We start from the raw sequence: 57,671 nt of genomic DNA, 5'->3' as shown, positions 1-57,671 counted from the left end.
CGTGATGAGCTCCCGCGGCGGCGATCTCGAGCGCATGCCGGGCCTCGTGCTGCCCGACCACGTCGGCCATGTCGGGGACCGGCGGCGCCTGCGTCGTCGCCGCCGCATGCACCGTGTCGAGCACGTGGTCACCGGCCAGCCACTGCGTCACCTCTTTCAGACTGCTCGCTCCACCGACGTCCATCCCCTCGACGAGCGCCGCCTCGGCAACGGTCTCGATCGGCACCACCGCCCGTCGATACCCCTCCTGCCGCGCCGCGATCACCGCCGGCAACACCCCGCGGATCGGCCGCACGGTGCCGTCCAGACCGAGCTCGCCCAGAAAAACCGTCGACGACAACTTCTCCGCCGACACCTGTTGCGTGGCAGCCAGAATGGACACGGCCATCGACAGATCGAACCCCGGACCGATCTTCGGCATATCGGCCGGCGACAACGCCACCGTCACCTTCAACTCGGGAAAACTGAACCCGGAGTTCTTGATCGCCGCCCGCACCCGATCCCGCGCCTCACGCACCGACGGATCCGGATTACCCGTCACCGCGAACCCCGGCAGCCCCGAACTCACACTCGCCTGCACGTCGACGACCCGCGCGGCAAAGGCATTGAGCCCCACCGCCTGTGTTTGCCCCAACATGGGCACAGTCTCACCGGAAACACACGTGGCGGGTGGCGCCGAACCACTCACACAGCCGATCTGTGGATGACCTTGCGGTTGTGCACCACCGTTCACAGCAGCCCGACTAGGCTCGACAACCGATGAACGACGGAACATTCGACGATGCGTTCGTCGGCGATCTCGACCGACTACTCCGATGGCGTCGCGACGTCCGTCGCTTCCGCCGCGAACCACTTGAACCCCACCTGCTCCCCGACATCCTCGACGCGGCCGAATTGGCTCCGTCCGTGGGCAACAGCCAGCCGTGGCGCTGGGTCGAGGTGCGTTCCGCCGCAGCCCGGCAAACGGTGCGCGACAGCTTCACTCGCTGCAATGCCGACGCGCTGGACGGTTATACGGGCGAACAAGCACGGCTGTATTCGTCGCTCAAGCTCGCCGGTCTCGACGACGCTCCCGTCCACCTCGCCGTGTTCTGCGAGCCCGGTGTCGAGCAGGGCCGGGGACTCGGCCGACAGACAGTGCCCGAGACGCTGGAGTATTCGGTCGTCACCGCGATCTCCACACTCTGGCTGGCTGCGCGGGCCCGAGGCGTCGGGGTGGGGTGGGTGTCCATCATCGAACCCGAGGAGGTTTCCGAGGCACTTGCCGTACCGCCGGCCTGGAAGCTGGTCGCCTACCTGTGTATCGGCTACCCCGCGCACGACTCTGAGACAGCGGAACTCGAACGTGTCGGCTGGCAGTCACGGACGTCCGCCGGGGAACGCTTCTTCGTGCGCTGACACCAGATCGTGACCCCACGGACCGCGCGATCCGCATGTAACTCCAGTAACAATAGTCACGTCAATCACTTCTGTCGCAAGAGTAACTGGAGGACGCGCGTGTCGAGCCGTCTCACCACGAGTGTCCGACTGGCCCTCGCCGGGGTCATCGCATTCAGCGGCACCGCGGTCGCGCTGACGACCGGTGCCGGCGTCGCGCACGCCGCGCCGTGCGGCAACGCGAGCACGGGCTCGAGCTTCCTGGGCTTAGGGTCCAGCGGTTCCAGCGGCTCGAGTGGCTCCAGCGGGTCGGAGGGCTCGTCGGGCAGCTCGAGCATCCCGAACCCGGGACCGCAGCGGCCGTTGATCCCCTATGTCGGTTCCAAATCCCGCACCGTCGGGTGGGTGACGGGACCGCTCAGCGCCAACCGCACATTCAGCCGGTTCGGTATCGGCGGCACCGATCTCGGCGTCTCCTGGGACAACGGCCGCGGCCAGACGCTGATGGCTTTCGGAGACACCTTCGGCAACTGCAACGCGCCGGGACAGCAATGGCGGCACAACGTGCTGCTCCGCACCGACGACGACAACCTCGCGAACGGACTCTCCGTCCCGGCCGGTCGCGAAGGCGACGTGACGTCGGGTTCGGTGATCGCGCCCGGTCAACCGAACTACGCGCAGGAACTGATCCCGTCGCTCGGCATCTCCAATGTCGAGGTCACCACGATCCCGACGGCGGCCATCTCTCTCCCGCACGGCGACGGCTTCCGCCAGTACATCAATTACATGTCGGTGCGCTCGTGGGGTTCGCCGGGCAACTGGGTCACCAACTTCTCGGCGATCGCCCATTCCGACGACAACGGCCAGACCTGGGTCACCGATCAGGACACGATCCTCATCAATGCTCCGGTCTCGCTCCGACTGCCCGGCGAGTTCCGGCCGATCGAGTTCAACAACGGCAAGTTCCAGCAGAACGCGTACGTCCGCGGCCGGCCCGGGACACCCGAAGCCGAGTACGTCTACCAGTTCGGCACCCCGAACGGACGATTCGGCGCCGCCTTTCTCGCGCGGTTCAAACCCACGGACATCCTCGATCTCGACGCGTACGAGTACTGGGCCGGGAAGAGTCGCGGCTGGGTGGACGACATCGCCGCGATCCCCGACGACGGCTCGGCGGTCGTCGTCCGACAACCGGTCACCGAACTCTCGGTCGCCTGGAGCCCGTACCTCGAGAAATACGTCATGCTCGATGGCGACAACGACATCACGCTGCGCACCGCCGATCATCCCGAAGGCCCGTGGAGTGCACCGAAGACCATCGTGCCCCGCGGTGCGCTTGTCGTCTACGGACCGATGATGCTCCCCAACTCCCCCGCGCTGCAGGGGGATTCGAAGGAGCTCTACTTCAACGCGTCGCGATGGAGCGACTACAACGTGATGCTGATCCGGACCGATCTGAGCAAGCTCTGACACCCGGGCTCACACGTGCACACCCTGGTGATGCCGCACCTGCGCGCGAGCCAGATCGTCGGGAGCGGCCTGGTCGAGGCGCACGCTGACGACGTCGAACCGGATCTGCGACCATCGCCGGTCCTGCGCCGCTAGCCACATCCCGGCGAGTCGGCGCATCCGGGCGAGCTTCGTCGGCGTGACCGCCATGACCGGATCGTCGTACGTGCGGCTCGCGCGGGTCTTGACCTCGACGATCACCAGGACCGACCCATCCGCGGCCACCAGATCCAGTTCGCCATAGCGGGTACGCCAATTGCGCTCCAGGACAGTCCAGCCCAGCGATGTCGCGTAATCCGCGGCCACGTCCTCACCGAGCCGGCCGATATGACCGCGGCGATCGGGGCGAGGATGGTCGGGCGCTTGTGCACTCATGCCGATCAGATTCGCGCAGAACCGATTTCGTCGACCGTCCGAAAGCGAGCAACGCCCTGATCTGTGAACGATCAGGGCGTTGTCAACAGGTTGCGCGTGGTCAGGGCTCGTCGGGCAGGCGGAGTTCCGACTTCTCGAGTTCCTCGATGTTGACGTCCTTGAACGTGATCACGCGGACCTGCTTGACGAACCGCGCCGGGCGGTACATGTCCCACACCCAGGCATCGCTCATGCGGAGTTCGAAGTAGACCTCGCCGTCGGTGTTGCGCGGGATCATCTCGACCGCGTTGGCGAGGTAGAAGCGCCGCTCGGTCTCCACCACGTAGGTGAACTGCCCGACGATGTCCTTGTACTCGCGGTACAGAGAGAGTTCCATCTCGGTTTCGTACTTCTCGAGATCCTCAGCACTCATCCTGTCAGCCTATCCCTGTTGTCGTTTGCGCTGGTGACCACACGTGCCGCGACATTACGGTACGACATGCGGTGTTGTGGTGAGGGGCCGGCGGCGTCGATGCGCGACATGTGCAACGCCGTGCTGTAGCCCTTGTGGATGGCGAAGTCGTACCCGGGCAGGTCGTCGTCCATGGCGACCATGATGCGATCTCGGGTGACCTTGGCGATGATGCTGGCGGCGGCGATGCACGCGGCCGCCCCGTCTCCCCCGATCACCGGCAGAGACGGCGCCGTCAGTCCCGGCACCGCGAAACCGTCGGACAGCACGTACCCCGGTTTCACGTCGAGGGCGGCCACCGCCCGGCGCATGCCCTCGATGTTCGCGACGTGGATGCCGATGCGATCGATCTCGGCGGCTTCGATGATCACCGCACTCCAGCTCTGCGCGTAGCGCGTCACCGAGCGGTACAGCTCCTCGCGGGTGCGCTCGGTCAATCGTTTGGAGTCATCGAGGTCGGCGAGGGAGACGAGCTGCGTCGGCTTCAAGACGCAGGCCGCCACGACCAGCGGGCCCGCGCACGCTCCGCGGCCGGCTTCGTCGACCCCCGCCACGGGCCCCAGACCCTGCCGGTGCAAGGCGAATTCGAACGTCCGCAGGCCCGCGGCACGGCGGACGGGTGAGCGGGGTGGCCATCGAGTCGTCACAGCTGTCTCACCCCTGCTGCGGATTGAACGAACCGACACCACCGATCCGCGAGAAGGGGTAGATGATGAACCGGACCTTGCCGCGGATATCGCTGACCGGGACGGTGCCCTGGTACTGGTCCTCGACGTGGTAGCGCGAGTCCTGCGAGTTCAGTCGATTGTCACCCATGACCCACACGTTGCCCTCGGGCACGGTGATCGGACCGAAGTCCGGCCCGAGACACGGAGGTACCTGGTCACCCGGCCCGGCGACACCGGGCCCGAACGACGCGACCGTCTCCTCCTGGAGCTTCATGTCGATGTAGGGCTCGCGCAGCGGGCGACCGTTGACCTTCACACCGACGCCCTCGTCGTTGCGACATTCCACCGTCTGACCGCCGGTCGCGATGACCCGCTTCACGAGGTTGTTCTCGTCCGGCGGCGCGAACCCGAACCACGACAGCGCATCCTGCGCCTTGTGCATCACCGGGTTCGTCGATCGGGGCGACACCCAGGCGCCGTTCCACGATTCCGACGGGCCCTTGAAGACGACGACGTCGCCGGGTTGCGGATCACCGAACCGGTACGTGAGCTTGTCGATCACGATGCGGTCGTTGGTGCAGCCGTCGCAGCCGATGAGGGTGGACTCCATCGACTCCGACGGGATGACGTACTGCCGACCGATGAAGGTCTGCAGCACCCACGTGAGGAGAAGGACGCACCCCACGATGATGACGACTTCGCGCAGGAGCGAACCCGAGCCGGACTTGCGCTTGCCGCGCTCGTCGGCATCGGGTTCGGCCGGGTCGGTCTTCAACCTCCACGGACGCTTGGCGTCGTCGGCGCGGTCGTCGTCGGGGGCATCGTGGGGTCGCTGTGTGTCGGCCACCTCGTCAGGTTAGACGCGTCAGCGCTTTTCCTTGATCTTGGCTGCCTTGCCGCGCAGATCGCGCAGGTAGTAGAGCTTGGCGCGACGGACGTCACCGCGGGTGAGGACGTCGATCTTGGCGATGTTCGGGCTGTGCACCGGGAAGGTGCGCTCGACGCCGACGCCGAAGGACACCTTGCGGACGGTGAAGGTCTCACGCACGCCGCCGCCCTGACGACGGATGACGACGCCCTTGAACACCTGCACGCGCTCCTTGCTGCCCTCGATGACCTTGACGTGGACGTCGAGGGTGTCACCGGGGCCGAAGTCCGGCACGTCGTCGCGGAGGGACTGCTTGTCGAGGAAGTCGAGCGTGTTCATGTGTCGTGGTCCTTGTCTGGCGGAGAACGTTGAGCAGAGGAACCTGGCGGCCCGTGGGCTCGACCGGTTCGTGCTCCGAGTCGTTGGCGTCGCAGCCGGCGGTCTCGGAGAGACAGCCCCGGACACGGGGCATCGTCGGCAGGCAACCCGACTATTGTGCCAGAGACACCCCGGGCCGACGAAATCGCGGAGCCGCTACGTCCGTGGCGCCACGATCACGACGTCGTCGGCCTGCAATGCCGAGATGGTGGCGGGCTCCATCGGCGTCGCCGCGGCGATCGCTCTCGGCGTCACACCGGCATGCACCATGTGGTCGAGGATCGCGAGTTCGGGCGCCCGGCCGTTGGCGGTGAGTGCCTCGTCGTCGGCGAGTTCCACCCCCGCCCGCTGATAGGGCTGCGGGTCGTTGGTCCCGACGACGACCACCCGGGCTCCCCGCGGACCGGTCCCGACACCCACTGCGGTCCGGAACCAACCGGCGATCGATGCCGGGACCATGGTCTGGAGTCGCTCGGCTCGCCCCCGCAACCAGGTCAGGTCGTTCGCGCCGATCCCGTCGCGGTCGGCGCGAGCCCGCGCGCCGGCCAGACCCCCGAGACCGGCGGCCATCGCACCCGCCGCACCCAGTGCCCCGAGCGGCATCATCGGCATCATCCCGCTCGTCGCCGCGGGTGCAGCGGCGCTCTGCCCTGCCTCACCCGACCGTTCGGTGTGATCGTCCCCCGCCGCGGTGAGGGCCATCCGGCCGGTGCTCGCGGCCTCGACCCGCCACGTGTCGTCACCGATCGCGGCGTTCACCTCGGCACGCCGGATATCGCGGTCGGCGATCAGTGCGACCACCGACATCTGCTGCTGCGTGTCGATCACCGTCCGGGCATACGCGTCCAGCGACGTCCCGAGCGCGCGCAGCCGTTCCGCCGCTCCGGGCAGATCGGCACCGGCGATCTGTCCGAGCCCGTCGACGACGGCATCGTGGAACCGGCCCGCGGTCGAGTCCCCCGTCGCGTACGAGTCGGTCACCGACGCCACCGCCTCGGCGAGGCCGGCCACCCTCTCGGCGAGTGCCCGCACGCGCTGGGCCGAGTCGCTCAGTGCCGCCGCGTCGGCGGTCGGCCACACCCCCGGGGCCAGTTCCTCGGCGATCCGCTCGGCCTCGCCACGCGCCGTCATGCGTCGGCCCGGCCGATACGCGCCGAGGCCTCGGCATCTCGGTCGAGGAGGTCGTCGATGCCGGCGACGAGGGCGCGGCGGTGTTGTCCGAGACGGTTCTCGACGTCGTGCAGACGATCCGTCGACGCCGCGGCCGCCGGCGAGAACCCCGTCCGGAACGCACCCGCCGAGTTCCCGGTGCCTACTGCCATGTCGACGTCGATGAGCAGCGCGGCGAGCTCGGTCTGTATCGCCGTGAGTTCCGCCGCCGCGGCCTGCAGTCGCGTCGCCACGACAGCGGCGGCACCGGGGTCGGCGGCGACCCGGGGACCGGCGTCGGCCGCCGGCGAGAGGTCAGGGTCGGTCATCGGCGACCACACTGTCGAGGCGGGCGTCGGCGTAGTCGATCGGCAGATCCGGTGCGCCGGAAAGGATGTCGGCGGATCTGGTGCGCAGCGCGGTGTCCGCCTCGGCGATCAGCGTGGTCAGCAGGGCGGACAGTTGATCCGCGCGGTATCGACGCAATGCGGAGGGTTCGATCATGATGTCCACCGCACGGCCGCGCGCGTCGACCGTCACCGCGACGAGCCGGTCGTGACTGGTCGCCCGGGAGGTCAGCTGCGACAACGACTTCCGGACCCGTTCGAGTTCGGTGCGTTGCCGGTCGAGTTCCTCGACCATGGCCGAATACCCCTGCATCGTCTGCTGGACCCCCGTCCGAGTCGAACCTCTGCCGCATCCTAGTCGGTATCGCCCGGATGGTCCGCGGAGGAGTCCACAGGGTCCGGGAGGAGATCAGGCCGGCGCGCGCGCGTCCGCTCGAGGGCCTGTTCGGTACGCCAGCGTGCCACCTTCGCATGGTCGCCACTGAGGAGTACGGGCGGGACGTCCAGACCGCGCCACGACACCGGCCGCGTGTAACTCGGACCTTCGAGCAGCCCGTCGGAGAACGAATCCTCCTGATGCGAGCGGGGATTGCCGAGTACGCCGTCGAGCAGCCGGACGGTCGCCTCGATCATGGCCATGACCGCGACCTCTCCCCCGATGAGGACGAAGTCGCCGAGGGAGACCTCTTCGACGCGCACCCGTCGGGCCGCGTCGTCGAACACACGCTGGTCGATACCCTCATACCGGCCGCAGGCGAACACCAGATGCTGCTCGGTGCTCCAGCGACGCGCGGTCTCCTGGGTGAACGGCACACCGGCAGGGGTCGGCACGATCAGCAGCGCGTCGTCGGGGCACACCTCGTCCAGGCACGGCCCCCAGACGTCGGGTTTCATCACCATGCCGGGCCCGCCGCCGTACGGCGAGTCGTCCACGCTGCGATGGACGTCGTGCGCCCAGTTGCGTAGGTCGTGGACCGCCACGGTGATCCGTCCGGCGTCGATCGCCTTGCCCAGCAAGGCAACTCGGAGCGGATCGAGGTACTCGGGGAAGATCGACACGACGTCGAGGCGCATCACGGCGCCTCGTCGAGCGAATCCGGATCCAGCAGCCCCTCCGGGGGGTCGATCACGATCAGCTCGCGACCGACACTCGGCACGATCTCGCGCACGAACGGCACGAGCACCTCACGGTCGTCGGTGGTGCGTACCGACAGCAACTCGCCGCCGGGCAGATGCAGGACCGATTCGACGACGCCGACCGCGGAGCCGTCGGTGAGTTGTACGGGCACGCCCTCGAGTTCGTGGTCGTAGAAATCGTCCGGGTCGTCGGAGGGCTCCACCTGCGAACTGTCGATGAGGAACAGGGTGCCGCGCAGGGCGTCGGCGGAATCCCGGTCCGCGATGCCGGCCAGGGACACCAACAGCCGCCCGGAATGATCCCGGGCGGCTGTGACGGTGAAGTCCCGTTCCCCGGCACCGCGCGGCAGACGGCCACGCAGCACCGAGTTCGGGGCGAAACGCATCTCGGGCTCGTCGGTGCGGACGTCCACGACGACCTCACCACGGATTCCGTGTGACTTGACCACACGGCCTACGACGAGATCCACGATGCGCTCGGTGTTCGGGTTCTCGGTCAGCGGTCGGTGTCGACGATGTCGACACGCATCCCGCGGCCGCCGATCCCGGAGACCAGGGTGCGCAGCGCGGTGGCGGTACGACCGTTGCGACCGATCACCTTGCCGAGGTCGTCGGGGTTCACGTGGACCTCGACGAGCCGGCCGCGACGGCCGGTGACGAGGTCGACCCGGACGTCATCGGGGTTGGAGACGATTCCGCGGACCAGGTGCTCGACCGCGTCGGCGACGACTGCGCTCACGCGTCACCCTCGGCGGCGGGAGCCTCGGCAGCCTCGTCGTCCTTCTTGGCGGCCTTCTTCTTGGGGGTGGTCGCGGCGGCGACCGGCTCGTTGTCGGCGGCGGCGAGCGCGGCGTTGAACAGGTCGAGCTTCGACGGCTTGGGCTCGGCGGTCTTCAGGGTGCCCTCGGCGCCCGGCAGGCCCTTGAACTTCTGCCAGTCACCGGTCACCTTGAGGATCGCGGCCACGGGCTCGGTCGGCTGCGCACCGACTCCCAGCCAGTACTGCGCGCGCTCGGAGTCGACCTCGATCAGCGAGGGCTCTTCCTTGGGGTGGTACTTGCCGATGGTCTCGATGACCCGGCCGTTGCGGCGGGTGCGGGCGTCGGCGACGACGATGCGGTACTGCGGGTTGCGGATCTTGCCGAGCCGCGTGAGCTTGATCTTGACAGCCATGTCTACTTCTCTTTCGTGTGGTCACTGCGCAATTCAGCAATCCGCCCGGACAGGCGGACCCGGTTTTGCGTCTGTAGTGGTGTGACCGTCGGGCGGCCGTGACCGGATCCGACGAACCAGCGAATCATTGTGCCAGACCGGGCGGTGAGTACCGAATCCGGTGATCGGCCTGCACAGGGAACAGCCGATGGACCGGCATGTGGTCACCCACCCGCGAGGACGACCACATGCCGAACGTCACTTCCGTCACTCTGTCGGTGTCGGCTCATCCGCCTGATGCGCGACACCGCCGGAGCCTCCCTCGACCCCCGGCTCCGACGGGCCCGCGCTCTCGGATCCGGGCCGCGGATCCGAGGTGGACTGATCCGGTTCGTCCTGGCCGAACCGTTGCAACGCCGTTGCTACGTTACGCGGCGGTAAGAAAGGCAACCAGCCACTACCGTGTGGCTTTGCTCACACGAGGTGGCGACCAGAAGACACCACTGCTACCGGGTGTCGCAACGTGCCCAGGTCGTCGCACGGGTTGTCCGCGTACACGACGAAGTCCGCGCGGTGACCGTCCTCCAGGAGGTCGGCGCTCAGCCAGGCACGCGCATTCGTCGACGCCGCCGCGATCGCACCCGCCGGGCCCAGGCCCACGTCCGAGAGCGCCTCGATCTCGTCGACGATGCGTCCGTGCTCGACGAATCCGCCCGCGTCGGTCCCGGCGAAGATCGCGACGCCGGCCTCACGCGCGGCGGCGAACACCGCCGGGGCGCCCGCATGCAGGGCGCGCATGTGGGCGGCGTAGGTCGGGAAGCGTTCGGCGCCGTCGGCGATCCCGGGAAAGTTCTCGACCTGGATCATTGTGGGCACCAACGCGATCGAGCGGTCGACGAGCTGGTCGACGAGATCGGGAGTCAGCCCGGTGCCGTGCTCGATGCAATCGACACCGGCCCCGATCAGGTCGACGAGAGCATCGGTTCCGAAGACATGGGCGGTGATTCGCGCGCCGTGCTCGTGGGCCACCGCCACCGCCGACTCGATCTGCGCGCGGGTCCACAGCGGGGCCAGGTCCCCGACCTCGCGATCGATCCAGTCCCCGACGATCTTCACCCAGCCGTCGCCTGCCTGCGCCTGCCGGGCCACCTCGGCCGCCAGTTCGTCCGGATCGTCGAGGTCGACGCCGTAGTCGCGCAGGTACCGCTTGGGCCGGGCGATGTGTTTGCCGGAGCGGATCAACCGTGGGCACGCCGGATCGTCGTCGAGCGGGTGGGTGTCGAGCGGCGACCCGACCTCGCGGATCAGCAGGGTGCCGGTGCGCGCGTCGGCGTAGGCGTAGCCACGGGCCTGCTCGATGTCGACCCCGAGGCCCGGCGCGATCCCCACGTGGTTGTGGGCATCGACGAGGCCCGGCAGGATCCAGCCGCCGTCGACGGCCGTCTCGGCGTCGGGAACCGCGGTGAGGCTGATGGTGTCGTCGGACACCCAGAACTCGACCGGTTCGGACGTGAGCGGATCGGTGCCCCGGTAGTGGCGGGCCATGGCACCCTGTTCCGGGCCACCCACCGTCATTTCTTCTTGGGCTGCTGGAACTGCGACACGTCGATGCCCTCGAGACCCGGGGGCAGCTGATCGAGACCGGCCGGCATGTTCGACAGGTCCGGGAACCCGGCCGGCATGCCTCCGGGCATACCAGGGAAGCCGCCGCGCGCCGCCTTCGGCGGGGTGGGGCCGCGGCTCTTGCCCTTCTTGCCCTTCTTGCCCTTGCGGTTGGACTTGCGGTTCATCGCACCCATGCCCATGCGACCCGACATCTGCGCCATCATCTTGCGGGCCTCGAAGAACCGGTCGACGAGCTGGTTGACCTCGCTGACGGTCACACCCGACCCGTTGGCGATCCGGATGCGGCGAGAGGCGTTGATGATCTTCGGGTTGTCGCGCTCGGCGGGGGTCATGCCGCGGATGATCGCCTGCACGCGGTCGAGCTGCTTGTCGTCGACCTGCGACAGCACGTCCTTCATCTGGCCGGCGCCGGGCAGCATCCCCAGGATGTTGCCGATGGGACCCATCTTGCGGATCATCAGCATCTGCTCGAGGAAGTCCTCGAGGGTCAGCTCGCCCTGGGTGATCTTGGCGGCCGCGGCCTCGGCCTGCTGCGCATCCCAGTGCTGTTCGGCCTGCTCGATGAGCGACAACACGTCGCCCATGCCGAGGATGCGGCTGGCCATGCGGTCGGGATGGAAGACGTCGAAGTCCTCGAGCTTCTCGCCCGAGGACGCGAACATGATCGGTTGGCCGGTCACCTCGCGTACCGACAACGCCGCACCGCCGCGCGCATCGCCGTCGAGCTTGGTCAGCACGACGCCGGTGAAGCCCACACCCTCCTGGAAGGCCTCGGCGGTGGTGACGGCGTCCTGACCGATCATCGCGTCGACGACGAACAGCACCTCGTCGGGCGAGGTGGCGTTGCGGATGTCGGAGGCCTGCTTCATCAGTTCGGCGTCGATGCCGAGCCGGCCGGCGGTGTCGATGACCACCACGTCGTAGTGCTTGCTCCGCGCCTCGTCGACACCGGCCTGCGCGACCGAGACCGGATCGCCCGAGGTCACACCGAGCACACCCTCGCCGCCGACGCTCGTGCCCGGATGCGGCGCGAAGACCGGCACGCCGGCGCGCTCGCCGACGATCTGCAGCTGGGAGACCGCGCCCGGACGCTGCAGGTCACAGGCGACGAGCAGCGGCGTATGACCCTGCTGCTTGAGCCAGTTGCCCAGCTTTCCGGCGAGTGTCGTCTTACCGGCACCCTGGAGACCGGCCAACATGATGACGGTCGGGGGGTTCTTGGCGAACCGCACCCGCCGGGTCTCCCCGCCGAGGATTCCGATGAGTTCCTCGTTGACGATCTTGACGACCGTCTGCGCCGGGTTGAGTGCCGCGGAGACCTCGGCACCCTTGGCGCGCTCCTTGATCCGGGCGATGAAGGACCGGACCACCGCGAGCGAGACGTCCGCCTCGAGCAGGGCGAGCCGGATCTCGCGGCAGGTGCGGTCGATGTCGGCGTCGGACAGCCGCCCCTTGCCACGCAGATCCTTCAGAGCACCGGTTAACCGGTCGGAGAGGGAATCGAACATGGGTCCCATCCTTCCATGCGGGTCCCGGGACGGAACATCTAGGAGATCGGCACTCCGGACCGTCCCGTTCCGCCATAGGACTGCGGTCCGTCGCCGTCCTCCTCGCGCGCCGGCTGCGGCGGCGGGCAGACCGCGACGACGGCCTCGGCCAGCTTTGCCCGTGCGTCCTCGGTGTCGGTCGCCAGCCGCAGGCCGAAGATGTCGACCCCGGTGGCGCCCAGGGTCGCCACCTTGGCCCATCGGATGTCGGCGCCGTGGCGTTCCAGGACCGCACTGACCCGGCTGAGCAGGCCGATCCTGTCGTCCGAGCGGACCTCCAGCACCGCCTCACCCACCGGGGCGTCCAGCCACGTCACCCGCGGTGGCGCCACGGCGAAGAGCGCGGGTACCGCGTTCTTCGGATGCCCGGCCCCGTCGACCTCGGGATCGGTGCTCCCGGCGCTGGCGCCGATGGTCACCACGGTGCCGGGAATCGTGGTGACGGTGCCGATCGTCGGAATCGGCGAGTCCCGCTCGCGCGCGTCGAGCCGCGCGAGGACATCGATCTTGCCGTCGACGGCCGCGATCAGCTGCTGGCGCAACAGGCCGGCATCGGGCGGACTGCCGAACATCGGGACGACAAGGAACGAGTTGATCGCCTTCCCGTCGGCGCTCTGGGCACACGCCGAGTGGGACCGCAACCCGCCCAGGGCGAGGACCCCGGCCATCTTCGACAGCAGGCCGGGTTGATCAGGCGCCACCATGGTGACGCGGTACGTGTGTTGCCCGTCGGCCCGGACGAGCCGGACCGCGTAGTCCCCTTCCGCCGCCGTGGCCAGGTCCTCGGCCGTCAGCGGCTCGGGCGCGCTCGGCTCTTCGCCGTCGATGAGTCGCATCGACCGGCGGACGAGGTCGTGGATGAGCGAGGCCTTCCACTCCCCCCACACCCCCGGGCCGGTGGCCAGCGAATCCGCTTCGGCAAGTGCGGCAAGCAGTTCCAACAGCACCCGGTTGTGTCCCAGGGTGTCGGCGACCGACTCGGCGGTGGCCGGGTCGTCGAGGTCCCGGCGGGTGGCGACCTGCGGCAGCAGCAGGTGGTGCCGCACCATGTCGGAGAGGATCGCCACATCCTGCGGCCAGAGCCCGAACCGGTTGCCGACCTGAACCGCCAGATCGGCGCCGACGATGCTGTGGTCGGCACCCCGGCCCTTGCCGAGGTCGTGGATCAACGCACCGAGGACGAGCAGGTCGGGCCGGGACACCCGGGTGGTCATCGCACTCGCGTACGCCGCGGTCTCCACGAGATGCCGGTCGACGGTCCAGGTGTGGATGGCATCGCGCGGCGGGAGGTCGCGCACCGCACCCCATTCCGGCAGGAGCCGGCCCCACAGGCCGGTGCGGTCGAGTGCCTCGATCGGGTCGACCATGTGATGTCCCGAACTGAGCAGGACCAGCAGGTCGCTGAGCGCCTCGGCCGGCCACGGCTCACGCAGTTCCGGCGCGTAATCGGCCAGCCGGCTCAGCGTCGACGCGCTGATCGGCAGGCCGGTTCGGGCCGACGCGGCGGCCACCCGCAGGATGAGTCCCGGGTCTTTGCTCGGAATCGCGTTGCGCGCCAACACGATCTCCCCGCTGTGCTCGACGACGCCCTCGTCGAGCGGGCGGCGCAGCGGCGAACGCCGCAGCTTGGCCAGACCGCGACGCGGCAGGGCGTTGCCCGCGGTCCGCAGGCCGGCGTCGATGGAGTAGCTGATGGTGCGGGCCGAGTCGCTGATGACGCGGGCGAGATCGAACCGGTCCCCGATCCGGAGGGCCGCCCCGATCTCGTCGGCGTCCTGGGCCTGCACGTGCTCGCGGGGACGCCCGGCGATGCGGTGCAGTTCGGTACGGATGTCGAGGAGCCGCGTGTAGGCGACCTGCGGTCCGGCACCGGGCGAATCGGGTCGTAAGCTCGCCATCCCGCTGGTGAGCTGGGCGATCGCCAGCGCCCCCAGGAGCTGGACGTCACGCAGACCTCCCCGGCCGCTCTTGAGGTCGGGTTCGGCGCGATGTGCGATGTCGCCGGCTCGCCGCCAGCGGTCCTGCGCGTGCGTGACCACCTCGGGGAACCGATTGCGGATGTCGTTGCGCCACTGCTGGCGGACCCCGCCGATCAGCAACGTGGACAGATCCTCGTCGCCGGCTATGTGGCGCGCCTCGAGGAGGCCGAGGGCCGCGGTGACGTCGTCGCCGGCGACCTGCAAGGCCTGCGGCACCGTCCGCACACTGTGGTCGAGCGGGATGTTGGCGTCCCACAACGGGTACCAGAGTCCGTCAGCGACCTCGGACACCCGCTCGGCGGGCATGTCGTCGTGCAGCAGGATCAGATCGAGGTCGGAATACGGGAGCATCTCACCGCGACCGAGTCCGCCCACGGCGACGATCGCGAACCCGCTGTGCGGCTTGATGCCGAGTTCGGCGCCCTTGCTGGTCAGCCAGAATTCGTGCAGGTCGACGAGCACCTGGCGCAGTGCCGGTGCGTCGAGTTTTCCCGATCGGCCGGATTCGGTGAGTTGCCGTCGGGTCTTGGCCAGGTCTGCGGCGCTTACGACTGCCTCCAAAGTGTGTGGGAGAGAAGGGAACAAGAGGTGTGGAACTCCGACGGCCCCGCGCCCGACTGGTCGTCGGGCACGGGGCCGTTCACCGGGATTTCGTCGACGCCTCGGCGGGCTCGCTACAGTGCGTCGCCACCGCGCTCGCCGGTTCGGACGCGAACCACGGACTCGACCGGCGAGACCCACACCTTGCCGTCACCGATCTTGCCGGTCCGGGCGGCCTCGACGATCACGTCGACGACCTTGTCCACGGCAGCGTCGTCCACCACGACCTCGACGCGGACCTTGGGTACGAAGTCGACCGAGTACTCGGCGCCGCGATAGACCTCGGTGTGACCCTTCTGGCGGCCGTAGCCCTGGACCTCACTCACGGTCATGCCCAGGATGCCGGCCTGCTCCAACCCGGCTTTGACATCCTCGAGCGTGAACGGCTTGACGATTGCAGTGATCAGCTTCATTAGTTATCCCTCTCCACAGGATTCAGCGTAGTAGCGAATGGCTTCGAGCGTCATGCCAGCTCATAGGCCGTCTCGGCGTGTTCTGCCTCGTCGATGCCGCTCTTCTCGTCCTCGTCGCTGACTCGCCAACCCAGCGGCTTGAGCACCAGGGCGATGATCGCGGTGAGAACACCGGTGAACACGAGCGCGAACAAGGCGATCACGACCTGGACCACCAGCTGCTTGTAATCGCCACCCCAGAAGAGGCCCACGTCCTCGCCGATCAGGCCGATGGCCACCGTGCCCCAGAGGCCGGCGACGAGGTGGACACCGACGACGTCGAGCGAGTCGTCGTAGCCGAACTTGTTCTTCAGGCCGATCGCGACGGCGGCGAGAGCACCCGCGATGACACCGAGGATGAGCGAGCCGACCGGGGTCAGCGAACCACACGCGGGGGTGATGGCGACCAGACCGGCGACCACACCCGAGGCGGCGCCGACGCTGGTGGCGTGCTTGTCGCGGATGAGTTCCACCGCGAGCCAGCCGAGGATCGCCGCGGCGGTGGCAGCGGTGGTGTTGACCCACACCTGACCGGCGAGCAGATCGGCGCCCAGCTCGGAACCGACGTTGAACCCGAACCAGCCGAACCAGAGGAGTGCTGCGCCCAGCATCACGAACGGGATGTTGTGCGGACGGTAGGCGGTGCGCCCGAAGCCGACGCGCTTGCCGATGATGAGGACCAGGACCAGCGCCGCGATACCGGCGTTGATGTGCACGACCGTGCCGCCGGCGAAGTCGATCGGCGCGACGTTGGCCTCGCCGTCGGTGGTGCCGAACATCTTGGCCGCCAGACCGTCCTCACCGCCGCCGAGGAGGCCGCCGCCACCGACGAGCCCGCCCCAGACCATGTGGGACAGCGGGAAGTACACGATCGTCGCCCACAGGACGGTGAAGACCATCCAGGTGGAGAACTTGACGCGTTCGGCGAGCGCACCGCTGATGAGGGCGACGGTGATGACCGCGAAGGTCAGCTGGAATCCCATGAAGACGATCGCCGGGATGCTCAGGCCGCCGGTGACGTACATCTCGGTGTCGCCCTCGCCGATGGTGCTCATCAGCTGGTCGGACCCGAAGAGCGCGAACGGGTTCGCGAAGATGCCGCCGATGTCGCTGCTGCCGGTGATCCCGTCGCTGAACGACATCGAGAAGCCCCACAGCACGTACACGACGCTGATCGACGCGAGTGCTCCGAAGGACATCATCATCATGTTCAGGACGGACTTGCCTCGCGCCAACCCCCCGTAGAAGAACGCGAGGCCTGGGGTCATCAGCAACACGAGCGCGGCCGACACGAGCATGAATGCCGTGTTACCCGTGTCGATCGGGCCAAACGATTCGTTTGGCAACTGAGCCAACTCCACTACGAAACCTCCTCAGGATGCGCCGACGGCTCGGCGCCTCCAAAGAGATTGTCGGCAGTCGGTTTCGGCCGTGGTGCCCTGACGTTTCGGGCGCGTAACCCCCTGGGCGGTTTGTATTTCGCCCATGTAACATCCCAGTTCGGCTCCGAGCTGTCTCTCAGACTCCGCGGCCGATGTCTGACCCGACATTTCCGATCACAGATCCCGACTTCACGGCAGCGTCCGCCGGCGTCAGAGGAGGGCGTCGACGAATGCGTCCGGTTCGAAGGGCGCGAGGTCGTCCGCGCCCTCCCCCAGTCCGACGAGCTTGACCGGCACGCCGAGTTCCTTCTGGACGTGGAACACGATGCCGCCCTTGGCGGTGCCGTCCAGCTTGGTCAGCACCACGCCGGTGATGTTGACGACCTCGGCGAACACCCGGGCCTGCATCAGTCCGTTCTGTCCGACGGTCGCGTCGAGCACCAGCAGCACCTCGTCGACCGGCGCCTTCTTCTCCACGACGCGCTTGACCTTGCCCAGCTCGTCCATCAGGCCGGTCTTGGTGTGCAGCCGGCCGGCGGTGTCGATCATGACCACGTCGACGCCGCTCTCGATGCCCCGGTCGACGGCGTCGAATGCGACGGCGGCGGGATCAGCCTGTTCCTTGCCGCGCACGATCTCGGCGCCGACCCGCTCGCCCCACGTCTGCAGCTGGTCGGCGGCAGCCGCGCGGAACGTGTCCGCCGCGCCGAGCAGGACACGACGCCCGTCGGCGACCAGGACGCGTGCCAGCTTGCCGGTCGTGGTGGTCTTGCCGGTGCCGTTGACGCCGACGACGAGGACGACGGCGGGACGGCCCGCGTGTGGCAGCGCCCGGATCGACCGGTCGAGCGTCGGGTCGAGCTGCTCGACCAGGACCCGCTTGAGCAACGCCCGGGCCTCACCCGCGGTGCGGACCGGGTTGGCCGCGAGCTCGGTGCGCAGCGTCTCGACGACGGTGGCCGTCGTGGACGCACCGAGATCGGCCATCACCAGCGTGTCCTCGATCTCCTCCCAGCTGTCCTCGTCGAGATCGCCGGCGCCCAGCAGGCCCAGCACACCCTTGCCGATCGCGCCCTGTGACCGGGACAGCCGGCCGCGCAGCCGACCGATCCGGCCCGCCGTCGGCGCGATCTCGTCCAGCGGCGGCGCGGTGGTCGCCTCCGCGACATCGTCGGGTACCCGGGTCCCGGGCTCGGTCGTTGCCGGCTCGGCGGTGGCCGGTTCGGGTTCGGCGACCTCGGGCTCGGCGACCTCGGGTTGCGCGGGTGCGGCAGTGGCGGACGCGGGCTCGGCGACGTCGGGCTCCGCCGTCTCGGGCTCGACGGTTTCCGGCTCGACGGTTTCGGGGCGGGCGGTGGCAGGTTCTGCGGTCTCGGGTTCGGTGGTGTCCGGCTCGGGCAGCGACACCTCGGTGACGCCGCGCCGGATCGAATCCCGCGGCACCGCGGAGTCGTCACCGACGCCCGGCTGACCGTCGACATCGGTGCGCTCTCCGGGCGGCCGGATCACCTCGGGTGCCGGCGTCGCAGACTCCGGAGCCGGGGGTTCCGGCCTCCGTCGCGGCGGTTCCGCGAGGGCGGTGTCACCCGCGGCCTCCCCGCGACTGAAGCTGAACCCCGATCCGGCCTGGTAGCCCCCGGACCGGTCGACCTGGCGGGTCGTCCCGTCGACGATCTCCGGTTGCCGCTCGTCGGTCAGCGAGATGCGCCGGCGGCGCGACAGCACCAGCCCGAGCACGATCAGCGCGATCACGACGAGCACCGCGACGACGATGCCGATGATGATTCCGGTGTTCACTGGCTGGTGTCCTCCTGTTGACCGACGGGCATGTTCACTCCGCGCATGCGTTGCGAGATGACCGTCGTGATGCCGTCGCCGCGCATGCTGACTCCGTAGAGCGCATCCGCGACCTCCATCGTGGGCTTCTGGTGGGTGATGACGATGAGCTGGGACTTCTCCCGCAGTTGGGCGAACAACGTGATCAGTCGCCGCAGGTTGGTGTCGTCGAGCGCGGCCTCGACCTCGTCCATGACGTAAAACGGCGACGGGCGCGCGCGGAAGATCGCCACCAGCATCGCGACCGCCGTCAGGGACTTCTCCCCGCCCGAGAGCAGCGAGAGCCTCTTGACCTTCTTACCGGGCGGGCGGGCCTCGACCTCGATGCCCGTCGTGAGCATGTCGCCGGGTTCGGTCAGGACGAGCCGGCCCTCGCCGCCGGGGAACAAGGTCTGGAAGACCTGGCCGAACTCGCGTTCCACGTCGGCGTACGCCTCGGTGAACACCTGCAGAATCCGGGCGTCGACCTCTTCCACGACGTCGAGGAGGTCCTTGCGGGCCGCCTTGACGTCCTCGAGCTGCGACGACAGGAAGTTGTACCGCTCTTCGAGAGCGGCGAACTCCTCGAGCGCCAGCGGGTTCACCTTGCCGAGCGTGTTGAGATCCTTCTGTGCCTTCTTGGCGCGGGCCTCCTGCGTCGCCCGGTTGTAGGGCATCGGGGCCGGTGCGACGACCTGCTCGCCGCGTTCCCGGGCCTGCTCGTACTCGGCCATCTCCAGCGCCGATGGGGGCATCGGCACGTCGGGGCCGTACTCGGCGATCAGATCGTCGGGCGCCATCGCGAAGGTCTCGAGGACCTGTTCCTCGAGCTGTTCGATCCGCAGCGCGACCTGGGCCCGCGCCACCTCGTCGCGGTGGACGGTGTCGCGCAGCGAATTGAGCGTGGTCGTCAGTTCGCCAGCCCGCACCCGGAGCGCGTCGAGGGTCGCGGTGCGGGCGGTCCGGATCTCCTCGAGTTCGTCGCGCCCGGCCTGCGCCGAGGCCACCGCCGCGGCGAGACGCTCACTGACCTGGGCACCGGCGCGTTCGACGGTAGCCGCGACCCCGGCGGCCTGCCGTCGGATCTCGTCCTGCCGACGAGCCCGCTCGCGTGCCTCGCGCTCGCGCTGTGCGGCCCGCCGCAGCGAGTCCGCCTTGCCCCGGACCGACGCCAGGCGTTCCTCGGCTGTCCGCAGGGTCAGGCGCGCCTCCATCTCGGCGCTGCGTGCCACGCCGACGGCGGTCGCGGCGTTCGCGCGGTCGGTGTCGTCGGCGGACATCTCGGTCCCCACCTCGGACTCATCGCGGGCGAGACGCAATCGCTCGGTGAGTTCCTGCAGGTTCTCGAGGGTTTCCTCGCGGCCCTTCTCGAGCAGATTCCGCTGTCGGGTCAGCTTGTCGGCCTCGGCACGCGAGGCTCTGATCTCCTGGCCCAGCCGGGCCATCTGCTCATAAGCGGCGCCGACGCCGGCGTCGGACTCGTGCAGCGCCGCGAGCGCCTCCTCGGCCGCCTCCCGCCGATCGTGCTGCTCGGTGAGCGCACCGGCGAGCGCCGCCTTGAGTTCTTCGACGCGCCTGCGGGTCGAGGCGAGTTCGGCGGTCGCCGCATCGATCGCCGACTGGACCTCCAGCGTGGAGGGGCGGCGTGACGAACCGCCCTCGACCGACGCCGCCGAGATGCGGTCGCCGGCGGGCGTCACCGCGCGCACGCCGAGACGGCGGGCGAGTTCGAGCCCCTGCGCGGGATCGTCGACGATGACGGTGTCGGCCAGGACGGTGTCGATCGCACCGCGGATCTCCGGGCGGGTGTCGACCACCGAGGCCGCCCACCTCGCCCCGTCGGGCAGCGGGACGTCGCTCGATCGGTCCGGGCCGGTGAGTCCGCCGCAGATCAGCGCGGCCCGTCCCCCGTCGCCCGATTTCAGGGCCGCCAGCGCCCGCACCGCGGCGATCCCGTCCACGGTGACGATGCCGTCCACGGCGGGTCCGAGCGCCCCGGCGATGGCCGTCTCGAAACCCGCTTCGACCGTGACCAGCTCCGACATCGGTCCGAGCAGGCCGTCGGGCGCGTTCTCCAGGAGCCATGCGCCGCCGTCGCCCCGCTCGAGTCCCATGGCGAGTGCGTCCACCCGGGCCGACAAGGAGGCGATGGCGTGCTCGGCGTCGCGGTGCGCGGCCTGCAAGGTGGCCACGCGCTCGTTGGACAGGTTCAGCGCGGCCACGCATCGTTCGTGGTGTTCGTCGAGCGCCTGTTCGGCGGCTTCCAGCTGTGCCAGCTCGCTTGCCGCCGAATCCTGTTGCGTGACTGCGACTTCGGCGCGTTCGGTGGCGGCCGAGATGGCCGCGGTGAGGCGGTGCGCCTCGGCGTCGACCGACTCCGAACGCGTCCGCAGGTTGTCCACCTGCCCTTCGAGGCGCGCCAGACCCTCGCGACGGTCGGCGATGGCCCGGACGGCCGCGAGGTGAGCCGCCTCGGCCGCCTCCGCGATCGACTCGCGTTCGCCGAGCACCTCGCGGGCGCTCTCGAGCTGTTCGGCGGCGATCTCGACACCCTCGGTCAGCTCGGCTTCGAGTTCGGCGGCCTCGAGGGCCTGCTCGTCGAGCTCCTCCGGGTCGGGCCCGGACGCCTCGCTCGGCGGCTCGCTGAGGTACCGGCTGCGTTCGGCGGCCACCCGGCGGGTCGCGTCGACGCGCTCGGCGAGCGCCGACAACCGGAACCAGGCGCGGTTGGCCGCGGCCGCGGCGGGCGTGATCTCGGCGAGATGCTGTTCGTGTTCGGTCACTTCCGCGTTCGCACGGTCGAGTTCGGCGGCCACCTCGTCCTGCCGACGCCGGACCTCGTCCTCGACGGCGGCGTGTTCGGCCATCTCGGCGCGGCGGGTGACGAGGTCGTCGGCGGCCAGGCGCAACCGGGCGTCGCGGAGATCGGCCTGGACGGTCTGGGCCCGGCGGGCGACCTCGGCCTGGCGTCCCAGTGGTTTGAGCTGACGACGGAGTTCGGCCGTCAGATCGTTCAGACGCGCCAGGTTGGCCTGCATCGCGTCGAGCTTGCGGACCGCTTTTTCCTTGCGCTTGCGGTGTTTGAGGACCCCGGCCGCCTCTTCGATGAACGCGCGGCGGTCCTCGGGCCGGGACTCGAGGATCGCCGACAACCGTCCCTGGCCGACGATCACGTGCATCTCGCGACCGATACCGGAGTCCGACAGCAGCTCCTGCACGTCCATGAGGCGACAGGAGCTGCCGTTGATCTCGTACTCGCCGGCGCCGTCGCGGAACATCCGGCGCGTGATGGACACCTCGGAGTACTCGATCGGCAGCGCCCCGTCGGCGTTGTCGATGGTGAGGGTGACCTCGGCGCGGCCCAGCGGAGGACGGCCCGAGGTGCCGGCGAAGATGACGTCCTGCATCTTCCCGCCGCGCAGTGCTTTGGCGCCCTGCTCGCCCATCACCCAGGTCAGGGCGTCGACGACGTTCGACTTACCGGAGCCGTTGGGACCGACGACGCACGTGATACCCGGCTCGAAGCGCAGGGTCGTCGCCGAGGCGAACGACTTGAAGCCCTTCAGGGTCAGGCTTTTGAGGTGCACGACGGTACAGACTACTCACCATCGCGACGTGTTTCGGCTCTCCTCACCGTTCGACGAAGCCGTCGAGGTCCCCGCGCGGTTCATCCACACGCTCGACCACCAGGTCCACCCGTCCGGGCGTGGTTCCCGACCGGAGCGCGTCGAGCAGGGCGAGGGCCTTGTCCCGTGGCCCCTCGGCAACGACCAGCACCCGGCCGTCGGCCCGGTTCGACGCGTAACCGACGAGCCCTAGTTCGAGAGCACGCGCTCTGGTCCACCACCGGAAGCCCACGCCCTGCACGTGCCCGTGCACGTGCGCGGTGAGCCGGACGCGGTCGGTGCCGTCCTCGCTCATGCGGTCACTCCGTCTCGATCCGCAGATCCACCTCGGCGCCGGCCTTCACCGTGCGCCCGACCGTGCACACCGCGTCGATGGCGCGTTCGACGACGACGAGCAACCGGGCCGCGGCGTCGGGCTCGAGTTCGGACAGGTCGATCTCGAGGATCTCCTCGATGCGCGGGTACACCTCGTTCTCGCGGTCGGCGTCGCCGCTGACGCGGATCGTCGCGTCGTAGTCGTCACCGAGGCGTCGCGCCAGCGGCCGGTCCGACGACATGCCGGTGCAGGCGGCCAGCGCGATCTTGAGAAGTTCACCCGGGGTGAAGACGCCCTCGACGTCCTGCGAGCCAATCAGCACCTCCGCGCCGCGCGAGCTGCGACCGGTGTACCGGCGCGTGCCGGTTCGCTCGACCCACAGATCGGTGTGGGCCTGGTCGGCGGGAACCCCGGACGCGGGGGCAGTTGCTTCGGTGGTCATCGAAGACGGGTCCTCTCAAGATGTTGTCGGCCGGCGCCGCCGGCATCGCGACCAATAGTAAGAGCCCCGGCACGTCGATTGTTCCCGGCGCATGTCTGCCGAGGTGAGTCTGCCTGGTGGCTAAGGTCTTCCGCATGCGTCGCAGAACCGCAATCACGAGGACCCACCGACCGACGATGCACGTGCTGGATCCGTTGAGCCGTCGGTGGTGGCGAGCGGTCGGCCGGCGGGTCGACATGTCGACGCCTGAGTTCGCATTCCTGGGCGCGCCGCACAATGGCCGGCACGAGGTCGGCGACGCCTGGCTGCGCCAGTACGAGAAGCAGGGTGCGGTCGCGCCGCCGTCGCCGACCGCCGGCCTGTTCGAAGACATGGCAGTGCTCGACGGACCGGACTTCCGGGCGTCAGCGCTGCACCCCGCGGTGCGAGACTTCTACGAACGGACCGGATCGTGGCGGATGGAGGTCTGGTCGCAGTGGAACCCGCTGTTCGCACCCGGCGGGATGGCGGTCGCAGCGTTGTTCGGGCGGCGCGTCGAACAACTCGCTCTGCCGACCGAACCGCTATCTGTCAGCCGTGGCATGTCCAGCGAGATCCGGGTCGTCACCGACCACTCAGGACACAGAGTGGGCGCGGCGTGGCTGCGACGGCTCCGCCTGGACAATTCCCCTGTGTACAGCGGGTTCTATCGATCGGCTTCGCTTCCAGGACAACCGCAGCCGCACGTCGCCGTCGCGTTTCCCCTGGAACTCGGCAACATCCACGTTTTCCTTGCTCCACGCGCCGAGGCCGACCGGACGCTCACCTTGGCGTCGCGATCTCGGCGATTCGGGGAGGACGGCGCTTATGTGTCGGTGCGGTTCGGCGACCAGTGGTATTCGGCGCAGCCGCCGCTACGGGAATCCTTCCGGGTCTATGTCGACGAGGAAGGCGTACTCCGCGCCGATCATGAACTGAAGGTCGGACGTTTCCGCGCGCTTCGCCTGCACTACCGCCTCGAACACCAGGCCTGATACTCCCGATGCATCATCGCCGCGAATACCGGGACGGTCAGCCCGGGTTCGCCTTCGGCGGCCGCTGGCATCGCGGACACGAGAACGAGCCACGGTTCATGAACTGCTCGCGGCGCATGATCGCGCCGCACCGACGACACGGCTCCCCCGCCCGTCCGTAGGCGTTCAGGGACCGCTCGAAGTAGCCGGACTGTCCGTTGACGTTCACGTAGAGCGCGTCGAACGAGGTACCGCCGACCTTCAGCGCATCCGCCATCACGTCGGTGACGGCATCGATGAGTTCGCGCAGTTTCTTGCGACTGATCGTCTCGGCGATCCGCGCGCCGTGCAGGCGCGCGCGCCAGAGCGCCTCGTCGGCGTAGATGTTGCCGACGCCGGAGATCACCGTCTGATCCAGCAGGACCCGTTTGATCTCGGAGTGTTTGGCGCGCATGCGATCCACCACGCGGACGGGATCGAAGGCCGGGTCGAACGGATCGGTTGCGATGTGCGCCACCGAGACCGGGATGTCGGCGGGCGACGGGTCGGTCGTGTCCGTACTCCCCGAGGGCGCGTACACGTCGGGTGTGTAGTCGTCGAGATGCCAACCCCCGAAGGTCCGCTGATCGACGAAGCGGAGTTCGTTCTCGTCGTCGAGGACCGCGCGGATCCGCAGGTGCGTGTGGTCGGGGGTTCCGGTCCGGGCGATCAGCATCTGGCCGCTCATCCCGAGGTGGACGACGAGCGCCGCACGGTCGGCGGAGTCGGCGACATCGATCCACAGGTACTTGCCGCGGCGCCGGACGCCGGTCACCCGCTTGCCGGCGAGCCGACCGATCAGATCCGGCTCACCGCCGGCGTGACGACGGACCGCGCGCGGATGAAGGACCTCGGTCGAGGCCACCACCCGACCGACGAGATGGGTCTCGAGACCGATGCGGACGGTCTCGACCTCGGGGAGTTCAGGCATCGCGGATCGCGAAAAGCCGGCTGACAGAAGGGTTCACGACGCTGACGCGCGCTCGGTCAGCACTTTCCAGGCGTGTGCGGCGGCCTGCTGCTCCGCTTCCTTCTTGGTCCGGCCGACACCCTCGCCGAGGCTCTCGCCGGCGACCAGCGCGGTCGCGGTGAACTCCTTGTTGTGGTCGGGACCGGTCGCGCTGATCTGATACTGCGGCGGACCGAACCCGCGCTCCGAACTCAACTCCTGCAGCGACGTCTTCCAGTCCAGCCCTGCGCCGAGGTTGCCGGCACGTTCGAGGCGCTCGTCGAACAGACGCAGGATGACACGCTGCGAGGTCTCGAGTCCGTGACTGAGGAAGACCGCGCCGAACAGCGACTCCAGACCATCGGCCAGGATCGAGTCCTTGTCGCGCCCGCCGGTCATCTCCTCGCCGCGGCCGAGGAACAGGTACTTGCCCAGACCGCCCTCGTCCCCGAGACCACGCGCGACGTCGGCGAGCGCATGCATGTTGACGACGCTGGCCCGGATCTTCGCCAGCTCACCCTCGGGTCGATCGGGATAACGCAGGTAGAGACGCTGGGTGATGACGACACCGAGCACCGAGTCTCCGAGGAACTCCAGGCGCTCGTTGGTCGGCAGACCGCCGTGTTCATACGCGTAGGAACGATGGGTCAGTGCCAGCGTCAGCAGGTCGTCGGGAATGTCGGTGTCCAGCGCGTCGAGCAGGGCCGCACGCGGACCGTCCGCACGCACGGCCTCAGTCACGATGTCGTTCCGGGTCGGGGTCGTTTGCGGCACCGTCCGTCGGCGAATCGTCCTTCCCGAGGTCGGCGAACTTGTCGGCGAGTCCGGCCCAGCGCGGGTCGATGACCTCGTGGGAGTGACCCGGTTCGGCGATGGCCAGACGCACCCCGCAGGTCTGGCACAGACCCTCGCAGTCCGACGAACAGAGGGGCGACATCGGCAGTTCGAGTGCCACGGCGTCGATGATCGACTGTTCGAGGTCGATACGGTCGTCGGCGATGCGATGGATGTCGTCGGCGTCGGTGGTCTGCTCGGTCGCGCTGTCCGGGTAGGCGAACAACTCGGTGAGGAAGACCGTCACCGTGCCGTCGATCGGCTCGAGGCAGCGCGAGCACTGACCGACGGTTTCACCGCACACCGTCCCGGTCACCAGGATTCCCTCGGACACCGCCTCCAGACGGAGGTCGAGGTCGACATCGGAATCCGCTGGGATCCCGACCATCTCGACGCCCAGCCGTTCGGGTGTCCGGACAGTACGGTGCACCTCCGACATCGTGCCCGGGCGGCGTCCCATCGAACGCACATCCAGCACGAAGGGCTCGCGCCTGGGAGTAGAACCGGGACCGTGCGACGGCTCTGATGTCACAGCATGATCAGCCACAAACGCCCACCATACGCTCGCACCCGGGAATGATCGACCGACGCCGGCGGCGAGTGGACAGCCGGGTCGACGAGCGTGTCACACCGCGAGCGGCGAACCGTGGTCACGGTCGTAGGTGTGGCGGGCCGAGGTCTCGCGCGAGCGGGGATCGTCGCCACGGGACTCGCGCGAACGCGCACCGTCGCCACGCCCGGACTCGTCGACACCACGGGGGTACTCGACATAGTCGTGCATGCCGGCGCCGGTCCGTAGCTGGTGCCGACCCCGGTTCACCGATCGCAGCGTGCCGGTCAGGATCTCTTCGAACTGGGCGAGCTTCTCGTCCACGTAGACGTCACAGTCACCGCGCAGGCGGTCGGCCTCGGCGTGCGCGGCGTCGATGATCCGCTCGGCCTCGGACTTCGCCGCACCGACGACCTCGGTCTCGGAGACGAGGCGCTGCTGCTCGGCGATACCGTCGGCCACCGACTTGTCGTAGGAGTTGTTGGCGGCGTCGATGGTGCGCTGCGCCTCGGCCCGCGCCCGACCGGTGACGGCCTCGAACTCGCGCGCCGCGCTGGTCTGCAGACGGTGTGCCTCCTCGGCGGCGTCCTCCACCAGCGAGCTCGAGTGCGCGCTCGCCTCGTCGACCATACGGTCGGCCTGCGCCTTCGCCTCGGAGAGGATCCGGTCGGCCTCGGCGCGAGCGTGCGCGAGGACCGCCTCGGACTCCGAATCCGCCTTGGACACCGTCGTCTCGGCGTGCTCGCGGGCATCACCGATCAGCGTGTCACGCTGGTCGAGGACATCCTGCGCGTCGTCGAGCTCGCCGGGGATGGAGTCCTTGATGTCGTCGAGGAGTTCCAGCACGTCACCGCGCGGCACGACGCACCCGGCGGTCATCGGCACACTCCGCGCCTCTTCGACGATCGCGACCAGCTCGTCGAGAGCCTCAAATACCCGGTACACAGCCACCCCAATCCGGCGCTTGCCTGGTTGCAACAGTTGGTGATTCTGTGACTATTGTGCCGAATGTTGCGCTTGTGACTCGTGAAGCGCGTGGGGTGTGTCGCGCCCGACCGAGGGTCAGGCCGAGAGCTCGCCGGACAGCCGGCTCATCAGGCTCTTGTGGACATGTGCGGACAAAAAGGGCGTCACGTCTCCCCCCAGCTTCGCCACCTCCTTCACCAGCGAGCTCGAGACATGGGCGAATCGCGGGTCGGTCAGCAGGAAGATCGTCTCCACATCGGCGAGCTCGCGGTTCATCTGGGCCATCGGCACCTCGTAGTCGAAGTCGACGGCGGAGCGCAGCCCCTTCACGATGGTGTGGATCGACTCCTGCCGCAGGTAGTCGACGAGCAGGCCCTCCCACCGGTCCACCCGCACATTCGCCAGGTCCGCACAGTCCTCTTCGATGAGTTCGATCCGCTCGTCCACACCGAACATGCCTCGCTTGTTGGGGTTGACCACCACGGTGATCACGACCTCGTCGAAACACGCCGCAGCGCGTTCCACCACGTATCGGTGGCCGAGGGTGAAGGGATCGAAGGAACCGGGACACACTGCCGTCGTCATGGCCCGAACTTACCGGTCAGACCAGGCGGGCAATCTCCACCCGGGTGTCGCCATAGGACTTGTCGACGACCACCTCGTATTCGGATGGCCAGATCTCGCCGGTGGACCGCGTCGAGCGTTCGACGACGATCAGCGCGTCGTCGTCCAGGTGTGACCGCAGCAGCGCCAGGTCCGCGGTGATCCGGTCGGCCTGGAGGTCGTACGGCGGATCGGAGAAGACGAGGCCGAACCGCCGTTCCGCGGCGCCGGCGAGGTAGGCCGACACCGTGCGCGTATGTACGGTGGCGTTCGGGGCCACCCCACAGGCCCGCACGTTGGCGGATATCGTGACCGCGGCCCGGCGCCCGAAGTCGACGAACGTCGCCCCTGCAGCACCACGCGAGATCGCCTCGAGACCCAGCGCCCCCGATCCCGCGTACAGGTCGAGGACCCAGACTCCGTCCAGATCGGATCGGGCGGCCAACATGTTGAACACCGATTCGCGAACCCGGTCAGAAGTGGGCCGGGTACCCTCGCCCGGAACACGCAGTCGGCGCCCACCCAGCCGGCCGGCGATGATCCTCGTCATGAGGCCATTCTGCAACCCCGGAAGCCACCCGAACCAATCCGGAATCACGTCTTTGTGACCCGCTTCACATTGCATGTCTGAACAGGGACAAGGTAGGCGTTCCGCGGACCAATTTCCGCAGGTACATGACTTCTACGACACGCATTGTTAACGTCGATTGCGTTATGAGCCCTTCCCAAACAAGAACGGCCCCGACAACAACCCTCACCGTCGATTACCGGGTTCCCACGGTCGACGACGGTATCCGCCTCTGGGAAATCGCGTCGGACTCACAGGTTCTCGACGTCAACTCGAGCTACGCCTACGTGCTGTGGTGCCACGATTTCGCCACGACCTCGATCGTCGCCGAAGTCGATGGCCGCGCAGTCGGTTTCGTCACCGGCTACCGGCGGCAGAGCGACCCCTCCACCCTGATGGTCTGGCAGGTCGCCGTAGACGACGAGGTGCGCGGACACGGCATCGCGGCGAAAATGCTGCACGAGCTGTTCGACCGCGTCAACCGTCAGGGCATGGTCGCCATGCACACGACAATCAGCCCGGACAACGTCCCGTCCCAACGCTTGTTCGCCTCGGTGGCCAAGGCCCGCGGACTTCGTTTCGAGCGTCGAGACCTGTTCGCGGCGAACGCATTCCCCGACTCCCACGCGCGGGAAGATCTCTACATGCTCGAGCCGGAGATCCCCGAGCCCTGAGTCCGGCGCGATCCCGGTCGTCGTCTTGGACCACAGGGCCGACGCCTCAGATGCGGCACGCGCGCAAGGTTTCCATCCTGCCGACCCCGTAATCGGTTGTCCCGCATGACATCCCGACCAAAGGCCGACCCCAGCCCGTGGGGCTCAGCCGAACCCGGCGATCGCGATGACGCGACCCCGAGCCGGACACATGAACCCCACGTTGTCACACCAGAAGGAAGCACACGACATGCCACTTCTCGACACCCACATGGACGATTCAGTCTTCACCGCCCACGAATCCGAGGTGCGCAGCTACTGCCGTAACTGGCCGGCTGTGTTCACCACCGCCAAGGGCTCCTACATCACCGATCAGGACGGCCGCGAATACCTCGACTTCTTCGCGGGCGCCGGGTCCTTGAACTACGGCCACAACAATCCGGTTCTGAAGAAGGCCCTCCTGGAGTACATCGAGTCCGACGGCATCACCCACGGTCTCGACATGGCGACCGTCGCCAAGGGGAACTTCATCGAGAAGTTCACCAGCCACATCCTCGAGCCGCGCGGACTCGCCTACAAGATCCAGTTCCCCGGCCCGACGGGTACCAATGCCGTCGAGTCGGCACTCAAGCTGGCGCGCAAGGTGACTGGTCGCGAGTCGATCATCAGCTTCACCAACGCCTTCCACGGCATGACGCTCGGATCGCTGTCGGTGACCGGTAACTCGATGAAGCGTGCCGGCGCTGGTATCCCGCTCGTCCATGCGACGCCCATGCCGTTCGACAACTACTTCGGCGGCGTCATGGAGGACTTCGCCTGGTTCGAGCGTGTGCTCGACGACTCGGGCAGCGGCCTGAACCGCCCGGCGGCGGTGATCGTCGAGACCGTCCAGGGCGAGGGCGGCGTGAACGTCGCTCGTGCCGAGTGGCTGCGGGCCCTCTCCGACCTGTGCCAGCGTCGCGACATCCTGCTGATCGTCGACGATGTGCAGATGGGCTGTGGCCGCACCGGCGAGTTCTTCTCGTTCGAGGAAGCCGGCATCAAGCCCGACATCGTCACCCTGTCGAAGTCGATCAGCGGCTACGGGCTGCCGTTCGCGCTGACCCTGTTCAAGCCCGAGCTCGACGTGTGGACCCCCGGCGAGCACAACGGCACCTTCCGCGGGAACAACCCGGCCTTCGTGACCGCCGCCAAGGCGATCGAGACCTACTGGGCCGACGACGCGCTGACCCGCGACATCCATGCCAAGGGCGAGCGGATCCACGAGGTCTTCACCGACCTGTGCAACCGCTACGACGGCATCTCCACCCGGGGGCGTGGCATGGTGCGCGGACTCGCGTTCGAGGACCATACCGCCGCGGGCAAGGTCTGCGCGCAGGCCTTCGGCGCGGGACTCTTGGCCGAGACGTCGGGCCCGTCCGACGAGGTGGTGAAGCTGCTCCCGCCGCTGACCATCTCGCGCGAGGACCTCGACCGCGGCCTGTCCATCCTGTCCGATGCAGTCAAGGAGGTGATCGGATGATCGTCCGAACCACTGAAGAAATCACCGGGACCGACCGCGACGTCGCCGACCCCAAGGGCAACTGGGTCTCCAAGCGCATCATCCTCGGCGGCGACAATGTGGGCTTCTCGTTCCACGAGACCACGATCAAGGCCGGCTCGGTCAACGAGTTCCACTACGCCAACCATGTCGAGGCCGTCTGGCTCGTCGAAGGCACCGGCACGCTCCTCGACCGAGAGACCGGCGAGACCTATCCGCTCGCGCCGGGCACGATGTACCTGCTGAACGGCCACGAGCGGCACACCGTCACCGCCGACACCGAGATGCGCATGCTGTGCGTGTTCAACCCGCCTGTCGTGGGCACCGAAGTCCACGACGAGAACGGCGTGTATCCGCTGGTGACCGTGCCGCAGCCGGCCGGCAAGCACGCGGAGACGCCCGTCACCTGACGGCTCTCGCAGACACCTTGAGTACGCACCCTGCCTATCCTGGGCAGGGTGCGTACTCGTCTCCAGCTCGGCTCCGCCCCGGCCGAACACACCCCCCTCGACGATGACGTCGCGGACCGGATCGCACTGGCCGCCGACATCCTCGCCGGACGCCGTTTCGCGGTTCTGACCGGCGCCGGCATCTCCACCGACTCCGGCATCCCCGACTACCGGAGTCCCGGCTCGCCGCCGCGGACGCCCATGACCCTCGAGATGTTCCTCTCGTCGCCGGACTTCCGACGCCACTACTGGGCACGCAACCACCTCGGCTGGCGGCACATGGACGCCGCGGTCCCCAACAGAGCCCATCTGGCGCTCACCGAACTCCAGCAGCGCGGGTGGATGTCGCGGGTGCTCACCCAGAACGTCGACATGCTGCACACCAAGGCCGGCACCCGCGGGGTCATCGAACTCCACGGATGCTACGGCCGTGTCCGCTGTCTGAACTGCGACTGGCGTATCTCCCGTCACCGGCTCGCCGGACAACTCGAAGAGATCAACACCGAGTTCGCGCGTCGGGTCAACGGCCGCGGTGCCATCGAGGTCGCGCCGGACGCCGACGCGACGCTGTCCGACACGTCCGACTTCGTGATGATCGACTGCCCGAACTGCGGCGGCATCCTGAAGCCCGACATCGTCTACTTCGGCGAGACGGTCACGAAAGACGTTGTGGACGAGGCGTATATGGTCGACGAGGCCGACGCCCTGCTTGTCGTCGGGTCGTCGCTCACCGTCATGTCCGGCCTGCGATTCGCGCGGCGCGCGCACCGCGCCGGCAAGCCGCTGATCATCGTGAACCGCGGGGTCACCCGTGCCGACGAGATCGCGACCCTGAAGATCGATCACGAGGCCGGGTTCGTGCTCCCGGCGCTCACGACTTTCTGAGGCTGTTGTTGCGACGACCCTTCGTGACGGCCCTTCGCAAGCTCCGGGCCTCCTCAGGGAGCAGTGGGGAGGGCCCTTCGCAAGCTCCGGGCCTCCTCAGGGAGCAGTGGGGAGGGGCCCTTCGCAAACTCCTGGCCTCCTCAGGGAGCGAAGGCAGGACGCGTCAGCGGCCCACGACCACCAGATCGTCGGCGTGCACCACCGGGCGCTGTAGTTCGGGCGGAAGATCGCCGGTGGAGCGGCCGACCATCGACGCGATGTCGTCGACGCCGTAGGCCGCGACTCCCCTGGCCCGCACCGTGTCGTACTGGTCGACGAGTTCGACGACGTCGCCCTCGTAGAACCTGCCGGTGACCCCGACGATCCCCGCGGCGAGCAGTGAACGCCGCTTGCGCGACACCGCGTCCACGGCGCCGTCGTCGAGCACGATCCGACCCCGCGCGTCGGCGGCGTGACGCACCCAGAACCGACGCGCGGACAGCCGCTCGGGCCGCGCGGCGAACACCGTGCCCACCGAGGCGTCGGCCAGCGCCTGCGCCGCCGACGAGGCGGCCGCCAGCAGTACGGGCACGCCGGCATCCGCCGACAAGCGGGCCGCGGCCAGCTTGGAGGCCATGCCACCCGTACCCAGCGCGCCGCCGGATCCGGCGATCACCCCGTCGAGATCCTCAGGGCCGTTGACCTCGGGTATCAACCGGGCGCGACGGCCGTCGACGTCGACCCGGCGCGGATCACCGTCGTAGAGCCCGTCGACGTCGGAGAGCAGGATGAGCGCATCGGCACCCGACAGATGGGCAACGAGCGCGGCCAGCCGGTCGTTGTCACCGAAACGGATCTCGTTGGTGGCCACGGTGTCGTTCTCGTTCACCACCGCCACGGCGCCGAGTGAACGCAGACGGTCAAGTGTCCGTTGGGCATTCGCGTGGTGACCGCGGTTGGAGATGTCGTCGGCGGTGAGCAGGACCTGCCCCACGGTGCGGCCGTAGCGCGCGAACGACGTACCCCACGCATGTGCGAGGGCCAGCTGCCCGACGCTTGCCGCCGCCTGCTTGGTGGCGAGATCCGTGGGCCGCTTCTTGAGTCCGAGCGGGGCGATCCCGGCCCCGATGGCCCCCGAGGACACGACGATGACATCCGACCCGGCCCGCATCCGGGCCTCGAGCGCGTCGGCCAGTGCGTCGAGGCGGTTGCGGTCGAGTCCCTCGGTGAGGTCGGTGAGTGCCGACGACCCGATCTTCACGACCACGCTGCGCGCGTGCGCGATCCGGTCGCGTACCGACCCCTCGCGAACGCGGTCGGCGGAACCGGTGCTCACGGGAGGTCCCGCTCCCCGCCGTCCTCGTCCGGCAGCCCGCGCCGCAGGCGACGAGCCTGTTTGCGTTCGGCAGCGCCGACGCGATCGGAACGATCGAGCCGGATGTCGGTGCCGCGCCCGGTGATCGGGACGTCGTCGCCCATCGGCGTGGACGGTTCCCAGTCGAACGTGACCGCACCGATGGTGACGGGCGCACCCGGTTGTGCACCCCGCTTCACCAGTTCGTCTTCGACGCCGAGCCGGTTGAGCCGATCGGCGAGGTAGCCGACGGCCTCGTCGTTGTCGAACTGCGTCTGCGCGATCCACCGCTCCGGGCGCGAACCCCGGACGATGAAGCCGCCCTCGTTGTCCGGGTCGGTCTCGATCGTGAAGCCGGTGTCGTCGACGGCCTTGGGGCGGATGATCGCGCGCCGGGCGACCTTGGCGGGCTGGGCATCTCGGTATTCGCGCACCATCCGCGCCAGTGCGAAGGTGAGCTCGCGCAGACCTTCGTGGGCGACCGCCGAGATCCGGAATACGGGCCAACCACGTTCGGCCAGTTCGGGTTCGACGAGGTCGGCGAGCTCGGCGGCGTCGGGTACGTCCAGCTTGTTGAGGATCACCACGCGGGGGCGGGAGGCGAGGTCGCCGAGTCCGTGGTCGTCGTCGAGTGCCGGGACGTACGCGGCCAGCTCGGCTTCGAGCGCATCGATGTCGGAGATCGGGTCGCGCCCGGGTTCCAGTGTGGCGCAGTCGACGACATGCGCGAGCACCGCGCAGCGCTCGAGGTGGCGGAGGAACTCGAGGCCGAGCCCGCGGCCGGTCGAGGCGCCCGGGATCAGACCGGGGACGTCGGCGATGGTGAACACGTCGCCCGCGGTCTGCACCACCCCGAGGTTCGGGACCAGCGTGGTGAACGGGTAGTCCGCGATCTTCGGCTTGGCGGCCGAGAGCACCGACACCAGCGACGACTTGCCGGCCGACGGGAAACCGACGAGCCCGACGTCGGCGACCGACTTGAGTTCCAGGACCAGCGAACGCTGCTGCCCCTCTTCGCCCAGCAGGGCGAAGCCGGGGGCCTTGCGCGCCTTCGACGCGAGCGCCGCGTTCCCCAGCCCGCCGCGGCCCCCCTGCGCGGCCTCGAAGACCGTCCCCTCGCCGACCAGATCGGCGAGGATCGTGCCGCGCTCGTCGAGGACGACCGTGCCGTCGGGAACCTTGAGGACGAGGTCGCCGCCGGTGGCGCCGTCGCGGTTGTCGCCGGCCCCGGGCTTGCCGTTGGAGGCCTTCGCGTGCGGGTGGAAGTGGAAGTCGAGGAGCGTGTGCACCTGGGGGTCGACGACGAGCCGCACGGACCCGCCGTTGCCGCCGTTTCCGCCGTCGGGTCCGCCGAGAGGCTTGAACTTCTCGCGATGGACCGACGCGCAGCCGTGGCCGCCGTTCCCCGCGGCGACGTGGATGGTCACGCGGTCGACGAACCGAGACATCGAAATCCTTCTTCCGTCAAAAAAGAACAGGGCGGGCGGGGTACGCGATGACCCTGCCCGCCCTGTGTAAGAGCTTGTCGTGCCGGTTGCTCAGGTCAGACCGAAGCGGTTTCCGGGACGATGTTGACCGTCTTGCGGCCACGCTTGGAGCCGAACTCCACCGCGCCCGCTGCGAGCGCGAACAGGGTGTCGTCGCCACCGCGACCGACGTTGACGCCGGGATGGAACTTGGTGCCGCGCTGGCGGACCAGGATCTCACCTGCGCTCACCTGCTGGCCGCCGAAGCGCTTCACGCCGAGTCGCTGGGCGTTGGAATCGCGACCGTTGCGCGAGCTGGACGCGCCCTTCTTGTGTGCCATGTGTCAGTCCTCCTGAGGTCTTCTCGAAGCGGGTCGAACTACTTGATGCCGGTGACCTTGAGGACCGTCAGCTTCTGACGGTGACCCTGGCGCTTGTGGTAGCCGGTCTTGTTCTTGAACTTGTGGATGCGGATCTTGGGGCCCTTGACGTGGTCGACGACCTCGCCGGTGACCGAGATCTTGGCCAGCTTGTCGGCATCGGTGGTCAGGTTCGACCCGTCGACGACCAACGCGACCGGCAGGCTCACCGTGCTGCCGATCTCTCCGTCGATCTTTTCGACCTTCACAGTGTCGCCTTCAGCGACCTTGTACTGCTTACCGCCGGTCTTGACGATCGCGTACGTTGCCATCGAAGTATTCCTCTTACTCGTCTACTCGGACCCTGGGGGCGCGAGCGCTCCTGGGGCGTTTGTGTTGTGCGTGCCGGGGCGGGCCGCAGGGCACCCGGGCATGTGGCCGGGGAAGCTGCGGTTCGCACCAGAGGGCCTGCCGACGGACTACGCACCGTTGCTGTGCCGAAGCGGGCAGAACAGCGCAGACCCTCCGCGGGAGGCGACTTTCCAAGGTTACGGGAACGTCGGCGGTCGGGTCAAACTAGCCCGACCCGGGTCCGACGCGGCCCGGTCACCCGGGTCAGTCGTCGGCCGGTGGCGGTCCCGCGGGACGGCCCGCGCTGCGCTTGCGCGGCCGGCGCCGTACCGCGACCGCCGCCTCCGAGTTCCCGGTGGAGACCGGACCCGAGGTCGTCACCGGCGTCTCCGCAGCGACATCCGCCGCGGTCATCACCACGGTGTCCGGCGGTGTGGTCGTCTGCGCCGGACGCCGGACGACCCGCCGACGACGCCGTGCGGCCGCCGGAGCCTGTCCGTCGGTGGCCGAGCCGGCCGGCTCGGGCTCCGTCTCGACCGCCGCAGGTTCGGACTCAGCCGATTCCGTCCCAGCCGAATCCATCTCAGCCGGTTCCGTCGCCACCGGATACGGCAGGGTCTCGGTCGGCTCGGCAACAGCGGTGTCCACCCGGCTGTCGGCCGTCTGCTGCGGCGACGACGCCTCGACGACGGGCTTCGGTGCGTCCTCGGCCCGACTCGTGGTGTCACCGTCGGTGGTCGCGCCGGACTCCTGGTCGTGTTCGTCGTCGTGCGCGTGCGCCGCCATCGCCCGGAACATCGGGTGTTCGGCCGGCTTGTGAGCGGGCGCGACGGCCGGGGCGACTGCCTCCGGTTGCGCGTCGGCCTTCTTCTTGCCTCGACGGGACCGCTTCGAACCGGCACCGTCGCCACGCGAAGAGTCGTCGGTCTTCACCTCGACGGGATTCGCGTGCACGATGATGCCTCGACCGCTGCAGGCGGTGCAGGTGGTCGAGAACGCTTCCAGCAGACCGGTTCCCAGACGTTTACGTGTCATCTGGACGAGGCCCAGCGAGGTCACCTCGGACACCTGGTGACGGGTGCGATCACGAGCGAGCGCCTCGGTGAGCCTGCGGAGCACCAGATCCCGGTTCGACTCGAGGACCATGTCGATGAAGTCGACGATGATCATCCCGCCGATGTCGCGCAACCGCATCTGCCGCACGATCTCCTCGGCGGCTTCGAGGTTGTTGCGCGTCACCGTCTCCTCGAGGTTGCCACCCGAGCCGGTGAACTTGCCGGTGTTGACGTCGACGACGGTCATCGCCTCGGTGTGCTCGATGATCAGCGTGCCGCCGGAGGGCAGCCACACCTTGCGGTCGAGCGCCTTCGCGAGCTGCTCGTCGATGCGGTGCACGACGAACGAATCCGGCGCGTCGGCGTGCGGCTTGTCGAATTTCTCGACCCGCTCCATGAGATCCGAGGCCACCGAGCTGACGTAACCCTCGACCAGGTTCCAGGCCTTGTCACCTTCGACGACGAGCTTCTTGAAGTCCTCGTTGAACAGATCACGGACGACGCGAACCAGGAGGTCGGGCTCCTCGTACAGCGGCTTCGGGCTCGACGACCCACCCTTCTTGGCCTGGGCCACCGCCTCGTCGATGGACTTCCACTGCGACTCGAGGCGGGCGATGTCGGCACCGAGTTCCTCGGCGCTGACTCCCTCCGACGCGGTGCGGATGATGACCCCGGCCTCGTCGGGGACGAGCTTCGCCAGAATCTGCTTGAGACGTTTGCGCTCGACGTCGGGCAGCTTGCGGCTGATCCCGGTCGACGAACCGCCGGGCACGTACACCAGGTAGCGGCCGGCGAGGGAGATCTGCGTGGTCAGACGGGCGCCCTTGTGACCCACCGGGTCCTTGCTGACCTGGACGAGCACGTTGTCGCCGGGCTTGAGCGCCTGCTCGATCTTGCGCGAACCGCCGTCGAGTCCGGCAGCGTCCCAGTTGACCTCACCGGCGTAGAGCACGCCGTTGCGTCCGCGACCGATGTCGACGAATGCGGCTTCCATCCCCGGAAGGACGTTCTGGACGCGTCCGAGGTAGATGTTGCCGACCATCGACGACGACGTCGCGGTCGTCACGAAATGCTCGACGAGGACACCGTCCTCGAGGACCGCGACCTGCGTGTAGTCCTCGACCGCGGCGTGCTCGTGCCCGTCGTTACCGGAAATGCGGCTGTTCGCGCTGCGCTCTCGGACGACCATGACGCGGTCGACCGCCTCACGGCGCGCCAGGAACTCAGACTCGGTCAGGATCGGCGGACGACGCCGGCCGGCATCGCGCCCGTCGCGCCGGCGCTGCCGCTTGGCCTCGAGTCGAGTCGATCCCGAGATTCCCTGCACCTCATCGCGGGCGCGCTTGCTGCGCGGCTCACGCTCGTGCACCACCGTGTTCGGCGGATCGTCGGGAGACGCCTCATCGGGTTCGCCGCCACCTTTGCGGCGACGGCGGCGACGGCGGCGGCGAGTCGACGAGGAATCACCGGAGTCGTCGTCATCGGATGCGTCTTCGGCGTCGGCCGTGTCGGCATCGTCGCCGGACTCGTCGGCGCGGTCGCCCGCGGCGCCGGACGCCTCGGAGTCCTCCGCCTTGTCCGCACCAGAACGACGGCTGCGGCGGCGGGTGCGTTTGCCCGACGGACGGCCCTCCTCCGAGCGCGAGTCCTCGGCCGACTCGTCGGACGTGGTGTCCTCCGAGTCCGTGGCGGCATCGGTTACTCCGTCGCCGGTCGACTCATCGGCATCGGACGCCTCGGCGTCGGACTCATCGGTGTCCGAATCAGAGTCGCCCCCCTGGTCTCCCCGACCGCGCCCGCGTCCACGACGCCCGCGTCGACGCCGGCGGCTCCGACCCGACCCGGAATCATCGGCGTTGGAATCATCAGCGTTGGAATCATCGGCGTCGTCGGCGCCGGAGTCGTCCCGGGTCGAGACGTCGGCGTCTCGGTCAGCTGTGGTCGAATCATCGGCTCTCGACCTGTCCGAACGGGCGGGCGCGTTCGCTGATGTCGAGGTCGCGGTCTCGGCAGCGGCGGACTCTTCTGCCGGGGTGTCCGCCGACTCGTCCTTCGCGCCCGTCTCAGCGCGGGTCTTCGCACGACCCGAGCGGGCGGCGCGGGGCTTGTCGGCCGGGGCCTGAGGCTGCAGGAACAGCGGCTGCGCGCCGGCCGAGGCGTCGGTCCCCGCGGCCGGGACTGGCACCGGTGCGTCGTACTGGGCGGCCGAGAACAACGTCGGGGCCTCGGCCGCGGCCGGTGCCGCGGGCGAGTCGTCGGCGGTGGTCTGTGCAGCATCCTCGGTCGATGCGACTTCGGCCGTCGGTGCGTCGTCGGCGGGGGCCGCTTCGGCGGACACCGCCTCGGTTGGTGCGGCTTCGACCGATGCCGCCTCGGCCTGTGCCGCGTCCGTCGGCGGGGTGTCGGCAGGGGCCTCGGCCGGCGTCGTGTCGGCAGCGGCGTCAGGCAGAGCCGCGTCGCCGGCCGGGGCGGCCTGCGGCGGCGTCTCGCCGGTCTCGTCGACGCCGGAGCGCACCCGTTCGGCCACAGCTTTCGCCAGGTCACGATCGACGCTGGATTGCGGGCTGCGGGTCTGCACGCCGAGATTCGCCAGGTGAGCCAGAACCTGTCGACTCGTCAGGCCCAGGAAGCGGGCCAGGGCGTGCACACGAAGTTTGCTGGGAAATTCTTCCGCCGATTCCGACGCTGCGTTCGCGTCAGCCGGCGACCCGTTGTCGGTCACTCAGTCTCCTCGAACCCCCGGGCGCGTCGGGCTGACGCGGCCACGCGAGGGTCTGCTCTGTGTCCCGGTCCTCGTCGGACCGGTGTTGTGTGGTCTGCGCGTCGTCGCGGCGGTCCGTCTCACGGATCGTCCGACGACGCTCTTGCTGTGTCGATGACCGCGTCCCTGATCGCTTTCCACGCCACCGGGCACAGGCGGAACCTGAGTGTTCGCCCGCTGGCAGCAGGGCGAACTCGGTGGGGTCAGCTGCGGTTCCGTGGCGTCGCGGTGCGTCAGTGCCGCACCGCGACGCGCCGGTACCGGGGCGCGTCATCCGGTCGTCGTCGACAAAGTGTGTCGGCGATAACTGTGCAAGTATCCCACACCGCGGTCGGATGACCGCAAAGGATGAGCGTTTGACGTTGCGCGTCGAGTCGAGGCGCTCGCGTTCAGCCCTCGAGTCCGGGGAACCAGAGAGCGATCTCGCGCTGTGCCGATTCGGGCGAATCGGACCCGTGGACCAGGTTGTACTGGGTGTCGAGCGCGAAGTCGGCACGGATCGTTCCGGGCACGGCCTTCTCGACCGGGTCGGTACCGCCGGCGATCTGGCGGAACGCCGCCACCGCGCGGGGCCCCTCGAGAACGGCCGCGACCAGCGGACCGGACGTGATGAACTCGAGCAGCGAGGGGTGGAACGGCTTGCCCTCGTGCTCGGCGTAGTGCCCGCGAGCGACCTCGTCGCTCGCGGTCTTGAGTTCGAGAGCCACCAGGGTCAGGCCCTTGCGCTCGATACGGCTGATGATGTCGCCGACGAGGTTGCGTTCGACGCCGTCCGGCTTGATGAGTACGAGAGTGCGTTCAGTCACGACTGACACCCTATCGACCGGCTACGGTCACGTACCGGTCAGGAGCAGTACTCACCGGCGACCGGGAAGAAGCCGTAGTCGAAGAGGCTGCCGGTGCGCGAGCGCGGATCGACGACCACCTGCACACAGCCGCCGGGCGAGGCGAGCGCGCCGGCGAGCGCGAGATCGAACTGTTGCGCCAGACCGAGATTCGCGGGCCGGTACTGGGCGGGCACCGGGAGGCTGGCGATGGCCTCGGGCGCCTTCATGGTCGCGGCACGCTGGGTGATCTCGTGGGTGGCGACATAGCTGTACTCCCCCGGACCGACGGGAACAGGTGCGTCCGCGGCGGGTATGAGGTTCGCGATCCCGATGGGTGCCTGGTCCTGCTCCGGTTCGGCCGCCGCCGTGGCCGGGACGGTCAGTGCGAGCGCCGCGCCCGCGAGGACGACGACGGGGAGCACGGGGCGTCGGGTTCGGGCGGAGGTGGTCCGGAAGAGCTGGAACTGCACGTATGTCCTCACATCGGGTGTCTCGGGAAGGGGTTCGACAAGCTGCGAGGATCGACTTGTCGCCCCCGCGGCATGGGCCATTGTTACAGCAAGCCCACCTGGCCGCCCGGGTTCGGCGATAACGGTCCGGCCACAGGTCTTGCGGCCACCAAACCCCGCCCTGAGCAACGAGAACACCGCTGGTCGGACAGCCGGCGGCGAGACGGCCGTGGCCGCCGGACCGATTACTCGATCGGCTCCTGGCCGGGCAGCATCCCGCGTTCGACCCGTTTCTCGACGTCGGCCTTGATGTAGCGGATGTACAGCCAGACCGACCCGAAGACGACTCCCACCACCGCGATCGACCAGTGGAAGAGCCCCCCGATGATCAGGACGACCTGCAGGCCGAGATCGAGGTTGATCGCGTACGGCCGGCCCTGCATCCCGGCGGCCAGGATCATCGCGATGACGACGAGCGTGAGGTATCCGCCGGACAACCAGGTCAGCCCGTCCCCGAGGCGCCACACGATCGGGAACGCCAGGATCACGACGATGACCTCCAGGATCATCGTGCCGGCCATCACGCCGCGGAGCCCCTTCCACGGATCGTTCGTGGGTGGGGTGTACCGGGTCATGAGGGTTCCTTACCGAAGAGTGTTCGCGCGGCACCGGCGGTCACGACGGACCCGGTGATGACCACGCCCGCACCGGACACGCGCTCGCCGTCGGCCTCCTCGGCCAATGCGATGGCCTCCTCGACGGCGTCGGGCAGGAAGGGTTTGACGACCACGCGGTCCTCGCCGAACACCTCCCGCGCGTACTCCGCGAGCGTCTCGGGCTCCAGGGCCCGTGGCGACCCGTTGTCGGTGACGACGACTGCGTCGAGCACCGGCTCGAGGCCTTCGAGGACTCCGCGGGCGTCCTTGTCACCCAGCACGCCGATGACGCCGACGAGTCGACGGAAGTCGAACTCCTCGGCCAGCGCCTGTGCCAGCGCCGCGGCTCCGTGGGGGTTGTGCGCCGCGTCGGCGAACACCGTCGGGGCGCTGCGCAGTCGTTCGAGCCGTCCGGGGTTGGCGACGGACGCGAAACCCGTACGCACCGCGTCGATGTCGAGCTGACGATCGGCGCCCGCACCGAAGAACGCCTCCACCGCCGCGAGGGCCAGCGCGGCGTTGGCCGCCTGATGTGCACCGTGCAGCGGCACGAAGATCTCGTCGTAGACACCGCCGAGCCCCTGGATGGTGAGCATCTGCCCACCGACGGCGATGACCGAGTCGAGGACCGCGAACTCCGATCCCTGGCGGGCGACGATGGTGCCCGCATCGACGGCCGCGCGCAGCAGGACGTCCATGACCTCGGGGCTCTGTTCGGCGATCACCGTGACGGGATCGACGGTGCCGACCGCGTCGGGTTCGGCGGGCTTGATGATGCCGGCCTTCTCCCCCGCGATGGCGGACAGGGTGTCGCCGAGATAGTCCGCGTGGTCCATCGCGATCGGTGTGATGACCGAGACCGTGCCGTCGATGACGTTGGTCGCATCCCAGCGACCGCCCATGCCCGTCTCGACGACGGCGACGTCCACCGGCGCCTCGGCGAAGACCGCATACGCCATCGCGGTCAGCACCTCGAACTTGCTCATCCGGGGTCCACCCGCCGCCGTCGACGAATCGTCGACCATGGTGATGTACGGCTCGAGTTCCCGATAGGTGTCGATGTATGTGCGTGCCGGAATCGGCTTGCCGTCGACCGAGATCCGCTCGGTGACGCGCTGCAGGTGCGGACTCGTGACCCGGCCCGTGCGCCGGTGCAGCGCGGACAGCAACGCGTCGACCATCCTGGTGACCGACGTCTTGCCGTTCGTCCCGGCGATGTGGATCGCGGGGTATCCGTGCTGGGGGGATCCGAGCAGATCCATGAGCGTCGCGATGCGGGTCAGCGACGGCTCGATCTTGGTCTCGGGCCACCGGGTGTCGAGCTCGGCCTCGACCTCGGCGAGTTCGGCGAGATCGTCGGCGCTGTCGGTGACGCGCAGCCGCGCCGGCTCGGCATCCGGATCGGGTTCGTCCTCCCCCAGGATCGCCGAGAGACCCAGGGGGTCGCCCGCCGCATCCATTCCCAGGACGGCTGGATCCTCGTCGGGGAAACCGGTGTCGTCGCTCACGCGCCGACCAGACTCGCCAGCTTCGCGTTCAACCGTTCAACCTCTTCGGTCGCGATCCGCTGACGGTCCCGGATCTTGGCGACCACGTGGTCGGGCGCCTTGGACAGGAACTGTTCGTTGCCCAGTTTCGCCGAGGTCGTCGACAATTCCTTCTCGGCCACCGCCAGGTCCTTGGCGAGCCGCTTGCGTTCGGCTTCGACGTCGACGGTGCCCGAGGTGTCGATCGCGACGACCACGGTGGCCACGCTCAGGCGGACCTCGATGGTCGCGGTCGCGCCGAAGTCGGGACCGGCCGGGTCCAGGCGCGCAAGGGAGGTCACGTACGGCAGCAGGTGTTCGAGCCCGGCTTCGCCGAGTCCGTCGAACTGCACGGCGACGCGCTGGCCCGGACGGAGGCCCTGATCGCTGCGGAAACGCCGCACCTCGGTGATCAGTCGCTGCAGATCGTCCACGCGGGCGGCCGAATCCGACGACCAATCGCGCCCGGAAGTGGTCGGCCACGGGGCCACCACGAGCGATTCACCCCCGGTGAGCGCCTTCCACAGCACCTCGGTGACGAACGGCATCACCGGCGACAGCGCGCGCAGCAATGGTTCGAGTACCGCGCCCAGCACGAGCGACGTTGCTTCCGAACGATTCTCGTCGTTCTCGGCGAACTGCACCTTCGCGAGTTCGAGGTACCAGTCGCAGACCTCGTCCCACGCGAAGTGGTAGAGCGCCTCGCATGCCTTCGAGAACTCGTAGGACTCGAACCCGGCGTCGATCTCGGCGAGCACCTCGTCGAGCCGGCCGAGGATCCACCGGTCGGCGTCGGTCAGCGTCTCGGCGTCGGGGAGCTCCCCGACCTTCGCGCCGTTCATCAACGCGAACTTGGTGGCGTTGTAGAGCTTGGTGGCGAAGTTGCGCGACGACTGGGCGTGGTCCTCGCCGACCGAGATGTCCGAACCGGGGTTGGCACCGCGGGCGAGCGTGAAGCGCAGGGCGTCGGCACCGAAGCGCTCCACCCAGTCGAGCGGGTCGATGCCGTTGCCCTTCGACTTCGACATCTTGCGGCCGTGCTCGTCGCGCACCAGGCCGTGCAGGAACAGGTTGTGGAACGGGATCTCGTTGCCCGGACCCAGATCCTTGCCCACGTAGGTGCCGAACATCATCATGCGGGCCACCCAGAAGAACAGGATGTCGTACCCCGTGACGAGAACCGAGGTGGGATAGAACTTCTCGAGATCCGCGGTCTGATCGGGCCAGCCCATCGTGGAGAACGGCCACAGCCCGGAGGAGAACCAGGTGTCGAGGACGTCGGTCTCCTGGACGTAGCCCTCGGGGGCCTGCTCGTCGGGTCCGACGCACACCACCTCGCCGTCGGGTCCGTACCAGATCGGGATGCGGTGACCCCACCACAGCTGACGCGAGATACACCAGTCGTGCATGTCGTCGACCCAGCTGAACCAGCGCGGCTCCATCGACTTCGGGTGGATCACCGTGGACCCGTCCCGCACCGCGTCGCCGGCCGCCGCGGCCAGCGTGGAGACCGCCACCCACCACTGCATCGACAGGCGCGGTTCGATCGGCTCGCCGGTGCGCTCCGAATGCCCGACGCTGTGCAGGTACGGACGCACCTCTTTCACGATCCGGCCCTGTTCGGCCAGCGCCTCGCGCACCTTGACGCGCGCCTCGAAGCGGTCCATGCCGTCGAATTCGGTTCCGGTGTCGGCGATCCGGGCCGATTCGTCCATGATCGTCGGCATCGGCAGGTTGTGCCGCTGACCGAGCGCGAAGTCGTTGGGGTCGTGTGCCGGCGTGATCTTGACTGCGCCACTACCGAATTCGGGGTCGACGTAATCATCGGCGACGATCGGGATCATCCGGTCGACAAAGGGGTGCGGCAGTGCGGTGCCGACCAGGTGGGCATACCGTTCGTCGTCGGGGTGCACCGCGATCGCGGTGTCGCCGAGCATCGTCTCGAGTCGGGTCGTCGCGACGACGATGTGAGGCTCGGTGTCGTCGAGTGACCCGTAACGGAAGCTGACGAGTTCGCCCTCGACGTCGGCGTAACTCACCTCGATGTCGCTGACGGCGGTCTTGAGGACCGGCGACCAGTTGACGAGGCGCTCGGCCTGATAGATCAGCCCGTCGTCGAACATCTTCTTGAAGACCGTGTGCACTGCGCGCGACAGACCCTCGTCCATCGTGAAGCGCTCGCGCGACCAGTCGACGCTGTCGCCGAGCCGGCGCATCTGCTCGCCGATGTTGCCGCTGATCTCGGCCTTCTCGGCCCACACCCGTTCGATGAACGCCTCCCGGCCGAGGTCGTCGCGTGTCTTGCCCTCGGTGGCGAGCTTGCGCTCGACCATCGTCTGCATCGCGATCGCCGCGTGGTCCATGCCGGGGAGCCACAGCACCTCGTAGCCCTGCATCCGACGACGACGCGAGAGCGCGTCCATCAGGACGTGCTCGTAGGCGTGGCCCATGTGCAGCGAGCCGTTGACATTCGGAGGCGGGATCACGATGGAGAACGGCGGCTTGTCACTCGCCGCGTCCGCGGTGAAGTACCCGGCGTCCACCCAGCCCTGGTAGAGCGACGCCTCGTGCTCAGCGGGGTCCCAGGACTTCGGCAACCCGGTCTCGGGTACGGCAGTCCGGGGCGACGCTGTCTCGGGCAACGCGGATGTCTGGTCGGGTGATGTCACGGCCGCTATTCTATGTTTTCGCCGGGCCGGACCTCGCCCGGGACCCGTCCGCGCCCGAGCGCTTCGTGCTAACCCGCGGAGACGCGCAATCTGTGCAGGTCCTCAGGCGCGTTGACGTTGACCAGCCAGTCCGGATCGGAGATCCCCACCCGATGGGTGTTGAGCGCCTCGATCGCGCCCAGCATGCGCCGTTCACCGCCGGCGACGACATCCGCGATCATCGCCGCGGCATCCGTGCGGTAGATCCCCGCCATCGGATGATCCCGCTGGGCGTCGTGGGCGATGACCGCCTGCGTCGAGTCGGTCAGCCCCAGCCGCAGCTCGTCGATCAGTTCCGGCGCGATCAGCGGCATGTCCGTGGCACAGACGAACGCGAACTCGGCACCCGCGGCAGCCGCCGCGGACAGGCCCGCGACGAGCCCGCCGAGCGGACCCGTCCCCTCCTGTTCGTCGGTCACCCAGTGCACCTTCGACGAGTCGATCCCCGGCGCCGCCCGGTCGCGGATGTCGTCGATGCCGCGGAATGCGGCGGACGTCTCGCCCGCGACGACCAGCACCGGATCGCAGCGCTGGGACACCACCCGCACCACTCGCGCGAGCATGGGTTCACCGTCCCAGTCGAGCGCGGCCTTGTCGCTGCCCATCCGTCGCGAACGTCCGCCCGCCAGCACCAGGCCGGCGAGCACCGAGGTATCCGATCCGTGTTGAGTCACATCGCTCAGTGTGCGCGATCTGGCGCACGGGCGGGGCAAGATGGACATCATGAGCAACACTCGCAACACCGAGACTGCGGCGACGCACCCCGCCGACGAGCCGCGCGAGGTCCGGCGCACACACCCGAAGACCTACGCCGCCGGAGTCCCGGCCGTCGCAGTCGCCCTCAAGCGCGGAGTCGAGCAGATGGGCGCGCTCCGGACAGCACAGACCTTGATCAAGCTCAATCAACGTGATGGGTTCGATTGTCCCGGATGCGCCTGGCCGGAGACGCCGGGCCACCGCAAGCATGCCGAGTTCTGCGAGAACGGCGCCAAGGCGGTCGCCGAGGAGGCCACACGTCGAGCCGTCGCCCCCGAGTTCTTCGCCGCCCACAGCGTCGACGACCTCCGGACACGCAGCGGCTACTGGCTCTCGCAGCAGGGACGCCTGGCGCACCCGATGTACCTCGGTCCGGGCGACACCCACTACCGCCCGCTGAACTGGGACGAGGCCAACGCCGTCATCGCCGACGAGTTCGCCGCGATGGACTCGCCTGACGAGGCCGTGTTCTACACGTCGGGTCGCACCAGCAACGAAGCCGCTTTCCTGTACCAGCTCTTCGCCCGGAGCCTGGGTACGAACAACCTCCCCGACTGCTCGAACATGTGCCACGAGTCCTCCGGCGCCGCTCTCGGCGCGTCGATCGGCATCGGCAAGGGTTCGGTCACCGTCCCCGATCTCGAGGCGGCCGATCTCATCCTCATCGCCGGCCAGAATCCCGGCACCAATCACCCGAGAATGCTCGCCACCCTGGAGAAGGCGAAGCACAACGGGGCCCGGATCGTGGCGATCAACCCGCTGCCCGAAGCAGGCCTGATGCGTTTCAAGGATCCACAGAAGGTCGGCGGGGTCATCGGCGCGGGTACCAAGCTGGCCGACGACTTCCTCCAGGTCCGGCTCGGGTCCGACATGGCTCTGTTCCGCGGCGTCGCACGTCTGCTCCGTGACGCCGAACGAGCCGCCCCCGGAACGGTTTTCGATCACCAGTTCCTCGACGAGTCGTGCGCCGGGGTCGAGGAGTACCTCGACCTGCTCGACGACGTCGACCTCGACCGGGTCGTCGAGGTCACCGGCGTGACCCGCACCCAGATCGACGAGCTCGCACGGACGGTCGCCACTTCGCGCCGCATCGTGCTGTGCTGGGCGATGGGCTTGACCCAGCACCGCCACGGCGTCGCGACGATCGCCGAAGGCACGAACCTGCTGCTCCTGCGCGGCATGATCGGCCGCGTCGGCGCCGGCCTCTGCCCCGTGCGCGGTCATTCGAACGTGCAGGGCGACCGCACCATGGGGATCTTCGAGAGGATGCCAGAGTCCTTCCTCGCTGCTCAGGACGCCGAGTTCGGCATCACGTCCCCACGCGAGCACGGGTACGACACCGTCGCCGCCATCACTGCGATGGCCGCCGGGAAGGTCCGCGTCTTCGTCGGGATGGGCGGCAATTTCGTGTCCGCCTCACCCGACACCGACGTCACCGCCGACGCCCTGCGGCGCTGCGCACTCACCGTGCACGTGTCCACCAAGCTCAACGAATCCCACCTCGTCACCGGCCGTCGCGCACTCATCCTGCCCACCCTCGGGCGCACCGACCGGGACGTCATCGACGGTGTGGCACAACGTGTCTCGGTCGAGGACTCGATGTCGGCGGTCCACCTGTCCCGTGGGTCGCTGCCGCCGGTGTCGGCGCACCTGCGCAGTGAGGTCGCGATCATCTGCGACCTGGCGACCCGGGTTCTCGGTACCGCTCACCCGGTTCCGTGGCAGGAACTGAAACGCGACTACGACCGCATCCGCGACCGGATCGAGCGGGTCGTCCCCGGCTTCCACGACTTCAACATCCGCGTCCGCCGCAGTGACGGTTTCGTGCTGCCGCACCCGCCGCGCGACACCCGGTCGTTCGACACGCCCAACGGCAAGGCCAACTTCGCAGTCCATCCCCTCGAATGGGTGGACGTCCCGGCCGACCGCCTCGTCCTGCAGACACTCCGCAGCCATGACCAGTACAACACCACCATCTACGGCCACGACGACCGTTACCGGGGCATCTCCGGCAACCGCCACATCGTGATGGTCAATCCCGACGACATCGCGTCCCTCGGCTTGCGCGCCGGGCAACTCGTCGACATCGTCTCGGAGTTCGACGGCGAGGCCGGAGTCGAGGAACGACGGGTCCGCTGCTTCGAGGTGGTCCCGTATGACACACCGCGCGGCAACGCGGCCGCGTACTACCCCGAGACCAACCCGCTGGTCCCGCTCGGATCGGTGGCAAAGGAGTCGAACACACCGGTCTCCAAGGCGGTGGTGATCCGCATCGAACCGGCCGAATCCGCCTAGCCGGAGACGACAGCAGCGAGCCCCGTCCGGTCGTCCGGGCGGGGCTCGCTGCTGTCGTCGGGTGAGTGGTGAGCTGCGGGTCAGGCGCTCTTGTCGCGACGTTCGTCGCTGGATGCCTTCCGCGGCACGATCGTCGGAAGCACGTTGTCCCGGACGGTCTCCCCGGTCACGACGACCTTCTCGACGTCGTCGCGGCTCGGGATGTCGTACATCACCGGCAGCAGGACCTCTTCCATGATGGCCCGCAGGCCGCGGGCACCGGTGCCGCGGTGAATGGCCTGATCGGCGACCGCCTCGAGGGCGTCCTTGGTGAACTCCAGCTCGACATTGTCCATGTCGAACAGCCGGGTGTACTGCTTCACCAGCGCGTTCTTCGGCTCCGACAGGATGCTCACCAGCGAGTCCTTGTCCAGGTTCGTCACCGAGGCGACGACCGGCAGGCGGCCGATGAACTCCGGGATCAGGCCGAACTTGATCAGGTCCTCCGGCATGACGTCGGCGAACTGATCCGAGGTGTCCACCTCGTCCTTGCTCGCCACTTCGTTGCCGAAGCCGAGACCGCGCTTGCCGATCCGCTCGGACACGATCTTCTCCAGACCGGCGAACGCGCCGGCCACGATGAACAGCACGTTCGTCGTGTCGATCTGGATGAACTCCTGATGCGGATGCTTGCGTCCACCCTGCGGCGGCACCGACGCCTGCGTGCCCTCGAGGATCTTCAGCAGCGCCTGCTGGACTCCCTCTCCGGACACATCGCGCGTGATCGACGGGTTCTCGCTCTTGCGGGCGATCTTGTCGACCTCGTCGATGTAGATGATGCCGGTCTCGGCACGCTTGACGTCGTAGTCGGCGGCCTGGATCAGCTTGAGCAGGATGTTCTCGACGTCCTCGCCGACATATCCGGCCTCGGTCAGCGCGGTTGCGTCGGCGATCGCGAACGGCACGTTGAGCATCTTCGCCAGGGTCTGCGCCAGGTACGTCTTGCCGCATCCGGTGGGGCCGAGCATCAGGATGTTCGACTTCATCAGCTCGACGGTCTCACCCGTCCGGGCGTCCTTCTTCTCGCCCGCCTGGATGCGCTTGTAGTGGTTGTAGACCGCCACCGCGAGCGTCCGCTTCGCCGTGTCCTGGCCGATGACGTACTTCTCGAGGAAGTCACGGATCTCCGTCGGCTTCGGCAGCTCGTCGAGCTTGACGTCGCCGTTCTCGGCCAGTTCCTCTTCGATGATCTCGTTGCACAGGTCGATGCACTCATCGCAGATGTACACGCCGGGGCCGGCGATGAGCTTCTTCACCTGCTTCTGGCTCTTGCCGCAAAAAGAGCACTTGAGCAGGTCGCCGCCGTCTCCGATTCGTGCCATCTCGCGCTGTACCTACTTCCTCGTTGCCGGACTGTCGTGTCTGGTCCGTCGCGTCGCACGCAGCCGGGCATGGGTCATTTGATCGACACTCGAATGCCCAGTAACCCGACGGTACCCGCGTGCCGCTCGAACTTCGACCGATAAGGCCAAATGTCGCGGCAGAAAATCACCGGGACTTCTGCACTGCCACAACTACTTCTTGGCCAGGACTACTTCTTCATCGACTTCTTGCGGTACTCGAAGACCTCGTCGACGATGCCGTACTCCTTGGCCGCGGCCGCGGTCAGGATGTTGTCGCGGTCGGTGTCCTTGCGGATCTTCTCCTTGTCCTGACCGGTGTGGCTGGCCAGGATCTCGTCGAGGCGGTCGCGGATGCGCTCGATCTCGGCGGCCTGGATCTCGAGGTCGGAGACCTGACCCTGGTAGGCGCCGCCGGTGCGCGGCTGGTGGATCAGGACCGTGGCGTTCGGCAGCGCCGCACGCTTGCCCGGGGTTCCGCCGGCGAGGAGGATCGCCGCCGCCGAGGCCGCCTCACCGAGGCAGACGGTCACGATGTCGCAGTGCACGTACTGCATCGTGTCGTAGATGGCGAGCATGTCGGGCACGCTGCCACCCGGCGAGTTGATGTACATGGTGATGTCGCGGTCGGGGTCCTGCGATTCGAGGACGAGCAGCTGCGCCATGACGTCGTTGGACACGACCTGGTCGATCGGCGTGCCGACGAAGACGATCCGCTCTTCGAACAGCTTCGCGTACGGGTCGTACTGACGCTGGCCGTTCGGGGTGTGCTCGATGAACGACGGCAGGATGTACCGCGCTTCGATGTTCTTCAGCGCCAAGGCCGACGCGGGGATGCCGGCGGCGACCTCGGCGGGCATGCCGTCGAAGGAAAGGGAGTTGGTCATCTGTTGCTCCATTGGGTAGAGGTGGCTCGGCGGTGGGTACGGGCGCGGTCGTCGGACCGGGGTCTCACCGACCCGGGCGCGCGATCACCTTGTCGACGAAGCCGTACTCCTTGGCCTCTTCCGCGGTGAACCACTTGTCGCGGTCGGCGTCGGCCTCGATCTTCTCGAGCGGCTGACCGCTGAACTCGGCGTTGAGCCGGTTCATCTCCTTCTTGGTGAGCGCGAATTGCTCTGCCTGGATGGCGATGTCGGCGGCGGTACCGCCGATGCCGGCGGACGGCTGATGCATCATGATGCGCGCGTGCGGCAGTGCATGTCGCTTGCCCTTGGCGCCGGCGGCGAGCAGAAACTGGCCCATCGACGCCGCCATGCCCATCGCGTACGTCGCGACGTCGCATTCCGCGAGCTGCATGGTGTCGAAGATCGCCATTCCGGCGGTCACCGATCCACCGGGCGAATTGATGTAGAGGTGGATGTCCTTCTGCGGGTCCTCGGCGGAGAGCAGCAGGATCTGCGCGCACAGCCGGTTCGCGATGTCGTCGTCGACCTGGGTGCCCAGGAAGATGATGCGCTCGCGCAGCAGACGCTCGAACACCGAATCGGTCAGGTTCAACCCAGCCACACCCGAACTCATCGTGGGTGTGTGGATGGTCGGCTCACTCACGTATTCCTACCTTTGCCTTGTTGTCATGACCTGCGCGTCACCCGCGGGTGACGCGCACGCACATCGAATGCTTCTCTGATGACGTCCTCACCGACACTAACCAATCGACACCCGCGGACACTCCCGAGGACACGCCTCTTCGCTGAGAGCAGAACGGCCTTCGGCACCGTGAACGGCCCGTGCGTGATGGTGGACCGACGGCGATCGCCGGCCCTCGTACTTCGAGGACCGGCGATCGCGGAGGAAACGTGCGGGCTGTGCTGGACCGCGGGAGCCCGATCAGTTGTCGGAGTCGGACTCGTCCGCAGCGGACTCGTCGGCGTCGTCATTGCCGCCGAAGTACTCGGCGGTGTCGACGGTGGCGCCCTTGGTGTCGGTGACGGTCACGTCGCCGACGATGCTCGCCAGCGACTTGCCGCGCCGGACGTCGGCGTAGACCGCACCGACCTGGTTGGCCTGCGTCAGCTGCTGGATGAACTCCTGCGGCTGCATGCCGTAGCGCTGGGCGGTGAAGATGATCTGCTGGGTCAGCTCGTCCTGGCTGACCTCGGTGTCCTGCTGATCGGCGATCGCGTCGAGCAGCAGCTGCTGCTTGACCGACTTCTCCGCCTCAGCACGGGACTCGGCATCCCACTCCTCGCGGGTCTTACCCTGCGCCTCGAGGAATTTGGCGACCTGCTCGTCGTCGTGTCCGAGCGCGTGGATGACCTGGTGCTGCTGACCCTCGACCTCTTCGTCGACGACCTTCTCCGGCAGCGGGATCTCGACGGTCTCGAGGAGCTTGTCGAGCACCGCGTCGCGGATCTTGTTGGCCTGCTCCAGCTTCGCGGACTGCTCGACCCGCTCGGCGAGGCTGGCGCGCAGCTCCTCGACGGTGTCGAACTCGCTGGCCATCTGGGCGAACTCATCGTCGACCTCGGGCAGCTCGCGCTCCTTGACCGACTGCACGGTCACCTTCACGAGGGCCTCCTCGCCCGCGTGATCGCCGGCGACGAGCTTGGTCGTGAACTCTTTGTCCTCGCCGGCCTTCAGGCCGATGAGCGCCTCGTCGAGTCCGTCGATGAGCTGGCCGGAGCCGACCTCATGGGACAGCCCCTCCGTGGTGGCCTCCTCGACGGCCTCGCCGTCGACGGTCGCGGCCAGGTCGATCGACACGAAGTCGCCGTTCTCCACGCCGCGCTCGACGCCCTTGAGGGTGCCGAAGCGGGCGCGCAGGCCTTCGAGCTGCTCGTCGACCGCCGCCTCGTCGACCTCGATCGCGTCGACCTCGACCGACAGGGTCGAGTAGTCGGGCAGGGTGATCTCGGGACGGACGTCGACCTCGGCCGTGAAGGTGACCGACTCGCCGTACTTCAGCTCGGACAGGTCGATCTCGGGCTGGCCGATGGCCTTGGTCTCGGTCTCGGCGACGGCCTCGGAGTACTTGGCCGGGATGGCGTCGTTCACGACCTGCGCGAGAATCGAATCGCGGCCGACACGGGCCTCGATCAGCTTCGCGGGCGCCTTGCCCGGACGGAATCCGGGGATCCGGATCTGCTGGGCCAACGACCGGTAGGCCCGGTCGAAGTCTGCCGACAGCTCCTCGAACGGGACCTCGACGTTGAGCTTGACCCGGGTCGGGGTGAGTTGCTCGACAGTGCTCTTCACGCCTGAATACTCCTTATATCTACGGTGGTGGAAGTTCGGTCGTTCGCGGGCCGTGCACCGGGTGACCGGTCGGGCCACATCGATCAAGTCGGGATGACAGGATTTGAACCTGCGACCCTCCGCTCCCAAAGCGGATGCGCTACCAAGCTGCGCCACATCCCGGGGTCCGAACACGCGAGGGAACCCCGGAGGGCGACCGCGCATCAGGGCCAACAAGAGATAGTACGTGCCACCGCGGCCGGGCCCGCGCACGGGTGCCGCGGCGACGCCGGAACCGATGGTCGTCCGTCGGATGCCACCTCGTCGCATCCACCCCGATTTCGGTTCCGGCGCCGCTGCCGGTACAGTCACTCATCGCACGCGACGCCGGGATCTCGACGGTCACCGCGAGCAACGCGGGTGTAGCTCAATGGTAGAGCCCTAGTCTTCCAAACTAGCTACGCGGGTTCGATTCCCGTCACCCGCTCCACCGGCTCGGAGACACTATCTCCGAGCCTTTTTCGTCGGTCCGGGCTACTCCGTGCGCCTAGTTGGGCGGCTCCGGCGGCTTGTTCCACGGCAACGGCAGGGGCGCGTACTCGTAGACGATCTCGGGAGTCGCCTCCTCCTCCGGGTGCCCGGGTGCCGACGAATCGCCGGGGCCGGTCGAGACGATCGGTGGTGGGCAGGGCGCGAACTGGCCTGGCGTTTCCCTCACGTTCCTCCGCTGTCTGCGAACCACATGCGATTCGGGTCGGCGATGTCACAGATCCCCGCCCAAGTCACCCAACCGGACCACATCCCGCCGGTCCGGACTCGTCCTGTGATCCACGCCACACCTGGCGTACCGTTGACCCATGTCCTCCAGCCACACGAAAACCCAACGCCGGTGCGGATCCTGCGGCGCACCCCTGTACGTCCGCCGAGACGTGACCGAGTCCGAGGCCGGCATCGGTCGCGTCGACGTGATGCTCGTCTGCCGGGACGAGGCGTGTTCGCAACCTGCGCAACACCTTCGCACCGAACATCCACAACCCGCCTGAGCGGGAACACGGCGCCCCGAACGAGCAGTCCCCAGTGGGACAAACGATCCTGTTGCATACGAGGGTCCAGCGGCCACAATGAGTCCACGCCGGAACCCGCTGCGTATGCGCGACCTCGAATGTGACGACCGTCACACGCGGTGTCGACAACGGCGCTACCTCGGGTTTTGCCACGTCGTACTGAGGGTTCGCGATGGCGGCGTCATTCGGCGTGACCCGCTCCTTGGACCCAAGGCAACGGTTGTGTAACGATGGTTCCGCGCTCAGGCCGATGCGCGAACGAACCATCGAACCGAAGGTACGACCTGTGTTGAACTCTCACCTGCCGACCCCGCGCGCCTCGCGCCGCCGTTCGGCTCGACGACTCGCGGCTGTCGTCTTCGGCGTCCTGGCCATGACCCTCGCACTTCCCGGCGTCGCCAACGCCGTCCCGGTCACCGTGATCCCCGGCCTGCCGCCGGTCGAGATCCCCGCGGTCCCCGGTCTGCCGACCCCGCCGGCGCCGACCACCCCCGAAGCTCCGCAGCCGCCGCCGTCGACGACCGAGGAGAAGCCGGCCGGGCCGGTCATCCCGAACGTCAAGACCGAGACCGGTTACATCGCCCTGGCCGACGACAACACCCACACCATCACCTGGTGGCACAACGGCAAGGTCGTCCGGACGATGCCGATCTCGATGGGTTCGGACAAGAACCCCACCTCGAACGGCGTGTACTACACCAAGGAGAAGTACCGCGACATGTACATGGACTCGTCCACGTACGGCGTCCCGGTCGACTCCGCCGAGGGCTACCGCACCTACGTCGAGTACGCGACCCGGATGTCGTGGGACGGCATCTTCATCCACGGCGCCCCCTGGTCGGTCAATCAGCAGGGTCGCAGCAACGTGAGCCACGGCTGCATCAACGTCACCAACGATCACGCCAAGTGGGTCTACGACAACGTTCCCCGCAACACCCCGATCGTGGTGCGCAACACCATCGGTGGGAAGTATCAGAACACCTAGTCTCGAGCAGACTACGAGGGCCGGTCACCGTCAGGTGACCGGCCCTCTGTCGTGTGACCAGGTGGCGGCCTGGTCGGCGAACGTCGCCTGGACCTGAAGCCACTGGGCGATGACCTGACAACCGGTGGACGCCGGATCGGTGACCGAGGTCCGCCGATAGGGGTCGCTCCGATACGACGTGTGCCGGCCACCCACGGCGTTGGTCAGCCACACACCACCCACCCGGATGCGCGACGGGAGGTAGCACCTGACCTCACGCCACGCCGCCAGCATCCGCCCGGGGTCGCGCCGCCACTGCGCCGGCCGGACCGACGTCCGCCGTGCGTTCTGCAAGTCGTTGGCGCGCAACACATCCCACGCACTCCTCCCCCATCGGCCGAGCCCGGCCAGCGTCATAGAGCCGGTGAGGTCGGCGACGTCGCGGACAAGCGAGTCCGCGTCGGCGTTGCAGATCACGTCCTGGGACGCGCCCACCCAGTACACGGGCAGCCCGGTCGGCAGATCCGCTCCCGGGCCGGCGACTCCCCACCCGTCGCAACCGGGCACCACGCCCGGCGGCTGGTGCGGGTCGGCGACCAGCCCGACACCGAGTACCCGGTCCAGGTCGGATGCAGTCTCGGCGTCCCCGGTCGCCAGATCGGCGACCGCGGATCGGATGACCACGGCCCCCTGCGAGTAACCCACCAGCGCGACCGGTCCTGCCGTGGCGCGGATGGCCGCCCGCAGTCGGCCCGCACCGATCCCGACGCTCTCGACGAAACTCATCCCGCCCGGACGCGGGGCGGGACCATAGCTCGCGGGGTATCCGATCCACCGACAGTCGAAGCGGTCATCGAGTTCGTCGGCCACTCCGGTGAGGAGCCCGGACACCTCGGCCCGTGGGTCACCGGGGTACGACTCCCCCGTCCCGCCGACCACGAAGACGGTGATCGTCGGCGTCCTGCCGGGCCGGGGCCGGGTTCTGACATGCTGCACCTCACCCATGGTGGGTCCCGGACGTATGAACCGCCCGCAGGAGCGCTGAGGGCTCCCTGAGATTCCCACCTCGACCGTGTCATGGCGCCGCGGCCCGCACCTCGCAGCCGTGACCGATCAGGATGCTTGCGCCGGTGGCGGTTTGGCGACGTAGTCGGCGGTCTCGATGATCGCCACGAAGAAACCGCTGCCCTCGATCACGTTGGCGCTGTGCACCAGGCCGGCCGGTATGTAGATGCTCGCGGGCGCCTCGACCTCATAGACCTCGTCCCCGAGCGTGATCTCGTAGACCAGACGGTCGAGCGACAGCAGGATGTTGATCTCCGGGCAGTCGTGTACGTGCGGCTCGCAGTAGTCACGTGAAGCCGCCGAGACGGCCCGCATCTCATGTGCCACGACGCGCTTCTCCGCCTCCGGGAAAAGGTCCCCACCGGCCAGCACACGACGGGTGATCGGCGCGTCGGCCGCGCCGTGGAAAGGTACGCCTCGGAGTGGGGACACCTCGCCCCGCGAGATCAGTCCGGCATGAGACCGGATGCTTTCGCTGATTGTCACACTGCCCCCTCTTGTCTCCCCGACCGTTCGCATGAGTAAGAACCTCACGGCTCCGCACATGCTACTAAGGTTCGGCTATCCACACCGACCGGGCAGTAACCTGTCAGGTCTGGCAGACGGGGCACCAATACAGTTTTCGGGCCTCCAGATCGGCGATCAGGACGGGTGTCCCGCAGATCCGGCATGGCTCGCCCGCCCGCCGGTACACGTAGGTCCGCGGACGGTTCGGGGCGTAGGACGGCGCCCCGGAATCGTCTTCGGGCCGGATCACGTGAATGCGTCCACGACGCACGCCGATCTTCATGAGAGTCACCAGGTCGGACCACAGAGCGTCGAATTCGTCTCGGAGAACACGCTTTCCGGGCCTCATCGGATCGATGCCGGCGCGGAAGAGGATCTCGGCGCGATACACGTTGCCGATCCCGGCGATGACCTTCTGGTCCATCAGCAGGGCGCCGACGGGCCGCGCGGACCGCGAGATCGCCGACCATGCCCGGTCGGGATCGGCGTCGCGTCGCAGCGGATCCGGACCGAGTCGGGCGACCAACGCCTCGAGATCGGCGGGGTGGTAGATCTCACACGCCGTCGGACCGCGAAGGTCCGTTCCGGCGGTCTCGGTCTCGATGCGGAGTCGAACCTGCCCGACCGGTTCCGGCACGGGCACCGCGAGTTCGGTGAACGAGCCGTACAGCCCGAGGTGGATGTGCACCATTCGTTCGGCACGCCCGTCCCGGTAACGATGGACGAGATGCTTGCCCCAGGCCTCGGCC

Annotated in this window: 57 protein-coding genes and 2 tRNA genes (2 of these 59 running past the window's edge); 11 read left to right on the top strand and 48 right to left on the bottom strand. The window is 68.3% G+C overall.

The features are described 5' to 3' along the window. Positions 1–637 carry the 5' portion of a YifB family Mg chelatase-like AAA ATPase gene (locus KB201_RS08215; protein ID WP_211538781.1) on the bottom strand. Its footprint begins 872 nt before the window's first position, so the window shows 637 of its 1,509 coding nt (coding positions 1–637); it begins with the start codon at positions 635–637; its stop codon lies off the left edge, out of view. 122 nt (positions 638–759) lie between these two features. On the opposite strand from KB201_RS08215, the gene bluB reads away from it, so the two are divergent. Both bluB and KB201_RS08205 read left to right on the top strand, forming a co-directional pair. After that, positions 760–1,398: a 5,6-dimethylbenzimidazole synthase gene (gene bluB / locus KB201_RS08210; RefSeq protein ID WP_211538780.1), complete on the top strand. Its 639-nt coding sequence runs from the start codon at positions 760–762 to the stop codon at positions 1,396–1,398. 99 nt (positions 1,399–1,497) lie between these two features. Further along, positions 1,498–2,847 carry a DUF4185 domain-containing protein gene (locus KB201_RS08205; protein WP_211538779.1) on the top strand — a complete coding sequence of 450 codons (1,350 nt, stop codon included), beginning with the start codon at positions 1,498–1,500 and terminating at the stop codon, positions 2,845–2,847. Positions 2,848–2,856: 9 nt separating this feature from the next. Here the strand turns inward: KB201_RS08205 and KB201_RS08200 are convergent, their stop codons facing one another. The 21 genes from KB201_RS08200 to KB201_RS08100 all read right to left on the bottom strand — a co-directional run bounded on the left by KB201_RS08200 (position 2,857) and on the right by KB201_RS08100 (position 23,196). Then, positions 2,857–3,261 (bottom strand): YraN family protein, encoded by a 405-nt coding sequence (locus KB201_RS08200; RefSeq protein WP_211538778.1) that lies wholly within the window; start codon positions 3,259–3,261, stop codon positions 2,857–2,859. A gap of 100 nt (positions 3,262–3,361) precedes the next feature. Continuing rightward, positions 3,362–3,673 carry a DUF2469 domain-containing protein gene (locus tag KB201_RS08195; protein ID WP_004572292.1) on the bottom strand — a complete coding sequence of 104 codons (312 nt, stop codon included), beginning with the start codon at positions 3,671–3,673 and terminating at the stop codon, positions 3,362–3,364. Next, a complete protein-coding gene (locus KB201_RS08190; protein ID WP_058250085.1) occupies positions 3,670–4,359 on the bottom strand; it encodes a ribonuclease HII in 690 nt (229 codons plus the stop codon). Before KB201_RS08190 ends, KB201_RS08195 begins: the two co-directional genes overlap by 4 nt. Before the next feature lie 7 nt (positions 4,360–4,366). Next, positions 4,367–5,227, bottom strand: coding sequence for a signal peptidase I (lepB, locus tag KB201_RS08185; protein ID WP_211538777.1), 861 nt, complete (start codon positions 5,225–5,227; stop codon positions 4,367–4,369). A gap of 18 nt (positions 5,228–5,245) precedes the next feature. Beyond that, a complete protein-coding gene (rplS, locus tag KB201_RS08180; RefSeq protein WP_004572295.1) occupies positions 5,246–5,587 on the bottom strand; it encodes a 50S ribosomal protein L19 in 342 nt (113 codons plus the stop codon). Between the two features lie 195 nt (positions 5,588–5,782). Next, complete coding sequence (locus tag KB201_RS08175) at positions 5,783–6,757, bottom strand: hypothetical protein (protein ID WP_078112247.1); 975 nt, start codon at positions 6,755–6,757, stop codon at positions 5,783–5,785. Next, positions 6,754–7,104: a hypothetical protein gene (locus KB201_RS08170; protein WP_078112246.1), complete on the bottom strand. Its 351-nt coding sequence runs from the start codon at positions 7,102–7,104 to the stop codon at positions 6,754–6,756. The genes KB201_RS08175 and KB201_RS08170 overlap by 4 nt, the downstream gene beginning before the upstream one ends. Beyond that, entirely contained in the window at positions 7,091–7,435 is a 345-nt protein-coding gene (locus tag KB201_RS08165) for a YbaB/EbfC family nucleoid-associated protein (protein ID WP_078112245.1), read from the bottom strand. The genes KB201_RS08170 and KB201_RS08165 overlap by 14 nt, the downstream gene beginning before the upstream one ends. A 41-nt stretch (positions 7,436–7,476) precedes the next feature. Next, positions 7,477–8,196 carry a tRNA (guanosine(37)-N1)-methyltransferase TrmD gene (trmD, locus tag KB201_RS08160; RefSeq protein ID WP_078112244.1) on the bottom strand — a complete coding sequence of 240 codons (720 nt, stop codon included), beginning with the start codon at positions 8,194–8,196 and terminating at the stop codon, positions 7,477–7,479. Next, positions 8,196–8,729 (bottom strand): ribosome maturation factor RimM, encoded by a 534-nt coding sequence (gene rimM, locus KB201_RS08155; RefSeq protein WP_211538776.1) that lies wholly within the window; start codon positions 8,727–8,729, stop codon positions 8,196–8,198. The genes trmD and rimM overlap by 1 nt, the downstream gene beginning before the upstream one ends. Before the next feature lie 26 nt (positions 8,730–8,755). After that, positions 8,756–8,998 (bottom strand): RNA-binding protein, encoded by a 243-nt coding sequence (locus tag KB201_RS08150; protein WP_004572301.1) that lies wholly within the window; start codon positions 8,996–8,998, stop codon positions 8,756–8,758. Continuing rightward, positions 8,995–9,432, bottom strand: a complete 438-nt coding sequence (rpsP, locus tag KB201_RS08145) for a 30S ribosomal protein S16 (RefSeq protein WP_058250078.1) — start codon at positions 9,430–9,432, stop codon at positions 8,995–8,997. Before rpsP ends, KB201_RS08150 begins: the two co-directional genes overlap by 4 nt. Before the next feature lie 453 nt (positions 9,433–9,885). Then, positions 9,886–10,956 (bottom strand): amidohydrolase family protein, encoded by a 1,071-nt coding sequence (locus KB201_RS08140; protein WP_078112437.1) that lies wholly within the window; start codon positions 10,954–10,956, stop codon positions 9,886–9,888. A 26-nt stretch (positions 10,957–10,982) separates the two neighbouring features. Continuing rightward, positions 10,983–12,545, bottom strand: a complete 1,563-nt coding sequence (gene ffh / locus KB201_RS08135; protein ID WP_078112243.1) for a signal recognition particle protein — start codon at positions 12,543–12,545, stop codon at positions 10,983–10,985. 38 nt (positions 12,546–12,583) lie between these two features. After that, the gene (locus KB201_RS08130) at positions 12,584–15,124 is read right to left on the bottom strand and encodes a [protein-PII] uridylyltransferase (protein WP_078112242.1); all 2,541 of its coding nucleotides are present in this window, start codon (positions 15,122–15,124) and stop codon (positions 12,584–12,586) included. Positions 15,125–15,237: 113 nt separating this feature from the next. Continuing rightward, a complete protein-coding gene (locus KB201_RS08125) occupies positions 15,238–15,576 on the bottom strand; it encodes a P-II family nitrogen regulator (RefSeq protein WP_004572306.1) in 339 nt (112 codons plus the stop codon). A gap of 50 nt (positions 15,577–15,626) precedes the next feature. Continuing rightward, positions 15,627–16,976 (bottom strand): ammonium transporter, encoded by a 1,350-nt coding sequence (locus KB201_RS08120; protein ID WP_176455891.1) that lies wholly within the window; start codon positions 16,974–16,976, stop codon positions 15,627–15,629. Between the two features lie 231 nt (positions 16,977–17,207). After that, positions 17,208–18,794 carry a signal recognition particle-docking protein FtsY gene (ftsY, locus tag KB201_RS08115; RefSeq protein ID WP_078112240.1) on the bottom strand — a complete coding sequence of 529 codons (1,587 nt, stop codon included), beginning with the start codon at positions 18,792–18,794 and terminating at the stop codon, positions 17,208–17,210. Continuing rightward, positions 18,791–22,399 carry a chromosome segregation protein SMC gene (smc, locus tag KB201_RS08110; RefSeq protein ID WP_078112239.1) on the bottom strand — a complete coding sequence of 1,203 codons (3,609 nt, stop codon included), beginning with the start codon at positions 22,397–22,399 and terminating at the stop codon, positions 18,791–18,793. Before smc ends, ftsY begins: the two co-directional genes overlap by 4 nt. Positions 22,400–22,442: 43 nt before the next feature. Continuing rightward, complete coding sequence (locus tag KB201_RS08105; protein WP_058250072.1) at positions 22,443–22,733, bottom strand: acylphosphatase; 291 nt, start codon at positions 22,731–22,733, stop codon at positions 22,443–22,445. Between the two features lie 4 nt (positions 22,734–22,737). Continuing rightward, complete coding sequence (locus KB201_RS08100) at positions 22,738–23,196, bottom strand: OsmC family protein (protein WP_058250071.1); 459 nt, start codon at positions 23,194–23,196, stop codon at positions 22,738–22,740. Between the two features lie 134 nt (positions 23,197–23,330). Between KB201_RS08100 and KB201_RS08095 the strand changes: the two genes are divergently transcribed. Then, positions 23,331–24,209 (top strand): hypothetical protein, encoded by an 879-nt coding sequence (locus tag KB201_RS08095; protein ID WP_078112238.1) that lies wholly within the window; start codon positions 23,331–23,333, stop codon positions 24,207–24,209. Positions 24,210–24,246: 37 nt separating this feature from the next. Here KB201_RS08095 and mutM read toward each other — a convergent pair whose 3' ends face one another. From mutM to rsmD, 6 genes are all read right to left on the bottom strand, one after another. Further along, on the bottom strand, positions 24,247–25,158 hold the full coding sequence (mutM, locus tag KB201_RS08090; protein WP_078112237.1) for a bifunctional DNA-formamidopyrimidine glycosylase/DNA-(apurinic or apyrimidinic site) lyase: 912 nt from the start codon (positions 25,156–25,158) through the stop codon (positions 24,247–24,249). A 33-nt stretch (positions 25,159–25,191) separates the two neighbouring features. Then, complete coding sequence (rnc, locus tag KB201_RS08085) at positions 25,192–25,917, bottom strand: ribonuclease III (protein ID WP_065628999.1); 726 nt, start codon at positions 25,915–25,917, stop codon at positions 25,192–25,194. Then, positions 25,910–26,542 carry a DUF177 domain-containing protein gene (locus KB201_RS08080; RefSeq protein WP_171011583.1) on the bottom strand — a complete coding sequence of 211 codons (633 nt, stop codon included), beginning with the start codon at positions 26,540–26,542 and terminating at the stop codon, positions 25,910–25,912. The genes rnc and KB201_RS08080 overlap by 8 nt, the downstream gene beginning before the upstream one ends. Before the next feature lie 93 nt (positions 26,543–26,635). Further along, positions 26,636–27,505: a DivIVA domain-containing protein gene (locus tag KB201_RS08075; RefSeq protein ID WP_078112236.1), complete on the bottom strand. Its 870-nt coding sequence runs from the start codon at positions 27,503–27,505 to the stop codon at positions 26,636–26,638. Between the two features lie 117 nt (positions 27,506–27,622). Then, positions 27,623–28,111 (bottom strand): pantetheine-phosphate adenylyltransferase, encoded by a 489-nt coding sequence (gene coaD, locus KB201_RS08070; protein ID WP_078112235.1) that lies wholly within the window; start codon positions 28,109–28,111, stop codon positions 27,623–27,625. Positions 28,112–28,127: 16 nt separating this feature from the next. Next, entirely contained in the window at positions 28,128–28,679 is a 552-nt protein-coding gene (gene rsmD, locus KB201_RS08065; RefSeq protein ID WP_078112234.1) for a 16S rRNA (guanine(966)-N(2))-methyltransferase RsmD, read from the bottom strand. Positions 28,680–28,843: 164 nt separating this feature from the next. Between rsmD and ectA the strand changes: the two genes are divergently transcribed. The 4 genes from ectA (at position 28,844) to KB201_RS08045 (ending at position 32,224) form a co-directional block, all read left to right on the top strand. Next, positions 28,844–29,371 carry a diaminobutyrate acetyltransferase gene (gene ectA / locus KB201_RS08060; protein WP_078112233.1) on the top strand — a complete coding sequence of 176 codons (528 nt, stop codon included), beginning with the start codon at positions 28,844–28,846 and terminating at the stop codon, positions 29,369–29,371. 229 nt (positions 29,372–29,600) lie between these two features. Further along, positions 29,601–30,872 (top strand): diaminobutyrate--2-oxoglutarate transaminase, encoded by a 1,272-nt coding sequence (gene ectB / locus KB201_RS08055; protein ID WP_078112436.1) that lies wholly within the window; start codon positions 29,601–29,603, stop codon positions 30,870–30,872. Then, a complete protein-coding gene (locus KB201_RS08050) occupies positions 30,869–31,300 on the top strand; it encodes an ectoine synthase (RefSeq protein ID WP_058250063.1) in 432 nt (143 codons plus the stop codon). The genes ectB and KB201_RS08050 overlap by 4 nt, the downstream gene beginning before the upstream one ends. Positions 31,301–31,348: 48 nt before the next feature. After that, positions 31,349–32,224, top strand: coding sequence for a Sir2 family NAD-dependent protein deacetylase (locus KB201_RS08045; RefSeq protein ID WP_211538775.1), 876 nt, complete (start codon positions 31,349–31,351; stop codon positions 32,222–32,224). Between the two features lie 163 nt (positions 32,225–32,387). Here KB201_RS08045 and proB read toward each other — a convergent pair whose 3' ends face one another. The 11 genes from proB to KB201_RS07990 all read right to left on the bottom strand — a co-directional run bounded on the left by proB (position 32,388) and on the right by KB201_RS07990 (position 46,362). Next, positions 32,388–33,539 carry a glutamate 5-kinase gene (gene proB, locus KB201_RS08040; RefSeq protein WP_078112231.1) on the bottom strand — a complete coding sequence of 384 codons (1,152 nt, stop codon included), beginning with the start codon at positions 33,537–33,539 and terminating at the stop codon, positions 32,388–32,390. Further along, positions 33,536–35,005 (bottom strand): GTPase ObgE, encoded by a 1,470-nt coding sequence (obgE, locus tag KB201_RS08035; RefSeq protein WP_078112230.1) that lies wholly within the window; start codon positions 35,003–35,005, stop codon positions 33,536–33,538. Before obgE ends, proB begins: the two co-directional genes overlap by 4 nt. 95 nt (positions 35,006–35,100) lie before the next feature. Beyond that, positions 35,101–35,364 (bottom strand): 50S ribosomal protein L27, encoded by a 264-nt coding sequence (gene rpmA, locus KB201_RS08030; protein WP_004019626.1) that lies wholly within the window; start codon positions 35,362–35,364, stop codon positions 35,101–35,103. 38 nt (positions 35,365–35,402) lie between these two features. Then, positions 35,403–35,714 carry a 50S ribosomal protein L21 gene (gene rplU, locus KB201_RS08025; RefSeq protein WP_004019625.1) on the bottom strand — a complete coding sequence of 104 codons (312 nt, stop codon included), beginning with the start codon at positions 35,712–35,714 and terminating at the stop codon, positions 35,403–35,405. A gap of 283 nt (positions 35,715–35,997) precedes the next feature. Further along, the gene (locus KB201_RS08020; protein ID WP_211538774.1) at positions 35,998–39,510 is read right to left on the bottom strand and encodes a translation initiation factor IF-2 N-terminal domain-containing protein; all 3,513 of its coding nucleotides are present in this window, start codon (positions 39,508–39,510) and stop codon (positions 35,998–36,000) included. Between the two features lie 428 nt (positions 39,511–39,938). After that, positions 39,939–40,355 (bottom strand): nucleoside-diphosphate kinase, encoded by a 417-nt coding sequence (gene ndk, locus KB201_RS08015; RefSeq protein ID WP_058250057.1) that lies wholly within the window; start codon positions 40,353–40,355, stop codon positions 39,939–39,941. A gap of 38 nt (positions 40,356–40,393) precedes the next feature. Continuing rightward, positions 40,394–40,846, bottom strand: coding sequence for a hypothetical protein (locus KB201_RS08010; RefSeq protein ID WP_211538877.1), 453 nt, complete (start codon positions 40,844–40,846; stop codon positions 40,394–40,396). Positions 40,847–41,070: 224 nt separating this feature from the next. Next, positions 41,071–41,460: a DUF4233 domain-containing protein gene (locus tag KB201_RS08005; RefSeq protein WP_058250055.1), complete on the bottom strand. Its 390-nt coding sequence runs from the start codon at positions 41,458–41,460 to the stop codon at positions 41,071–41,073. Beyond that, positions 41,457–42,989, bottom strand: coding sequence for a folylpolyglutamate synthase/dihydrofolate synthase family protein (locus KB201_RS08000; RefSeq protein ID WP_265964471.1), 1,533 nt, complete (start codon positions 42,987–42,989; stop codon positions 41,457–41,459). The genes KB201_RS08005 and KB201_RS08000 overlap by 4 nt, the downstream gene beginning before the upstream one ends. Further along, complete coding sequence (locus tag KB201_RS07995) at positions 42,986–45,676, bottom strand: valine--tRNA ligase (protein ID WP_078112226.1); 2,691 nt, start codon at positions 45,674–45,676, stop codon at positions 42,986–42,988. The genes KB201_RS08000 and KB201_RS07995 overlap by 4 nt, the downstream gene beginning before the upstream one ends. Positions 45,677–45,744: 68 nt before the next feature. Beyond that, positions 45,745–46,362: a molybdenum cofactor guanylyltransferase gene (locus KB201_RS07990; protein WP_211538873.1), complete on the bottom strand. Its 618-nt coding sequence runs from the start codon at positions 46,360–46,362 to the stop codon at positions 45,745–45,747. A 67-nt stretch (positions 46,363–46,429) separates the two neighbouring features. Between KB201_RS07990 and KB201_RS07985 the strand changes: the two genes are divergently transcribed. Then, on the top strand, positions 46,430–48,766 hold the full coding sequence (locus KB201_RS07985) for an FdhF/YdeP family oxidoreductase (protein WP_211538871.1): 2,337 nt from the start codon (positions 46,430–46,432) through the stop codon (positions 48,764–48,766). Between the two features lie 80 nt (positions 48,767–48,846). Here KB201_RS07985 and clpX read toward each other — a convergent pair whose 3' ends face one another. From clpX to KB201_RS07960, 5 genes are all read right to left on the bottom strand, one after another. Beyond that, positions 48,847–50,127 (bottom strand): ATP-dependent Clp protease ATP-binding subunit ClpX, encoded by a 1,281-nt coding sequence (gene clpX, locus KB201_RS07980; RefSeq protein ID WP_058250051.1) that lies wholly within the window; start codon positions 50,125–50,127, stop codon positions 48,847–48,849. A gap of 209 nt (positions 50,128–50,336) precedes the next feature. After that, the gene (locus tag KB201_RS07975; protein WP_058250292.1) at positions 50,337–51,032 is read right to left on the bottom strand and encodes an ATP-dependent Clp protease proteolytic subunit; all 696 of its coding nucleotides are present in this window, start codon (positions 51,030–51,032) and stop codon (positions 50,337–50,339) included. A gap of 64 nt (positions 51,033–51,096) precedes the next feature. After that, on the bottom strand, positions 51,097–51,696 hold the full coding sequence (locus KB201_RS07970) for an ATP-dependent Clp protease proteolytic subunit (RefSeq protein WP_078113597.1): 600 nt from the start codon (positions 51,694–51,696) through the stop codon (positions 51,097–51,099). 279 nt (positions 51,697–51,975) lie between these two features. Continuing rightward, positions 51,976–53,343 (bottom strand): trigger factor, encoded by a 1,368-nt coding sequence (tig, locus tag KB201_RS07965; RefSeq protein ID WP_068972583.1) that lies wholly within the window; start codon positions 53,341–53,343, stop codon positions 51,976–51,978. An 88-nt stretch (positions 53,344–53,431) separates the two neighbouring features. Next, positions 53,432–53,505: transfer RNA gene (locus tag KB201_RS07960), tRNA-Pro, on the bottom strand. Positions 53,506–53,738: 233 nt separating this feature from the next. On the opposite strand from KB201_RS07960, the gene KB201_RS07955 reads away from it, so the two are divergent. Further along, positions 53,739–53,812 (top strand) — tRNA-Gly (locus KB201_RS07955). A 57-nt stretch (positions 53,813–53,869) separates the two neighbouring features. Here KB201_RS07955 and KB201_RS07950 read toward each other — a convergent pair. Further along, entirely contained in the window at positions 53,870–54,040 is a 171-nt protein-coding gene (locus KB201_RS07950) for a hypothetical protein (protein WP_175401035.1), read from the bottom strand. Positions 54,041–54,179: 139 nt separating this feature from the next. Here KB201_RS07950 and KB201_RS07945 point away from each other — a divergent pair, with 139 nt between their 5' ends. Next, on the top strand, positions 54,180–54,365 hold the full coding sequence (locus KB201_RS07945) for a hypothetical protein (RefSeq protein ID WP_058250048.1): 186 nt from the start codon (positions 54,180–54,182) through the stop codon (positions 54,363–54,365). A 271-nt stretch (positions 54,366–54,636) separates the two neighbouring features. After that, on the top strand, positions 54,637–55,371 hold the full coding sequence (locus KB201_RS07940) for a L,D-transpeptidase (protein WP_240198622.1): 735 nt from the start codon (positions 54,637–54,639) through the stop codon (positions 55,369–55,371). Between the two features lie 30 nt (positions 55,372–55,401). On the opposite strand, the gene KB201_RS07935 is transcribed toward KB201_RS07940, so the two are convergent. The 3 genes from KB201_RS07935 to KB201_RS07925 form a co-directional block, all read right to left on the bottom strand. Continuing rightward, a complete protein-coding gene (locus KB201_RS07935; protein ID WP_065629012.1) occupies positions 55,402–56,355 on the bottom strand; it encodes a PE-PPE domain-containing protein in 954 nt (317 codons plus the stop codon). 108 nt (positions 56,356–56,463) lie between these two features. Beyond that, positions 56,464–56,901 carry a homocitrate synthase gene (locus KB201_RS07930; protein WP_083229512.1) on the bottom strand — a complete coding sequence of 146 codons (438 nt, stop codon included), beginning with the start codon at positions 56,899–56,901 and terminating at the stop codon, positions 56,464–56,466. 103 nt (positions 56,902–57,004) lie between these two features. Further along, on the bottom strand, positions 57,005–57,671 hold the 3' portion of the coding sequence (locus tag KB201_RS07925; RefSeq protein ID WP_068972584.1) for an Fpg/Nei family DNA glycosylase. It continues 137 nt past the right edge of the window; 667 of the gene's 804 nt are visible here — the last part of the coding sequence; its start codon lies off the right edge, out of view; its stop codon occupies positions 57,005–57,007.

The organism is Gordonia sp. SCSIO 19800 (assembly GCF_018132775.1).
In the GTDB taxonomy this organism is placed as follows: Bacteria; Actinomycetota; Actinomycetes; order Mycobacteriales; family Mycobacteriaceae; genus Gordonia; species Gordonia hongkongensis.
Note: the sequence above shows the minus strand (reverse complement) of the source record. Positions and strands in the feature narration are given on the sequence as shown.

Bases quoted from the DNA above. Each gene is read 5' to 3' on its own strand.
- KB201_RS08125 (WP_004572306.1), bottom strand. From the start codon at position 15,576: ATGAAGCTGATCACTGCAATCGTCAAGCCGTTCACGCTCGAGGATGTC.
- KB201_RS08170 (WP_078112246.1), bottom strand. From the start codon at position 7,104: ATGACCGACCCTGACCTCTCGCCGGCGGCCGACGCCGGTCCCCGGGTC.
- rpsP (WP_058250078.1), bottom strand. From the start codon at position 9,432: ATGGCTGTCAAGATCAAGCTCACGCGGCTCGGCAAGATCCGCAACCCG.
- KB201_RS08195 (WP_004572292.1), bottom strand. From the start codon at position 3,673: ATGAGTGCTGAGGATCTCGAGAAGTACGAAACCGAGATGGAACTCTCT.
- KB201_RS07945 (WP_058250048.1), top strand. From the start codon at position 54,180: ATGTCCTCCAGCCACACGAAAACCCAACGCCGGTGCGGATCCTGCGGC.
- KB201_RS08105 (WP_058250072.1), bottom strand. From the start codon at position 22,733: ATGAGCGAGGACGGCACCGACCGCGTCCGGCTCACCGCGCACGTGCAC.
- KB201_RS07975 (WP_058250292.1), bottom strand. From the start codon at position 51,032: ATGACCAACTCCCTTTCCTTCGACGGCATGCCCGCCGAGGTCGCCGCC.
- mutM (WP_078112237.1), bottom strand. From the start codon at position 25,158: ATGCCTGAACTCCCCGAGGTCGAGACCGTCCGCATCGGTCTCGAGACC.
- KB201_RS08100 (WP_058250071.1), bottom strand. From the start codon at position 23,196: ATGACCACCGAAGCAACTGCCCCCGCGTCCGGGGTTCCCGCCGACCAG.
- obgE (WP_078112230.1), bottom strand. From the start codon at position 35,005: ATGTCTCGGTTCGTCGACCGCGTGACCATCCACGTCGCCGCGGGGAAC.
- KB201_RS07935 (WP_065629012.1), bottom strand. From the start codon at position 56,355: ATGGGTGAGGTGCAGCATGTCAGAACCCGGCCCCGGCCCGGCAGGACG.
- rplU (WP_004019625.1), bottom strand. From the start codon at position 35,714: ATGGCAACGTACGCGATCGTCAAGACCGGCGGTAAGCAGTACAAGGTC.
- rplS (WP_004572295.1), bottom strand. From the start codon at position 5,587: ATGAACACGCTCGACTTCCTCGACAAGCAGTCCCTCCGCGACGACGTG.
- KB201_RS07940 (WP_240198622.1), top strand. From the start codon at position 54,637: ATGCGCGAACGAACCATCGAACCGAAGGTACGACCTGTGTTGAACTCT.
- clpX (WP_058250051.1), bottom strand. From the start codon at position 50,127: ATGGCACGAATCGGAGACGGCGGCGACCTGCTCAAGTGCTCTTTTTGC.
- ectB (WP_078112436.1), top strand. From the start codon at position 29,601: ATGCCACTTCTCGACACCCACATGGACGATTCAGTCTTCACCGCCCAC.
- rpmA (WP_004019626.1), bottom strand. From the start codon at position 35,364: ATGGCACACAAGAAGGGCGCGTCCAGCTCGCGCAACGGTCGCGATTCC.
- KB201_RS08005 (WP_058250055.1), bottom strand. From the start codon at position 41,460: ATGACCCGGTACACCCCACCCACGAACGATCCGTGGAAGGGGCTCCGC.
- KB201_RS08175 (WP_078112247.1), bottom strand. From the start codon at position 6,757: ATGACGGCGCGTGGCGAGGCCGAGCGGATCGCCGAGGAACTGGCCCCG.
- rsmD (WP_078112234.1), bottom strand. From the start codon at position 28,679: ATGACGAGGATCATCGCCGGCCGGCTGGGTGGGCGCCGACTGCGTGTT.
- KB201_RS08140 (WP_078112437.1), bottom strand. From the start codon at position 10,956: ATGGCCCGCCACTACCGGGGCACCGATCCGCTCACGTCCGAACCGGTC.
- KB201_RS07985 (WP_211538871.1), top strand. From the start codon at position 46,430: ATGGACATCATGAGCAACACTCGCAACACCGAGACTGCGGCGACGCAC.
- KB201_RS08165 (WP_078112245.1), bottom strand. From the start codon at position 7,435: ATGCAGGGGTATTCGGCCATGGTCGAGGAACTCGACCGGCAACGCACC.
- trmD (WP_078112244.1), bottom strand. From the start codon at position 8,196: ATGCGCCTCGACGTCGTGTCGATCTTCCCCGAGTACCTCGATCCGCTC.
- KB201_RS08200 (WP_211538778.1), bottom strand. From the start codon at position 3,261: ATGAGTGCACAAGCGCCCGACCATCCTCGCCCCGATCGCCGCGGTCAT.
- KB201_RS08050 (WP_058250063.1), top strand. From the start codon at position 30,869: ATGATCGTCCGAACCACTGAAGAAATCACCGGGACCGACCGCGACGTC.
- KB201_RS08095 (WP_078112238.1), top strand. From the start codon at position 23,331: ATGCGTCGCAGAACCGCAATCACGAGGACCCACCGACCGACGATGCAC.
- ectA (WP_078112233.1), top strand. From the start codon at position 28,844: ATGAGCCCTTCCCAAACAAGAACGGCCCCGACAACAACCCTCACCGTC.
- coaD (WP_078112235.1), bottom strand. From the start codon at position 28,111: ATGACGACGGCAGTGTGTCCCGGTTCCTTCGATCCCTTCACCCTCGGC.
- ffh (WP_078112243.1), bottom strand. From the start codon at position 12,545: ATGTTCGATTCCCTCTCCGACCGGTTAACCGGTGCTCTGAAGGATCTG.
- bluB (WP_211538780.1), top strand. From the start codon at position 760: ATGAACGACGGAACATTCGACGATGCGTTCGTCGGCGATCTCGACCGA.